61 protein-coding genes, 1 other RNA gene and 1 riboswitch (1 of these 63 running past the window's edge) are annotated in these 57,671 nt (G+C 31.5%); of the genes, 53 read left to right on the plus strand and 9 right to left on the minus strand.

The annotated features are described in order from the left end of the window. Positions 1–616 precede the first annotated feature (616 nt). Together CD135_RS12375 and zwf are read right to left on the minus strand one after the other, a co-directional pair. A complete protein-coding gene (locus CD135_RS12375; RefSeq protein WP_064211255.1) occupies positions 617–1,477 on the minus strand; it encodes a helix-turn-helix domain-containing protein in 861 nt (286 codons plus the stop codon). Positions 1,478–1,505: 28 nt separating this feature from the next. Next, positions 1,506–2,990, minus strand: coding sequence for a glucose-6-phosphate dehydrogenase (gene zwf, locus CD135_RS12380; RefSeq protein WP_016999129.1), 1,485 nt, complete (start codon positions 2,988–2,990; stop codon positions 1,506–1,508). Between the two features lie 199 nt (positions 2,991–3,189). Here zwf and rnz point away from each other — a divergent pair, with 199 nt between their 5' ends. Next, positions 3,190–4,107: a ribonuclease Z gene (rnz, locus tag CD135_RS12385; protein WP_016999130.1), complete on the plus strand. Its 918-nt coding sequence runs from the start codon at positions 3,190–3,192 to the stop codon at positions 4,105–4,107. A gap of 88 nt (positions 4,108–4,195) precedes the next feature. Here rnz and proC read toward each other — a convergent pair whose 3' ends face one another. Further along, complete coding sequence (gene proC, locus CD135_RS12390) at positions 4,196–5,017, minus strand: pyrroline-5-carboxylate reductase (RefSeq protein ID WP_016999132.1); 822 nt, start codon at positions 5,015–5,017, stop codon at positions 4,196–4,198. 140 nt (positions 5,018–5,157) lie between these two features. Between proC and CD135_RS12395 the strand changes: the two genes are divergently transcribed. After that, positions 5,158–5,907, plus strand: a complete 750-nt coding sequence (locus CD135_RS12395; protein WP_016999133.1) for an SDR family NAD(P)-dependent oxidoreductase — start codon at positions 5,158–5,160, stop codon at positions 5,905–5,907. Between the two features lie 95 nt (positions 5,908–6,002). On the opposite strand, the gene CD135_RS12400 is transcribed toward CD135_RS12395, so the two are convergent. After that, complete coding sequence (locus CD135_RS12400; RefSeq protein ID WP_103269564.1) at positions 6,003–6,914, minus strand: aldo/keto reductase; 912 nt, start codon at positions 6,912–6,914, stop codon at positions 6,003–6,005. Positions 6,915–6,990: 76 nt separating this feature from the next. Here CD135_RS12400 and CD135_RS12405 point away from each other — a divergent pair, with 76 nt between their 5' ends. The 3 genes from CD135_RS12405 to xerD all read left to right on the plus strand — a co-directional run bounded on the left by CD135_RS12405 (position 6,991) and on the right by xerD (position 9,071). Further along, entirely contained in the window at positions 6,991–7,533 is a 543-nt protein-coding gene (locus tag CD135_RS12405; RefSeq protein ID WP_103269565.1) for an NUDIX hydrolase, read from the plus strand. A gap of 99 nt (positions 7,534–7,632) precedes the next feature. Continuing rightward, a complete protein-coding gene (gene fur, locus CD135_RS12410) occupies positions 7,633–8,073 on the plus strand; it encodes a ferric iron uptake transcriptional regulator (RefSeq protein WP_103269566.1) in 441 nt (146 codons plus the stop codon). Positions 8,074–8,165: 92 nt separating this feature from the next. Then, positions 8,166–9,071 (plus strand): site-specific tyrosine recombinase XerD, encoded by a 906-nt coding sequence (gene xerD / locus CD135_RS12415; protein ID WP_103269567.1) that lies wholly within the window; start codon positions 8,166–8,168, stop codon positions 9,069–9,071. Between the two features lie 93 nt (positions 9,072–9,164). Here the strand turns inward: xerD and CD135_RS12420 are convergent, their stop codons facing one another. Beyond that, complete coding sequence (locus tag CD135_RS12420) at positions 9,165–9,671, minus strand: DUF309 domain-containing protein (RefSeq protein ID WP_228064608.1); 507 nt, start codon at positions 9,669–9,671, stop codon at positions 9,165–9,167. A 94-nt stretch (positions 9,672–9,765) separates the two neighbouring features. On the opposite strand from CD135_RS12420, the gene CD135_RS12425 reads away from it, so the two are divergent. The 9 genes from CD135_RS12425 (at position 9,766) to CD135_RS12465 (ending at position 18,618) form a co-directional block, all read left to right on the plus strand. After that, positions 9,766–10,500 carry a segregation and condensation protein A gene (locus tag CD135_RS12425; RefSeq protein ID WP_016999140.1) on the plus strand — a complete coding sequence of 245 codons (735 nt, stop codon included), beginning with the start codon at positions 9,766–9,768 and terminating at the stop codon, positions 10,498–10,500. Then, on the plus strand, positions 10,487–11,044 hold the full coding sequence (scpB, locus tag CD135_RS12430) for an SMC-Scp complex subunit ScpB (protein WP_016999141.1): 558 nt from the start codon (positions 10,487–10,489) through the stop codon (positions 11,042–11,044). The genes CD135_RS12425 and scpB overlap by 14 nt, the downstream gene beginning before the upstream one ends. Continuing rightward, positions 11,044–11,781: a pseudouridine synthase gene (locus tag CD135_RS12435; RefSeq protein WP_016999142.1), complete on the plus strand. Its 738-nt coding sequence runs from the start codon at positions 11,044–11,046 to the stop codon at positions 11,779–11,781. The genes scpB and CD135_RS12435 overlap by 1 nt, the downstream gene beginning before the upstream one ends. 114 nt (positions 11,782–11,895) lie before the next feature. After that, entirely contained in the window at positions 11,896–12,432 is a 537-nt protein-coding gene (gene resA / locus CD135_RS12440; protein ID WP_016999143.1) for a thiol-disulfide oxidoreductase ResA, read from the plus strand. Between the two features lie 13 nt (positions 12,433–12,445). After that, on the plus strand, positions 12,446–14,095 hold the full coding sequence (gene resB / locus CD135_RS12445) for a cytochrome c biogenesis protein ResB (RefSeq protein WP_016999144.1): 1,650 nt from the start codon (positions 12,446–12,448) through the stop codon (positions 14,093–14,095). Beyond that, positions 14,088–15,305 carry a c-type cytochrome biogenesis protein CcsB gene (ccsB, locus tag CD135_RS12450; RefSeq protein ID WP_016999145.1) on the plus strand — a complete coding sequence of 406 codons (1,218 nt, stop codon included), beginning with the start codon at positions 14,088–14,090 and terminating at the stop codon, positions 15,303–15,305. Before resB ends, ccsB begins: the two co-directional genes overlap by 8 nt. Before the next feature lie 31 nt (positions 15,306–15,336). Next, positions 15,337–16,044 carry a response regulator gene (locus CD135_RS12455; protein WP_103269568.1) on the plus strand — a complete coding sequence of 236 codons (708 nt, stop codon included), beginning with the start codon at positions 15,337–15,339 and terminating at the stop codon, positions 16,042–16,044. Beyond that, a complete protein-coding gene (locus CD135_RS12460) occupies positions 16,044–17,783 on the plus strand; it encodes an ATP-binding protein (protein ID WP_103269569.1) in 1,740 nt (579 codons plus the stop codon). The genes CD135_RS12455 and CD135_RS12460 overlap by 1 nt, the downstream gene beginning before the upstream one ends. Positions 17,784–17,859: 76 nt before the next feature. Further along, positions 17,860–17,991: riboswitch (FMN riboswitch) on the plus strand. Positions 17,992–18,069: 78 nt separating this feature from the next. Then, positions 18,070–18,618, plus strand: a complete 549-nt coding sequence (locus tag CD135_RS12465; protein ID WP_016999148.1) for an ECF transporter S component — start codon at positions 18,070–18,072, stop codon at positions 18,616–18,618. A 270-nt stretch (positions 18,619–18,888) separates the two neighbouring features. On the opposite strand, the gene CD135_RS12470 is transcribed toward CD135_RS12465, so the two are convergent. Next, on the minus strand, positions 18,889–19,137 hold the full coding sequence (locus CD135_RS12470; RefSeq protein WP_016999149.1) for a ferredoxin: 249 nt from the start codon (positions 19,135–19,137) through the stop codon (positions 18,889–18,891). 104 nt (positions 19,138–19,241) lie between these two features. On the opposite strand from CD135_RS12470, the gene CD135_RS12475 reads away from it, so the two are divergent. From CD135_RS12475 to CD135_RS12495, 5 genes are all read left to right on the plus strand, one after another. Further along, on the plus strand, positions 19,242–20,192 hold the full coding sequence (locus tag CD135_RS12475; protein ID WP_239724319.1) for a helix-turn-helix domain-containing protein: 951 nt from the start codon (positions 19,242–19,244) through the stop codon (positions 20,190–20,192). Next, positions 20,179–21,552, plus strand: coding sequence for a RecQ family ATP-dependent DNA helicase (locus CD135_RS12480; RefSeq protein ID WP_103269570.1), 1,374 nt, complete (start codon positions 20,179–20,181; stop codon positions 21,550–21,552). The genes CD135_RS12475 and CD135_RS12480 overlap by 14 nt, the downstream gene beginning before the upstream one ends. Before the next feature lie 96 nt (positions 21,553–21,648). Continuing rightward, complete coding sequence (locus CD135_RS13090) at positions 21,649–23,169, plus strand: LysM peptidoglycan-binding domain-containing protein (RefSeq protein ID WP_167543689.1); 1,521 nt, start codon at positions 21,649–21,651, stop codon at positions 23,167–23,169. A gap of 24 nt (positions 23,170–23,193) precedes the next feature. Continuing rightward, positions 23,194–23,832: a CBS domain-containing protein gene (locus CD135_RS12490; protein WP_016999995.1), complete on the plus strand. Its 639-nt coding sequence runs from the start codon at positions 23,194–23,196 to the stop codon at positions 23,830–23,832. A gap of 105 nt (positions 23,833–23,937) precedes the next feature. Continuing rightward, complete coding sequence (locus CD135_RS12495) at positions 23,938–24,924, plus strand: YpdA family putative bacillithiol disulfide reductase (RefSeq protein WP_103269571.1); 987 nt, start codon at positions 23,938–23,940, stop codon at positions 24,922–24,924. Between the two features lie 49 nt (positions 24,925–24,973). On the opposite strand, the gene CD135_RS12500 is transcribed toward CD135_RS12495, so the two are convergent. Further along, complete coding sequence (locus tag CD135_RS12500; RefSeq protein ID WP_064204563.1) at positions 24,974–25,942, minus strand: asparaginase; 969 nt, start codon at positions 25,940–25,942, stop codon at positions 24,974–24,976. Between the two features lie 74 nt (positions 25,943–26,016). Between CD135_RS12500 and cmk the strand changes: the two genes are divergently transcribed. From cmk to CD135_RS12650, 30 genes are all read left to right on the plus strand, one after another. After that, on the plus strand, positions 26,017–26,670 hold the full coding sequence (cmk, locus tag CD135_RS12505) for a (d)CMP kinase (RefSeq protein WP_016999992.1): 654 nt from the start codon (positions 26,017–26,019) through the stop codon (positions 26,668–26,670). 78 nt (positions 26,671–26,748) lie between these two features. Further along, the gene (gene rpsA, locus CD135_RS12510; RefSeq protein WP_103269572.1) at positions 26,749–27,906 is read left to right on the plus strand and encodes a 30S ribosomal protein S1; all 1,158 of its coding nucleotides are present in this window, start codon (positions 26,749–26,751) and stop codon (positions 27,904–27,906) included. Between the two features lie 184 nt (positions 27,907–28,090). After that, positions 28,091–29,401, plus strand: coding sequence for a ribosome biogenesis GTPase Der (gene der / locus CD135_RS12515; RefSeq protein WP_016999990.1), 1,311 nt, complete (start codon positions 28,091–28,093; stop codon positions 29,399–29,401). Positions 29,402–29,420: 19 nt separating this feature from the next. Continuing rightward, complete coding sequence (locus CD135_RS12520) at positions 29,421–30,425, plus strand: NAD(P)H-dependent glycerol-3-phosphate dehydrogenase (protein ID WP_103269573.1); 1,005 nt, start codon at positions 29,421–29,423, stop codon at positions 30,423–30,425. Positions 30,426–30,442: 17 nt separating this feature from the next. Continuing rightward, positions 30,443–30,649, plus strand: a complete 207-nt coding sequence (locus CD135_RS12525) for a DUF2768 domain-containing protein (RefSeq protein ID WP_016999988.1) — start codon at positions 30,443–30,445, stop codon at positions 30,647–30,649. Then, the gene (locus tag CD135_RS12530) at positions 30,642–31,367 is read left to right on the plus strand and encodes a hypothetical protein (protein WP_016999987.1); all 726 of its coding nucleotides are present in this window, start codon (positions 30,642–30,644) and stop codon (positions 31,365–31,367) included. The genes CD135_RS12525 and CD135_RS12530 overlap by 8 nt, the downstream gene beginning before the upstream one ends. A 126-nt stretch (positions 31,368–31,493) precedes the next feature. Further along, entirely contained in the window at positions 31,494–31,766 is a 273-nt protein-coding gene (locus CD135_RS12535; protein ID WP_016912122.1) for an HU family DNA-binding protein, read from the plus strand. A 131-nt stretch (positions 31,767–31,897) separates the two neighbouring features. Beyond that, positions 31,898–32,389 (plus strand): hypothetical protein, encoded by a 492-nt coding sequence (locus CD135_RS12540; RefSeq protein WP_016999986.1) that lies wholly within the window; start codon positions 31,898–31,900, stop codon positions 32,387–32,389. Further along, the gene (locus CD135_RS12545; RefSeq protein WP_026023674.1) at positions 32,390–33,097 is read left to right on the plus strand and encodes a demethylmenaquinone methyltransferase; all 708 of its coding nucleotides are present in this window, start codon (positions 32,390–32,392) and stop codon (positions 33,095–33,097) included. It begins immediately after the preceding gene. A gap of 12 nt (positions 33,098–33,109) precedes the next feature. Then, a complete protein-coding gene (locus CD135_RS12550; RefSeq protein WP_103269574.1) occupies positions 33,110–34,072 on the plus strand; it encodes a polyprenyl synthetase family protein in 963 nt (320 codons plus the stop codon). 74 nt (positions 34,073–34,146) lie between these two features. Continuing rightward, entirely contained in the window at positions 34,147–34,599 is a 453-nt protein-coding gene (ndk, locus tag CD135_RS12555) for a nucleoside-diphosphate kinase (RefSeq protein ID WP_103269575.1), read from the plus strand. Positions 34,600–34,717: 118 nt separating this feature from the next. Further along, a complete protein-coding gene (aroC, locus tag CD135_RS12560; RefSeq protein ID WP_016999982.1) occupies positions 34,718–35,884 on the plus strand; it encodes a chorismate synthase in 1,167 nt (388 codons plus the stop codon). An 8-nt stretch (positions 35,885–35,892) separates the two neighbouring features. Then, the gene (gene aroB, locus CD135_RS12565) at positions 35,893–36,966 is read left to right on the plus strand and encodes a 3-dehydroquinate synthase (RefSeq protein WP_016999981.1); all 1,074 of its coding nucleotides are present in this window, start codon (positions 35,893–35,895) and stop codon (positions 36,964–36,966) included. Positions 36,967–36,981: 15 nt separating this feature from the next. After that, positions 36,982–38,220, plus strand: a complete 1,239-nt coding sequence (locus CD135_RS12570) for a tetratricopeptide repeat protein (protein ID WP_016999980.1) — start codon at positions 36,982–36,984, stop codon at positions 38,218–38,220. A gap of 13 nt (positions 38,221–38,233) precedes the next feature. Beyond that, a complete protein-coding gene (locus tag CD135_RS12575) occupies positions 38,234–38,773 on the plus strand; it encodes a YpiB family protein (protein ID WP_103269576.1) in 540 nt (179 codons plus the stop codon). Beyond that, positions 38,773–39,207, plus strand: a complete 435-nt coding sequence (locus CD135_RS12580; protein WP_103269577.1) for a DUF2487 family protein — start codon at positions 38,773–38,775, stop codon at positions 39,205–39,207. Before CD135_RS12575 ends, CD135_RS12580 begins: the two co-directional genes overlap by 1 nt. 280 nt (positions 39,208–39,487) lie before the next feature. After that, complete coding sequence (locus CD135_RS12585; RefSeq protein ID WP_016999977.1) at positions 39,488–39,991, plus strand: Rieske (2Fe-2S) protein; 504 nt, start codon at positions 39,488–39,490, stop codon at positions 39,989–39,991. A 13-nt stretch (positions 39,992–40,004) separates the two neighbouring features. After that, positions 40,005–40,679, plus strand: a complete 675-nt coding sequence (qcrB, locus tag CD135_RS12590) for a menaquinol-cytochrome c reductase cytochrome b subunit (protein WP_016912349.1) — start codon at positions 40,005–40,007, stop codon at positions 40,677–40,679. 37 nt (positions 40,680–40,716) lie between these two features. Next, positions 40,717–41,505, plus strand: coding sequence for a menaquinol-cytochrome c reductase cytochrome b/c subunit (locus CD135_RS12595; RefSeq protein ID WP_064204570.1), 789 nt, complete (start codon positions 40,717–40,719; stop codon positions 41,503–41,505). Positions 41,506–41,696: 191 nt separating this feature from the next. After that, positions 41,697–42,290, plus strand: coding sequence for a DUF1405 domain-containing protein (locus tag CD135_RS12600; RefSeq protein WP_103269578.1), 594 nt, complete (start codon positions 41,697–41,699; stop codon positions 42,288–42,290). A gap of 53 nt (positions 42,291–42,343) precedes the next feature. Further along, positions 42,344–43,033: a zinc metallopeptidase gene (locus tag CD135_RS12605; protein ID WP_016999973.1), complete on the plus strand. Its 690-nt coding sequence runs from the start codon at positions 42,344–42,346 to the stop codon at positions 43,031–43,033. A gap of 422 nt (positions 43,034–43,455) precedes the next feature. Next, the gene (locus CD135_RS12610; RefSeq protein WP_016999972.1) at positions 43,456–43,791 is read left to right on the plus strand and encodes a nucleotide pyrophosphohydrolase; all 336 of its coding nucleotides are present in this window, start codon (positions 43,456–43,458) and stop codon (positions 43,789–43,791) included. 1 nt (position 43,792) lies between these two features. Next, complete coding sequence (bshA, locus tag CD135_RS12615; protein ID WP_103269579.1) at positions 43,793–44,914, plus strand: N-acetyl-alpha-D-glucosaminyl L-malate synthase BshA; 1,122 nt, start codon at positions 43,793–43,795, stop codon at positions 44,912–44,914. A 1-nt stretch (position 44,915) separates the two neighbouring features. After that, the gene (locus CD135_RS12620) at positions 44,916–46,127 is read left to right on the plus strand and encodes a CCA tRNA nucleotidyltransferase (protein ID WP_103269580.1); all 1,212 of its coding nucleotides are present in this window, start codon (positions 44,916–44,918) and stop codon (positions 46,125–46,127) included. Next, positions 46,114–47,082, plus strand: a complete 969-nt coding sequence (locus CD135_RS12625) for a biotin--[acetyl-CoA-carboxylase] ligase (RefSeq protein ID WP_016999969.1) — start codon at positions 46,114–46,116, stop codon at positions 47,080–47,082. Before CD135_RS12620 ends, CD135_RS12625 begins: the two co-directional genes overlap by 14 nt. Before the next feature lie 10 nt (positions 47,083–47,092). Continuing rightward, positions 47,093–49,786 carry a helicase C-terminal domain-containing protein gene (locus CD135_RS12630; RefSeq protein WP_103269581.1) on the plus strand — a complete coding sequence of 898 codons (2,694 nt, stop codon included), beginning with the start codon at positions 47,093–47,095 and terminating at the stop codon, positions 49,784–49,786. A gap of 62 nt (positions 49,787–49,848) precedes the next feature. After that, positions 49,849–51,141: an asparagine--tRNA ligase gene (gene asnS, locus CD135_RS12635; protein ID WP_016999967.1), complete on the plus strand. Its 1,293-nt coding sequence runs from the start codon at positions 49,849–49,851 to the stop codon at positions 51,139–51,141. A gap of 169 nt (positions 51,142–51,310) precedes the next feature. Then, positions 51,311–52,003, plus strand: coding sequence for a DnaD domain-containing protein (locus CD135_RS12640; RefSeq protein WP_016999966.1), 693 nt, complete (start codon positions 51,311–51,313; stop codon positions 52,001–52,003). A gap of 15 nt (positions 52,004–52,018) precedes the next feature. Next, a complete protein-coding gene (gene nth, locus CD135_RS12645) occupies positions 52,019–52,660 on the plus strand; it encodes an endonuclease III (protein WP_103269582.1) in 642 nt (213 codons plus the stop codon). Further along, on the plus strand, positions 52,657–52,998 hold the full coding sequence (locus CD135_RS12650; RefSeq protein ID WP_103269583.1) for a YpoC family protein: 342 nt from the start codon (positions 52,657–52,659) through the stop codon (positions 52,996–52,998). Before nth ends, CD135_RS12650 begins: the two co-directional genes overlap by 4 nt. 227 nt (positions 52,999–53,225) lie before the next feature. On the opposite strand, the gene CD135_RS12655 is transcribed toward CD135_RS12650, so the two are convergent. Then, on the minus strand, positions 53,226–55,589 hold the full coding sequence (locus CD135_RS12655; protein WP_103269584.1) for a transglycosylase domain-containing protein: 2,364 nt from the start codon (positions 55,587–55,589) through the stop codon (positions 53,226–53,228). After that, entirely contained in the window at positions 55,586–56,212 is a 627-nt protein-coding gene (recU, locus tag CD135_RS12660; protein ID WP_017000951.1) for a Holliday junction resolvase RecU, read from the minus strand. Before recU ends, CD135_RS12655 begins: the two co-directional genes overlap by 4 nt. Before the next feature lie 168 nt (positions 56,213–56,380). Here recU and CD135_RS12665 point away from each other — a divergent pair, with 168 nt between their 5' ends. The 4 genes from CD135_RS12665 to rnpB all read left to right on the plus strand — a co-directional run. Next, on the plus strand, positions 56,381–56,710 hold the full coding sequence (locus tag CD135_RS12665; RefSeq protein WP_017000952.1) for a DUF1798 family protein: 330 nt from the start codon (positions 56,381–56,383) through the stop codon (positions 56,708–56,710). Continuing rightward, a complete protein-coding gene (locus CD135_RS12670) occupies positions 56,707–57,267 on the plus strand; it encodes an SLOG family protein (RefSeq protein ID WP_103269585.1) in 561 nt (186 codons plus the stop codon). The genes CD135_RS12665 and CD135_RS12670 overlap by 4 nt, the downstream gene beginning before the upstream one ends. Before the next feature lie 13 nt (positions 57,268–57,280). After that, positions 57,281–57,595: a cell division regulator GpsB gene (gene gpsB / locus CD135_RS12675; protein ID WP_017000954.1), complete on the plus strand. Its 315-nt coding sequence runs from the start codon at positions 57,281–57,283 to the stop codon at positions 57,593–57,595. Between the two features lie 47 nt (positions 57,596–57,642). Beyond that, positions 57,643–57,671, plus strand: an RNA gene (gene rnpB, locus CD135_RS12680) — RNase P RNA component class B; it runs 342 nt beyond the window's last position.

A 57,671-nucleotide genomic window follows, 5' to 3' on the forward strand; every position in this document is an offset into this window, starting at 1 on the left:
TCTGCTAAAAATCAAACAGATTTATTTTGTTAATACATTCTAAAAAACCAAAGGTTGATTACTTCTAAAGATATTACACATAAATATGGACTTGACTGTAGAAAATCCAATAAGAGTGTGTGTAGTTGGATTAATGAGTTAGAAAATCCAATAAAGGTGTGGTTAGTTGGATTAATGAAGTAGAAAATCCAATAAAGGTGTGGTTAGTTGGATTAATGAGTTAGAAAATCCAATAAAAGCGTGTGTAGTTGGATTAATGAGTTAGAAAATCCAATAAAGGTGTGGTTAGTTGGATTAATGAGTTAGAAAATCCAATAAAAGCGTGTCTATTTGGATTAATGAGTTAGAAAATCCAATAAGAGTGTGTGTAGTTGGATTAATGAAGTAGAAAATCCAATAAAGGTGTGTCTACTTGGATTAATGAGTTAGAAAATCCAATAAAGGTGTGTCTACTTGGATTAATGAGTTAGAAAATCCAATAACGATGGCTGCACTTCATAAAAAAGCACCTATGTATATGTCGTACTTAATTTTAATCCAATAACAGTATATAAAAATAGCAGTGAAGAATTCCTATAATAATAGGGTTTTCTTCACTGCTTTTATTTATCTATATTTAATCTAATTTCTCGTAATCAATAGGTATCCATAATTGTACTTTAGTACTTTCTTGATCAAAGTTAACATCTAGTGGGTATACTTCAACATAAAAGTCATCATGTAAATAAGGCATTTTTAATTGCCATTGATTTTCAATATGGTGCCATGCTTCACTTACGACGAAATCCAATTCGCCTTGTAAATTAAAAGTAGCAAAATGATGACTAGGTAAGTAATAGTTATCTAAATGCCCTGGATAACGATCACTTGGTACACCGACGAAAACTTCTAAACCATCTAGAAGTGGTCTTCGTATAATAAAAAGTTGATTTGGTTTAACGTCATTATACCTAATAAAATCTTCGACATATTTATTTTCAATTAACATTTCCAATAAATCCGGTACAAGAAAATGGTTATCTAATTCGCTTGCTTGATAATGATAATTTTTACCTACTAAATTTAAATCATCTTTATATTGTAAAGTATAATTTAAAGGTTCTGTTTCAGTAGCTGTAAGTTTGATAGAAACTCGATTTTTAATTTTAAGCATAGATTGATGTGTCTTTGTTTGTAGTGGGCTGATACCGTGATAAGCATTATAATCATGTGCAAAAGAGTTTGCATCACGATAACCATATTTCATAGCTATATCTAATATCCTTGTGTGTCCACTTAAAATATCCTTGGCCGCTTCGGTCATTCTTCTTGCTGATTGATATTCTAAAGGCGTCATACCTACTATCATAGTAAAAGTTTGGTTTATATGAAAAGGGGATTTATCTACATAATCGCTTAAAGTTTGTAAACTAATATCACTTAATAAATGGTCTTCTATGTAAACAATCACTCTTTGTAAATCTTTAATTACTTCCAAAGTTCAGTCACTCCTGTGGGTAGAAAGATTAATTTATATCGTCCCACCATTTAAATCCATCGACTGACAACAATAATTGACTCTTAATTGGGCCATTTGTGCCAGCTCTATAATTAGGGAATGGGGCTTTATCATTGTCCCATACATTTTGTATTACATCCACATATTTCCATGTAGCTTTTAATTCTTCCCAATGCGTAAAGTTTGTTGCATCACCTTTTAAGCAGTCAAAAATTAAATTCTCATAAGCATCAACTGTGTTCATTTTATCTTGAGCACTCATCGAATAAGAAAGTTGAACAGGTTCTGTTTCAATACCTTGAACTTGTTTTTTAGCATTTAAGTGTAATGATAAACCTTCATTTGGTTGAATGTTAATAACAAGTAAATTAGATTCAAGTTGTGAATCTCTTTGATAATATAAATTCATTGGGACTTCTTTAAATTCTACTACAACTTGTATTCCTTTTTTCTTCATACGTTTACCTGTTCTTATGAAGAATGGTACACCAGCCCATCTGAAATTATCAATTAGTAATTTACCGGCTACAAATGTAGGGGTATTTGAATCATCGGCTACTTTATCTTCTTCGCGATAACTCTTAACTTGTTCTCCGTCTATTTGTCCTCTATCATATTGTCCACGAACAAAGTTTTGCTTAACTTCTGATTCGTCTAAAGGTCTAATAGAACGAAGGACTTTAACTTTTTCATTTCTAACATCTTCACTATTTAAACTGATAGGGGGTTCCATTGCTAGTAAAGCAACCATTTGTAACATATGGTTTTGGAACATATCTTTTAATGCACCACTGTCTTCATAATATCCACCGCGATCTTCAACGCCGAGTACTTCAGATGAAGTAACTTGAATATTTGATATATATTTATTATTCCACAATGGTTCGAACATCGCATTAGCGAATCTTAAAACTTCTATGTTTTGAACCATATCTTTACCTAAGTAATGGTCGATTCTATATATTTCTTCTTCTTTGAATGAACGTCTTATTTGTTCATTTAAATCTTCAGCAGATGCTAAATCATTACCAAACGGTTTTTCAATGATAAGTCTTTTGAATCCATCTGTTTCTGTTAAACCTGAAGATTTTAGGAAATCTGTAACTGTTCCAAAGAATTGAGGTGCCATTGCTAAGTAAAACAAACGATTTCCTTGTAGTTCATATTTTGAATCTAGGTCATTCGCAAATTCTAAAAGCTCTTGATAACTTGTAGCATCATTAACATCATGGGACTGATAAAATACATGCTCCATAAATTCATCTAATTTGTTTGTGTCTTGAACATGCTTTTGAACAGAAGCTTTAATCTCTGATCTGAACTTTTCATTAGACCAATCTCTACGACCAACACCTATGATTGCAATATGCTCGTCTAGTTGATTTTGTTGATATAAATGAAAAATAGATGGGAAAAGTTTACGGTGACTTAAGTCGCCAGTCGCCCCAAATATTGTAATTAAACATGGTATATTTTTAGTTTCAGTTGCCAATTTGATTACCTCGATTCTCTGACTTTTTTATCTTTATGCAATATCATTTATTATAACATGATACTTCTTGATATTCTTCAATTTGAACTATCAAAATTATAATTGAAATATTACTATACATATTAGTATACTCGAAATTATTTTTTTATAAATATAAATTTAAAAGACGTGTTATAATAATGTCGTTAGGAGGAAGACGATGGAGATTACATTTTTAGGTACAAGTGCTGGTTTACCGACCAAAGAGAGAAATACGCAATCTATTGCCTTTAATTGCCTACCTGAAGAAAATAAAATATGGCTATTTGATGTTGGTGAAGCTACACAACATAGAATATTACATACAGGTATTAAGCTAGGTAAAGTGAGTCATATTTTTATTACACATTTACATGGAGATCATATATTTGGTCTACCTGGACTATTAACAAGTCGATCTTTCCAAGGTGGAAAAGATAAACCTCTTACGATAGTAGGTCCTAAAGGAATATCTAAATTTATAAATACAGTATTAGAAATTTCTCAATCCCACTTAAATTATCAAATAACGATTAATGAATTTAATACTGATACAGATTTAAACGTCGATGGTTTTCACATAAAAGCTTTACCATTGAAACATGGCATTTTATCAGTCGGATATAGAATTACCGCTCCAGATATAGAAGGTAAGCTAGACGTTAATAAATTGAAAGAACTCGGTATGGAGCCTGGTCCGTTATATCAAGAGGTTAAAGCTAATGAAACCTTTATTTATAACAACCAAACTTATCAGTCTAAAGATTTTAAAGGGCCAAAGAAAAAAGGTAAAGTCATCACAATTTTTGGTGATACGATGCCATGTGAAAATGAACTGATTTTAGCGAAAGATGCAGATGTTATTGTTCATGAAACAACATATATAGAAGGTGATAAGAATCTAGCTAATGATTATTATCATAGCCACATAGATGACGTCTTATCTTTAATGACTGAAGCTAATGTAAAAAGAGCATTGTTCACACATTTATCAAATAGATATGAGATAGAAGAAATCGAAGAAATTGAAGAAGAAATTAACAAAATAACACACCATAAATTTAACTTTGTTAATGACTATGAAACATATCAAGTATAAGCTCTCACGCACATAAAATAATTAAAAACGCCAATTCGTTAGTTAAGTTATGAACTAACGAATTGGCGTTTTTTAAAGAATTATCACTTTAAGATTTATCTTCATCTGCTTCAGCTAATTCTATACTTCTTTTTACAGCAGCATTTAAACAATCGGTGAAAATTGCTTCTATATCGTGATTGCTTAAAGCATTTAATCCTGCTTGTGTCGTTCCACCTTTAGATGTAATGTTTTTACGCAATTGATCCATTTTTAAGTCAGAGCGTTCTATCATTTTACCAGTACCGATGATAAGTTCTTTTATAGATTCTTCTACTTGAGACTGTTCGATACCAAGCTTAGTTCCTGCGTTAACGTATTGTTCAAATACGTGATATAAAAATGCAGGTCCGCTACCAGTAATCGCTGTTACTTGGTGTAAATGATCTTCTTTTACTTCTAAAGCAGTTCCAAATGCTTCAATTAACGTTAAAACTTCTTGTTTAGAAGTAGGGCCGAAGTTTGAAGAGAAACTAATACCTGTTACTGAATGACCAACATGAGCATTCGTGTTCGGCATAATTCTAGCAATAGGATTATCATTTTGTAAATGTTCTTTAATATAGTTTATAGGTAACCCTGCCATGATAGAGATAAATTTGTTATCTGCATTAATATGAGGTCTAATACGCTCAGCTAATTTTAGAAAGTCATAAGGTTTAGTACTTAAGAAAACATAATCAGCATCTTTTAATAACTCAGCGTCATCATAACTGTAACTGACACCTAATGAATTATGATAGTCTTCTAAAGCTCCTTGATTTGATTTATTTGTTAAAAAAATATTCTCCGGCTCAATTGATTTACTGTTAACAATACCAGTAAAAATTGCGTTAGCCATGTTGCCTGAACCATAAAAAACAATTTTCATTATTAATCACTCACTTCCGTAGGATTTCATTTTCATTATAAAGTAATTAATTTTTATGTCAAAAATGATTCGGTATATATTAATCAATTACTAGAAGGTGTGTTACCATTTATAATAATACATATAAAAAGGTGATAACTATGATAGGTAAACATTTTATTGTGACGGGTGCTACAGGTTCATTAGGAGAAAGTCTAATTCATTATTTAAATTTATACGGCGCAAAAGCTACAATAATAGTTCGTAATAAAGAAAAAGCTCAAATTTTACAAAATAAATATAATAATATTGAAGATACAATCATATTAGATTTAAATAATTCAAATGAAATTATTAATATGGGTAGTTTAAATCATAAATACGATGGCATCATAAATAATGCCGGATTAGGTTATTTTAAATCTAATGATAATCATAGTTTTGAAGATATTATGGCTATATACAACACGAACTTGGTCAACCTAATTTTATTACAAAACATATTGTTGCCAAACATGAAAAGAGGGGCATCAATTGTAAATATTGCGTCTATTTCAGGAAAAGTAACAACGCCGTATGCAAGCCATTATGCCGCTTCTAAAGCAGGTTTAATAAACTTTTCAAACGCCTTAAGATTAGAAAGACCAGATTTACATGTCTTAACGGTAAATCCAGGCCCATTTAAATCGTCATTTCATTTAAAAGCTGATCCATCTGGTTCATACAATGAATCTACTGAATTTCTACAATTGGATATTGATGTTTTAGCAAACCAAATTATTAAAGGTATGATTAATAAAACGATAGAAATAAATGAACCTAAATGGATGGATATTGGACTTAGATTTTATCAGTTAGCGCCAAGAACAATAGAAAAAATATTTAAAAAAGTTTTTTTAAGTAAGATGTAATAGATTTTTATAATGAAAACGCCTCATCCGAGAAGTAAAACTAACGGATGAGGCGTTTTATTTTAATAAGAGATATACGTTCATAAGCTAGATTATTAGTTTAAATGATTTGTATATTCTAAGTTCTTAACAATTGATCTTGCATGGTTAATTTGGTCTTCTGAAAGACTTTCATTGTAATGTTGCATATTTGTAATAAGTTGTTCTTTAGAGCTTGCACCTGTGATAATAGAACCTAATGCTTCGAATGATTTTAAATAGTTAAAAGTAACAGCTGATAGATTATCAAATTCTTCTGCTAACTTTGTAACTGTTTCTGTTAAATCATCTGCATTATATTCTAATAAACCATCTTTGAATTTATTTTCTAAAACTTTATTATATTTATCAGTCAATAAACCTTTAGAAACAGGCCCTCTAGCTAATATTTTAATATCTTTATCGTTGATTCTTTCTGTCAGAGCTTCTGGTCTATTATCTAGAAGGCTAAATTGCATCATAATTGTTTCGATATTACTATTTTCTAAATAATAATCAATGACGTTTGGTCGAATAGAAGAAATACCATATGCTCTTATTAACCCTTGTTCTTTTAACCTTTCAAACGCTTCAATAGTTTCATCTTTGTTATCTTCTATTGTACCGCCGTGTAACATATATAAATCCAACTGTTCTACGTCTAGGCGTTGCAATGTATCTTTAATGCCGTTCATTATATGCTCTTTAGAAGGGTCCCAATGATGTTCTTTTGTTTCTTTATCAAAATGATTACCTACTTTTGAGCCGATAACAATATCACTGTTATTTTGATATTTTTTCAGCAAACTACCAACTATTTTTTCATTTTCACCATAATCGTATAAATCTGCTGTATCAAAATAAGTTATTCCTTGGTTAATTGCTTCGTCAATAATTGTTTCAGCATGTTCAACATCTGTACCTAAACCCATACAACCTAAGCCAACTTCTGATATTTCTATACCACTTTTTAAAGTATTTTTTTGCATATTGAAGCTCCTTTCGCTACACTTTATATATTAAGTTTATCAGATTAATTATTTAAATGAAAAGAGGCACGCTCGAATGAAGTTAACAGAAGATACAATCAGTAAAGAATTAATTTACGAAGGTAAGATTTTTAAAGTAGAAAAACATGAAATCAAATTACCTAATGGTGAAACGAGCTCAAGAGATGTTGTCTTACATAATGGAGCTGTAGCTGTGTTAGCTATAACACCTGAAAAAGAAGTATTAGTAGTAGAACAATTTAGAAAAGCAATGGAAAAAGTTTTAATAGAAATTCCAGCTGGTAAATTGGAGATAGGTGAAGAAAGAAAAAGTGCTGCATTGAGAGAATTAGAAGAAGAAACTGGTTATATTGCAGAAGACATAGAATTAATAGGTGAAGTTTACGGAAGCCCTGGATTCTGTAATGAGAAAATAAGCATCTATTTAGCTGATAATTTATCTGAAGGAAAAATGAAGTTAGATGAAGATGAATTTTTAGATATTAAAAAATATACAATTGAAGAAGTTAAAAATTTATTGTTATCTCAAAAAATTGAAGATGCAAAAACAATGATTGCGTTTCAATATTTATTATTAAATTATAATCATTCTAAATAATACAAAGTTTTCGCTTGCTTTTTTATAAAATTATTGGTAATTTAGTATACGAAATGTTTCTAATTGATAATGATTTTATTTAAGAAAGTAGGTGTCACCGTGGAAGAACGTATTCAACGTGTAAAAGAGCAATTACACAATGCTTCCTATAAATTAACGCCACAACGAGAAGCGACTGTTAGAGTATTACTTGAGAATGAATCTGATCATTTAAGCGCAGAAGACGTTTATCTTAAAGTAAAAGATAAAGCGCCTGAAATAGGTTTAGCTACTGTTTACCGCACACTTGAATTATTAGCAGAATTAAAAGTAGTCGACAAAATTAATTTTGGGGACGGGGTAGCAAGATTTGATTTAAGGAAAGAAGGAGCGAAGCATTTCCATCATCACATGGTATGTATGGAATGTGGAGCAGTTGATGAAATTGAAGAAGATTTATTAGAAGATGTAGAAAAACGTGTAGAGAAAGAATTCGACTTTAAAATTTTAGATCATAGATTAACTTTTCATGGTATTTGCCATAGATGTAAAAAAGATTAATCTTTTAAGCTGACGTTACTAAAAGGTGTTTAACACAAATTTTAGTGATGTCTTTTTTTATGGTAAAATAAGTTCAACAATGAGGTGAATACATGGAGCAAATTATCAATGAATTTATAGATTTTATTAGATTAGAAAAAGGATTAAGCCAAAATACGATACAATCTTATAATCGTGATTTGTCACAGTATAATGAATATTTGAATGAACATAAAATTAGTCATATAGATAATATAGATCGTATCGTCATACAAAAATATTTCGCGGAATTAAAGAAAGATGGAAAGTCTTCTAAAACAATTGCGAGATTAGCTGCGACAATAAGAAGCTTCCATCAATTCGCAATTAGAGAAAAATACGCAGTAAAAGATCCAACGATATTAATAGAGACCCCAAAATATGAACAAAAATTGCCTGATGTGTTAAGTGAAGAAGAAGTGAATCAACTGTTAACATTTAGTCATATAACAAATGCTAGAGATGAGAGAGATAGGGTAATGTTAGAGCTGCTCTATGGTACTGGGGTCAGAGTAACAGAATTAATAGAATTAAAAGTTGAAGATGTTAACCTTACAATGGGCTTTATACGTGTATTCGGTAAAGGGAATAAAGAAAGAATTGTTCCGCTTGGTAAGTATTTAATGGAATTATTGCGTGTTTACATCCAAGAAGTAAGACCTAACCTTTTGAAAAAACAAGTTACAGATATTTTATTTTTAAATGCACGCGGAACTCAATTAACAAGACAAGGTTTTTGGAAAATACTTAAAAAAATTGGACTAGAGAAAGGTATTACTAAAACTTTAACACCACATACATTACGCCACTCATTTGCTACACATTTATTAGAAAATGGTGCAGATTTAAGAGCGGTTCAAGAAATGTTGGGTCATTCAGACATATCTACTACGCAACTTTACACACACATTTCTAAAAAGCAAATACGAGACATGTATTTAAATTATCACCCAAGAGCTAAAAAGGAGAATGAAAATTGAGTAAACAAAATAAAAATAATGAATCTAATAAGTACATAACACTTATTATTTTAGTTGCCTTTATTCTTATATGGGGGAGCGTATACTGGTTATTTATCGTTTAGCATGTCGATTTTCATATGCTAAATTACGACTATTAATAACTTCTGTACGATCTCTTAATAAATGATAGTGTTTAATATAATCTGATATTTGCTCATCATAATTAAATGTAAAATCATCATATGCACTTTCTAGCGCTTGATAACAAGCAGAAGTTAGAGGCAATTGTATATTTTGATATGATTTGTTTTGTTGGATGCGCAATATTTGAGAATTAACAACCGATATATATTGTGTTTTTTCTATTCCTAAATGATCGAATTGGTCATTTAGTTCTGCTATTTGTAAAGATTTTTGGTAAGTTTTAAGTGCACCTTTAACATTTCCGCGGCGATAATGGTAACAAGCCGTTGAAAATAATATTAAACTTACGATTGGGTCATTTTTACTAAATTTATCTTGTTCTTTCCAGTGTTCTTCTAAAATATCGTGACACTCAAAATAATGTCTTAACACATGGAAATGATAATGAAATTCCATAATATTTGTTTCCATCATAAATCCCTCACAGCATAGAATCTTTATACGTAATCATGTTATAATAATTTTTAGGTTTATGCACGTAAAAGGAATAGAAAAGAGGAAGTCTTAAATGTATGAAGTAAAACTCGATGCCTTTGAAGGTCCTTTAGATTTATTACTTCATTTGATACAAAAATACGAAATAGATATTTATGATATTCCAATGAAGGAATTAACAGAGCAATATTTAAGTTATATCCATCAAATGAAAATATTAGAAATAAATGTAGCAAGTGAATATTTAGTAATGGCTTCAGAATTATTAATGATTAAAAGTAAATTATTATTACCAACACCTCCATCCGATATTGATGAATTAGAAGATGACCCTAGGGAAGATTTAGTAAGACAATTGATTGAATATCAAAACTATAAAGAATATGCGCAATTGTTAAATGAAAAGAAAAATGATAGAGAACAAATTTTTGTGAAGAAGCCAGCTGATTTATCGAAATTTGAAGCTGTTCATGATAAACGAGCGCCGTTAGATTTAAATATGACAGATTTAATCATTGCATATCAACGGACTAAAAAGAGACAACGTTTTAATCAGCCACAAAATGTTACAGTTAACGAAGATTCTTATACAATTGAAATGGCAACTTCTAAAATAAGAGAAGAACTTTCAAATAAGAAAAGTTATCATTTTTTCGAAGCGTTACCACCAGATTTATCAATACCGGTATTAGTCACAATGTTTTTAGCAGTATTAGAAATGATGAAATTAAGACAAATTGATGTTTTTCAACAACATCAATTTGGAGAAATAACAATAAATCGAGGCGTCAATTATGTCAGTGAGTAAATTAGGATTATTAGAAGGATTGTTATATTCTTTAGGTGATGAAGGAATTGAAGTTAATCAATTATGTGAGTTATTAGAAATTACACCGTCACAACTTAAAGATTTAGCAAGCGAATATGAGAGAGAAACATTACAAATTATTTTTTATGGTAACAAGTGTATATTAACAGCGAAGACAATTATGCATCCATATTTAGAGCAATTAATGTTGGATAATGTAAACACAAAATTATCACAAGCAGCTTTAGAAACACTTTCGATTATTGCTTATAATCAGCCTGTTACAAGAAGTGATATAGAAGTGATAAGAGGTGTGAATTCTGATGCTTCAGTAAAAACGTTAATTGCTAAAGGTGTAATAGAGTCAAAGCATAATGAACAATCAAGAAGCCAATTGTTATATACAACTGAATACTTTTTAAATGTTTTCGGTTTAACATCTTTAGATGATTTGCCTAAGACAACAAATGATGAAAATGAACAAGAAGAAATGGATTTATTCTTTAGTAGCATGAACGAATCAGAAAATGAGGAGCAATCATAATGAGCGAAGAATTAGAGAGATTACAAAAGGTTATTGCAAAAAGCGGTTATACTTCACGTAGAAAAGCTGAAAAGTTAATAGAAGAAGGTTTAGTGACAGTTAACCATGAACGTGTAACAGAACTTGGTACTAAAGTGAAAGAAACTGATCACATTGAAGTTGAGGGGATTCCTCTTGAAATGCCAGATAAGTTATATATATTATTCCATAAACCAACTAAAGTTATTACAAGCGTTTCTGATGATAAAGGGCGCGCTGTTGTAACAGATTATTTCAAAGATTTAAAAACACGAATTTTTCCTGTTGGAAGATTAGATTACGATACTTCAGGTTTATTAATTCTGACTAATGATGGGGAATTCACAAACTTAATGACTCATCCAAGATATAAAATAAAGAAAAAATATATAGCTAAACTTAAAGGATACCTTTTAAGAGAAGAGGTTAAACAGTTAGAAAAAGGCATTAAGTTAGAAGATGGTATGACTCAACCAGCATTAATAAAAGTTAAGAGTCAAGATAGAGACCGAAATGTTACACATGTAGAAATCACAATAACTGAAGGTAGAAATAGACAAGTTAGAAGAATGTTTAGTCATTTCGGACATGAAGTAACTAAATTATCTAGAGTAGAGTACGGTCCTTTAAATTTAAAAGGTTTAAATGCTGGACAGGGCAGAACCTTGACACCGCATGAGGTTAAAGTATTAAGACATCTAGCGCAAGATGGTAAATAAGCTGAAAACGTTCACAATTATGCCACTAAACTAGTATTTAGTCATGATATACTAAACAAAACACCATAACATATTATATGTATGGTTTTTTATTGTGTTAGGGAGGATTTTTAAATGAAAAGGAAACAAAAGAAAATACTGCAAATTGTTATTACAGCTCTAATATTAATAGCAATCGTTTTTACAGTATGGTCTAGTCTTTCAAAAGATAAAGATAAAGTGGCTCAAGTAGGTGATGATGCGCCGTTGTTCGAGCTAGAAACAGTTGATGGTAAAAAAGTTAACCTTGAAGATTTTAAAGGTAAGGGAGTTTTAATAAACTTTTGGGGAACATGGTGTGAACCATGTAAACGTGAAATGCCTGAGCTAGAAAATCAATATAAAGAATATAAGGATAAAGGCGTAGAAGTAGTAGCTATTCACGTTAGAGACAATCCACAACAAATTAAACAATATTTAAGTTCATTAAAAGAAACACCAACATTTAATGTCGCTATGGATAACGATAATTTAGTTACTGATGCGTACGGTGTGAACCCACTTCCTACAACAATAACAGTTGATAAAGATGGTAAAGTGAAATCAAAACATACTGGTGAACTTTCGAAAAAACAAATCATTAAAGAGATGGAATCGGTCAAAGTGAAGTAGAGGGGGATTAAAGGTGAGTAACAGTAACAAGCAAATCGTTTGTGAGTGTGGGTTCAAAAATCCTGAAGGAACTCAGCTTTGTTTAAACTGTGGTCGATTAATTAACGACGACTACGATAAGAAAAAAACGACAGACGTTATGAGATACGATGGACAAGCCATAAGGTCTAAAACTAAAAACAGAACGTTATTGGATCGCGTTTGGAATTTCTTCGCGTCAATAAAAACAGGGGTCACATTACTAGTTATTACCGTGATTGCAGCATCAATAGGTACGATATTCCCACAAGAATATTTTATCCCAATGAACGTAAATCCCGAACAATATTATTATGAACATTATGGTTCACTAGGTTTACTATACTATAAATTAGGTTTTCATAATTTATACAGTTCATGGTGGTTTTTAATATTACTGGGCTTAGTTGCATTCTCTATCATAACTTCAAGTATAGATAGAGGCCTCCCATTACATAAATCATTAAAAAAACAACGAACTAAGAAGCATATCACTTTCTTTAAACGCCAAAGATTATACATGTCTACTAAAGATAAAGTTGATTTAGATGCATTAGGCAAATCTTTTAATGAAAAAAGATACAAAGTAAAAAGAGATGGCGATAATCTATTGCTCGAAAAAGGTCGTCTATCAAGATACGGGCCATACATTAACCATCTAGGATTAATCATATTATTATTCGGTGCAATGCTCCGCTTCTTACCTGGCTTTTATTTAGATGAGATGGTCTACATTAAAGAAGGTGAAACAAAACCTGTCCCAGGTACAGATAGAGAATATTATATGAAAAACAACGACTTTATCTATGAAGAATACGACCAAAAATCTCAATCAAATACAAATCCTGAATCTATTGATCCAAGTCTAAATAAAATAGCGAAAAATTATGAAACGAAAGCTACTTTATATAAAAATAGTAAACAGGATGTTATCGGCTCAGATGCAAACTTAAAAGAAGTTAAATCAGATTCTATCAAAGTAAACCATCCGTTGACTTACGATAATTTACAGTTTTATCAAAGTAGTTTTGATAATTCATTGCTTAAAGAAATGACGTTCAATTTAAAAACGAAAGATGGAAAAGAATTAGGTGAATCATTCACTGTTAATTTGGATAACCCTAAGAAAGAATATAAAGTAGGCAATGACTACACAGTTAAATTACGTAGTTATGCACCAGATTATGAAAAAATAGAAAATGGTGTACTAGCAACGAAAACACCAAATCCAAACAATCCTGCTTTTGTGTTTGAAGTAAATAAAAAAGGTGAGAAACCAGAATTTAGTTTCTTAAGAATTAAAGAGTCTCAAGATATTTCTGAGAATAATCAATATGAAGTAAAATTTGCTAATGCTACTAATCAATGGGCTACAGTATTAGCTGTTAAAAAAGACTTAACGCTTCCTATTCTCTTAACTGGTTTCATCATATTCTTAATTGGTTTAGCAGTTGGTTCGTATATTAACCATAGACGTGTATGGGTTAGCGCTAACGACGGTGAATTTAATATTGCCGGCCATACAAATAAGAACTATTATGGATTTAGTAAAGAAATCAATCAAGTTCTAGACAAACATAATATTCAACATATAGTTGATACAAAAGAAGATTCACATGAAAGCAAGGAGGCAAACAATGGATAAAGATTTAATATTAAATATAAGTAATATCAGTTTATATTCAGCATTTATTTTATATCTTGTTGCAGTTGTGCCATTTTCATTTTCAGTTCGTTCTTCAAAAAAGCGAGCTGAAAAGATTGGTGTAACGTTAACGATAGTAGGATTTGTGTTACAAATCATTTATTTTATAACGAGATGGATAGCAGCAGGACATGCCCCAGTAAGTAATATGTACGAATTCTTGACGATGTTTGGCATTATGATGGTAGGTGGCTTCTTAGTCATTTATTCTATTTATAAAACGCCTGTTCTTGCATTGTTCGTATTACCAATTGCAATGTTGCTTATTGCTTATGCAAGTATGTTCTCAAGAGACGTATCTCCATTAATACCAGCTTTACAATCAAGTTGGTTAGCTATACACGTTATTACGGTAACTATATCTTATGGTATTTTATCCATTAGCTGTGTAGCAGGATTAATATACTTATTAGCAGCAGTAAGTCCAAAAGAAAAATCTATACATAGTTTCTTTGTTGAAGTCATTATGTATTTCGTTGTTATTGTTATTGGATTTATTTTAACGACTGTTGTCATGAAAGATATCGCTGGTTATGATGACACTTATTTCTTTATTGATAAGAATGATAGTAATTCAGTGCAACATTATCATCTTCCAGCTTTTGTTACACAACAAGATAGTTTGCTAGTTGATCATGTATCCGGTAGTGATTATGAACCTAAAGAGCGTACAGATATATTAAAATGGTCTAAAATTGAACTACCTGCAGTTATTAATGCTCAAAAATTAAACACTGTAATATGGTCTATTGTTATAGGTACAATCCTTTATGGTATACTAAGATTGATTTTCAAAGGTCGAACTTTATTTAGCTTAATAAAACCATTAACCAAACGCGTTAATTTATCGCTTATGGATGAAATAGGTTATCGTTCAGTTATAATCGGTTTCCCCTTATTTGCTTTAGGCGGTATATTATTTGCTAGTATTTGGGCACAGATGGCATGGAGTAGGTATTGGGGTTGGGACCCTAAAGAAGTATGGGCACTCATTACATTCTTGTATTATGCAATATTCCTACACTTAAGATTAGGTAAAGGCTGGGAAGGCAGAAAATCTGCTTGGCTAGCAGTTGGCGGCCTTGCTATCATTCTATTTAATGTAATCGCAGTTAACTTAATCGTAGCAGGATTACATTCTTACGCATAATATTGCTAGACTAGAAAGGAGTTTTGTAAGAATGACAGACCGTATTTTAGTTGTAGACGACGAAGATAGAATTCGTAAATTAGTAACAATGTACCTTGAAAGAGAAGGGTACGAAACAGATGAAGCAGAAAATGGTCAAGTCGCAATCGATAAAGCTTTAAACGAAGATTATGATTGTATTTTACTAGATTTAATGTTGCCAGAATTAGATGGTATTGAAGTATGTAAACGACTAAGAGAAACTAAATCTACACCTATTATTATGCTAACTGCTAAAGGTGAAGAAAATAATAGAGTCGAAGGTTTTGAATCTGGAGCAGATGATTATATTGTAAACCCATTCTCGCCAAGAGAAGTAGTTTTACGAGTTAAAGCTTTATTAAGAAGAACAACTAATCATGCCGTAGTCAATCAATCAAATACTGCTAAAGACCTTATCGTATTCGAAAATCTAGTTATAGATAATGATGCTCATCGTGTATTAGCAGATCAAAAAGAAGTGAACTTAACACCTAAAGAATATGAATTATTATTATATTTAGCGAAATCACCTGATAAAGTATTCGATCGTGAGCAACTCCTTAAAGAAGTATGGCATTATGAATTTTACGGAGACCTACGTACTGTAGATACACACGTAAAAAGATTACGCGAAAAGCTAAATCGTGTATCTGAAGAAGCTGCTCAAATGATTCATACTGTATGGGGTGTTGGATATAAATTTGAGGCGCCTGAATAATGAGACGGCTGAATAGTGTCGTTGTAAAACTGTGGTTATCTATTATATTAATAGTAACGACAGTTTTACTTTTATTAAGTGGCTTTTTAATCACATTTATCCAATCTTACAACACCTCTAATATTGGTGAAAACTTATATAATAATGCAGCTAAAATTGAACGACTAATGCTAAATACACATGAAAAAGATTCCACGATTGATTATGCAAGAGAGCTTGTAGAAGACCCAGCAGGACTCATTATCATTAAAAACAAAAAAGATTTACAAGAAAAATCTGAAGATCCTTTAAAAGGGGTAATGATTAATGAAATAAGAAAAAACCCTTCATTCAACAAAGTATTTCGTAGCAATGAACATGTTTTAAAAGAAATTAAGCTAACTGTTAACGGTGAAGATCATCGTTATATCTTACTAGGTTATCCTTCTCAAGCATTTCAAAGTGATAACGCGGGTATATTTTTATTCCAAGATATCAATTCAATAAAAGAAACGCAAAAAGTGATTACGTTAAGTATATTGATAGCTGCTATCATATTATTGATCGTCAGCACAGTATTTGCATTCTTTCTTTCAACTCGAATTACTAAACCACTTATTCAACTTAAATATGCTGCTTTTAAAGTAGCGAAAGGTCATTACACAGAAAAAGTACCTATTTATACGAGAGATGAAATAGGTGAACTAGGTTTAGCATTTAATAAGATGAGTAAAGATATTAGAAAAAATATAGAAGATGTAAAGTCTAAAAACAATATTCAAGAAAAATTAATCAATTCAATGATTGATGGTGTCATTGGTATCAATGATAAAAATGAAGTTATTATTTCAAACTCAAAAGCGGACGCATTCTTAAATGAGTTAAAAGACTTTGAAAACAAAGATATGAGTGAACAAAGAAATGTTACTTTTAAAGAGAAGAACACTCAATTTTTCGAATATGAATTAGGACATAAATATTATGTCGTAATATCTACTTATATTGAAAGTATTCAAATTGATGGGTCATCAGGTATCGTCATTATCATTAGAGATATGACAGAAGAACATCATATGGATCAAATGAAGAAAGACTTTATAGCAAGTGTCTCACACGAATTAAGAACGCCTATATCTATGTTACAAGGCTATACTGAAGCAATAGTAGATAGTGTTGTAACAGAGAAAAAAGATGTAGATGATTTCTTGTATATTATTTTAGATGAATCGAAAAGATTAAGCCGTCTAGTCAATGAATTATTAGAAGTAGCTAAAATGGACGCAGAAGGTATTAAAGTTTCATTGGCTGACTTTAACATCACGACATTAATTAATAAAATAGATACAAAATTCAAGCCTCAAGCTATTGAAAATAATTTAAAACTTTCAGTTAAGCATGTAGGTGATGGCAACACTTGGTATGGCGATGTTGATAGAATAGAACAAGTCTTAACAAACTTAATAGATAATGCTATTAGGTACACACACGAAGAAGATAGCATCGACGTTATATTTGATGATAGTCTAGAAGACTATGTACAAATCAAGGTTAAAGATACAGGCGTCGGCATTGCAAAAGAGCATTTAGAACAAATATTTGATCGGTTTTATAAAGTGGATACTTCTCGTACGAGAGGTAAATACGGAACTGGCCTTGGATTATTTATTGTTGAAAAAATAATAGATGCCCATGAAGGTAGTATAGATGTGCAAAGTAAAGAACAAATAGGGACAGAATTTACAATCACTTTACCAAAATAAAATATTTATGAGTTGATTTGATGAAAATCCCTTAGCAATGTGCTAAGATATAATCGTAAAATAAAATTAAATAAAAATTCATCTTCGGGGTTTGGTGTAATTCCATACCGGCGGTAATAGCCCGCGACCCAATGTGATTAATTTCATATTGGCTGACTTAGTGTAAATCTAAGGCCGACAGTAAAAGTCTGGATGGGAGAAGATGGAGGAATAATCTAGCACGCGCTAGGTTTATTTAGCTATTGCTTTTCCTCCTATTCTAACGAGATGAATGGGAGGAGTTATTATGTCTAACGATAACAAAACTAAGCGCTTACTAACGGTAAGTATGCTAATCGCAATTAGCTTTATTTTGATGTTTTTAAAATTTCCTTTACCATTTTTACCACCATATTTAACTATGGATTTTAGTGATGTTCCCGTTTTAGTGGCGACATTCACATTCGGTCCGGTTTCAGGAATTTTAGTTGCACTATTCAAAAATATTTTTAACTTTTTAATTGTATCTCATGAACCAATTGGAAATACAGCAAACTTTTTAGCTTCTGTATGTTTAATACTTCCAACTTACTATTTTTATAAGATGAAAAAGTCTAAATTATTCATGATGTACGGTTTGGCAATAGGTGTTATATTGATGACGATATTAATGAGCGTATTGAACTACTTCGTATTATTGCCACTATATGGCCAAATAATGAACCTTGCAGATTTAGCACACAATTTAAAAGCAATCGTATCAGCAGGTATTATACCTTTTAATATCATCAAAGGTGTCATCATAGCAATCATCTATATATTGATATTTGATAAATTGAAAACAATAACAAGATAGAAAACAAATAAGAAAAGCTGAGACAGAAATAAATGTCTCAGCTTTTTACTAGTAGGAGATTTCTGTCCCATAGTATATGGTTCTAATGTGTAAGAAATTTGAGGGAAGCTTAGACGCTTCTTATTGGATTAACCCTAATTCAAAAACATAAATAAAAGTTCCTAACCCGTTAACGAAAACAGGTTAGGAACTTTATTTTGAGTAAGGATTTATTATCCTAAGTTCATTTATTTTTGAGAAAGACATTTAAGTCTTATACTCTTATATATATTATTCGAATTTAAGCGCATCTCCATCAAACGGTTCGTCTGCTATTTTAATTGAATCTGTAGGACAACCTTCGAAAGCGTCTTCCATATCTTCGAGTAATTCTTCTGGGACAGCTTCGATTCCTTTATTGTCGTCTAATATTACGTAGGCGATACCCTCATCATCATAATCGTATATATCAGGGGCAGCTGCACCACATGCACCGCAAGCAATACATGTATCCATATCTACTATAGTGTATTTAGCCAAAATTTTCGCCTCCTTTAAAAAACATGCTACACTTATTATACATAACTATTTTAGTGATTACATGTATATTTTTCAACATTTTTATATTAAATGAGGTGACTTAATTGCAAGAGATAATAATGAAAACACTCTCTATGAAACACGAACTCAAAACTAATAAAAGTATTTATAATATTCTTATCGGTAAAAAGTCTCACCAAACATATTTTGATGCTACAATTGAACATCTTAAACTCTATTATGGTTGTTTACCAAATTTAAAATATCATCACTTTGAATCGATTATAGAAAATGGATCATACTCACAATATAAGCCAATTAAAGCCAACACTTTTTATGAACAAGCTTATCAAACAATTCAAACGATTTTATTGGTTATACAAATGGTTAGTCATAAAAAGCATGACCATTCCTTCTATCAACCAATTATCAATGATAAATCTATTCAATTCAAGGCAAAAGAATTATACACATTTATTAAAAATGATAAATTCGATTTATTTATAAATGAAATTTACGAATTATTAGAAGAAATAGAAAATGAATTTAATACCGTATACGTACATTATTTATTGACAGGATTTGGTGAAACGCCCTACACAATAGAACAAATATCACTTCTTGAACATATTCCTGTACTAGAGTTAAAGTCACAATTAATACAAGAATTTCAATATATTCAAAAGTGTTTAGAAAATAGCGAGAAATATCCGATTTTATCGAAAATTAAATTTGAAGCCAGTTTAAATTATCAAACTTTAACAACTTTTCAATTATTAAATCAGACAACGAATATTGAAAGATTAGCAGAATTAAAAAACGTGAAGACTCATACAATACACGATCACATTATTGAAATGTATATTAAAGGTTATTTAATCGATAAATCTCTATACATAGATGACGAAACTTACGTCAATTTTATAGAAGTATTTGAAGAAAAGCCTAACCAAAATTTAAAATATTATTATGAGAAACTTGAAAATTTAAGTTACTTTGAAATTAAATTAATGTACGTTATTTATGCAATGGAGGAAATCTATGTTAAAAGATGAACTGAAAAAATATTTTGGTTATGATGATTTTAGAAATGGTCAAGAAGAAACGATACAATATATTTTAGATAGACATGATGTATTAAGCATACTTTCTACAGGAGCAGGGAAAAGTTTATGCTATCAATTGCCTGCTTATATTACTGGAGGTAGTGTTCTTGTCATTTCACCCCTTATTTCTTTGATGGATGATCAAGTAGCTCAAATGAAAATAAATGGCGAAAAAAATGTTATCGCCATTCATTCAGCACTTTCTAAAGAAGAAAAAGACGAAGTATTTCGCAATTTAAACAAATATCAATTTATTTTCTGTAGTCCTGAATTTATATGTGAAAATCATAATTTTAATCATTTTAGAAATTTATCTTTAAAATATATTGTAATAGACGAAGCACATTGCTTAAGTGAATGGGGATTCGATTTTAGACCTCACTATGCATTAATCTCAAAAGTTACAAATTATTTCAATGATGCTCAAGTAATTGCATTAACGGCTACATTAACAGATAAGATGTTTAACGACATTGAAAAAATCACAAATAGAAAGTTCAAGTTACACAAAGAAAGTTTAAATCGTGAAAATATAATGTATCATCATTTTAATTTTTCGAGCGAAGACGATAAAGAGAATTGGTTGTTAAAAGAAATTAAAAAAACCGGTCCTACAATTATTTATGTTTCTTCAAAGAAAAAATGTCATGAGCTTGCTGAAAAAATTTATAAAGCAGGTTATCTAACAGGGATATATCATGGGGATTTGGATTATCAAGAAAGAACCACTGTACAATCACAATTTATTCATAATGATATTAAAATTATTGTCGCTACCAGCGCTTTTGGAATGGGGATTAATAAGCAAGATGTAAGAACGGTAATCCATTATCATTTATCAACTTCTCCTTCAAAATATGTACAAGAAGTGGGGAGAGCTGGACGAGATGGTAGACCATCTCAAGCAATCAGTTTATATACAGATAGAGATTTAATGATATTGAACCATTTAGCAAATGAAAATAGTTTAGATATTGATGTGCTTAATTTGTTTGAAGAAGGGTATCAAATAAATGAGGAACTTTCTAGAAATATTCAGTTCCTTTTAGAGTTATATCCTATGGAACAATTAAAGCAAAAAATATTAAAAGAACAAGAACAAAAATTTAATGCTTATCGTTACATATTAAATTATATAAGGCTAGAATCATGCCGAAGAATATATTTATTAAAGTATTTTGATGAATATGTGAAACAAGATAATCATTGTTGTGACAATTGTAAGAATGTTGAATTGCTAAATGAACCAAATAAAAAAGAAGTAAAACAGAAGACCACATTCAAAGAAAGATTAAATGCAATATTTTAATAGGATTGCTTTACTTGGTAAGTTGAACAGGGATATAATAAAGTATACTAAATATTAAGTATATAAATTTAAAAAGATAATGAAGAGGTGAGTTTATTGTCTAAAGATAATTTCAAAGACGAATTCGAGAAAAGTCGTCAACCGATAGAGCGAACTGAAGACAAAGCAGATCAAGAACTAAATGATTCTCAAGAAGATGTTAAAGAGAATCAAAATAATCAAGATAATCAATCTAGTCGGAAAGAAAGCAGAAAACAAAATAGACAGCAAAAGAAAGACAAACAACAGTATCCTCCAAGAGGCGCGTTAAGAAGACAACGAAGAAAAGAAGAAGCGCAAAAACAAGCTTCACAACCTAAAGAAACAGATAAAAGCACTGATCAAGTTGAACAAAAGCAAGATAAGAATCATAAAGGTGCAGCAGCAGGCGCTGCTGGAGTTGCAGGAGCAACGGGCGCTGTAAATGCAAACAAAAATTCTAAAAAATCTTTAACAGATAAACCTGAAAAAGATACAGACGATAAAAATCAAAAAGGCAAACAAAACAAAAAAGGTAAAGTTGCAGGAACAGCAGCGGCTGGCGCAGCTACATCTTCTCAATCTGGAAATGCTTCTCCAAAGGATAAAGACGAAACATCTAAAGATACAAATAAAGAAGATAAAGGTTCTAATAAGAAAAAAGCAGCTGGAGCGGCTGCTGTAGGCGCTGGAGCAGCTGGAGCGGCAGGTTTAGTAGCTAATTCTAAAAATAATAGTGCTGCTGAAACAGATTCAAAGAAAGATAATAAAGATCATTCTAATAAGAAGAAAGGTGCAGCAGCTGGTGCCGCAGGAGCGACAGGTGCAGCCGGTGCAGCCGGAGCATCTGGTGGTGGAGGAACACCTCCAAATGGCGGAAGCGGAAACGGCGGTAATGGAAATGGTGATGGTTCAAACAAGTTTAAAAAAGCCATTATACCAATCGTTGCAGCAATATTGATACTTGGTGCTTTAGCAATATTCTTAGGCACATATTTAAACGGTACAAATAATGATAATGGTAAAGAATTAGCAGAAAAGACATCTCAGACAAATAGCGATGCTAAGAAAAAAGCTGACGAGCAAGCTGAAAAAGATAGAAAAAATAAAGAAGAAGACGATAAATCTAATAAATCATCAGATGAAGATAAACAATCAAGCGATGATAGTGATAAATCATCTAATAGTTCAAATGATGATAGCAATTCGAATAATGATAATAGTGACAGTAATGAAAATGCTAGTGATGACGCTTCTAATAACAACCAAGCTTCACAACCAGACCAAAATAGCGATCAAAACGTAAATCAATACGGTCAAAATTCAGATTCAAGCAATGATGATGTTCAAAATGCAGCTGATGATGCAGCGAACAATCAGAATGGGCAAAATGGTCAAAACGCCCAAAATAACCAAAACAATCAGTCTAATCAAAGTCAAGGCCAAGAATCTCATACTGTAACTGGTAAAGAGAACTTGTACCGAATTGCTATACAATATTATGGTAACGGTTCAGCTGAAAACGTTGAAAAAATTAGACAAGCAAATGGTATTTCTGGAAACAGTATTTCTCAAGGTCAAGATTTAGTAATACCATAGACATCAATTAAAGGGGATGGAATTATGTATTTATCAAATATTATGATACCTAAAGAAAAATGTTACATCGCACATCCAAAAGATACGATTCATTCAGCATTAGATAAGTTAGAACATCATGGTATCGACGGTTTACCAGTTGTTGAACATGGCAAGTATATCGGGATGATTACACGTTACAGTATTTTTAGACATTACTTTTTTAAAAAGGAAAATGTATCAAGAGATAATTTCATTGATGATACAATAATTGAAGATATACTGACGATTGACTTGCATTCACTTAATGAAAACTTAGTCGTTGAAGAAGCATTGTTGAACTTGCAAGATTTTCCGATTATTGCTGTAGTTAACGATGATAAAGACTTCCTTGGAATTGTGACAAGATATGATGTAATGGAACAATTTAAGTCAGCATTCGGTATGAAGCAAAAAGGGGTAAGAATTGCGATTACTTCAGTGGATGCTGAAGGTAGAATTAAGCGACTATCTAATATTATTGCAAAATATAAATTAAACACTATTTCATTTGTAACATTTGATGAAACAGACAAAATGTATCGTCGTATGATTATTAAAGTTGAAAAGACAGATAACATTAAAAAATTCATTAAGTATTTATCTAGAAACGGATTCAAAGTTCTAGATGTAACTGAAGACTAAGAAAAATAGAGCCCAGGACAATTATTTATGTCTTGGGCTCATTTTATTTTATTTATAGCTCTTTATTGATATAATTATCAAGGTATATTATAAGGAGTGAAATAAATGCAAGAATTTGAAAGCCTAATAATTGGTGGTGGACCATGTGGCTTAAGTGCAGCCATTGAACAAAAACGTCAAGGTATAAACGCTGTAGTAATTGAAAAAGGGAACGTTGTAGATGCTATATATCATTACCCTACGCATCAGACATTCTTTTCATCAAGTGAAAAACTTGGTATCGGTGATGTACCTTTTATCGTTGAAGACTTAAAACCTAAAAGAAACCAAGCACTTGTTTATTACAGAGAAGTGGTTAAACATCATCAATTAGATGTAAGAACATTCGAAGAAGTATTAACTGTAAAAAAAGTTGATAATCGATTTTTAGTATCAACAACTAAACAAACTTATAAAGTTAGATTTTTAACTGTAGCAACAGGATATTATGGTCAGCATAATGAATTAGATGTAGAAGGCCAAGAGTTAGATAAAGTTATGCATTACTTTAAAGAAGCACATCCGTACTTTAATCAAGACGTTGTAATCGTAGGCGGCAAAAACTCTGCAGTAGATGCTGCTATCGAGTTAGAAAAAGCGGGTGCAAATGTAACAGTAATTTATCGTGGATCAGAATACTCTAAAAGTATAAAACCTTGGATTTTACCTAACTTTGAATCATTGGTAAATCACGAAAAGATTACCATGCATTTCAACAGTGAAGTTGAGCACATTGACGAAGAGACTTTAACGTATAATCAAGATGGTAAATCATATACAATTACGAATGATTTTGTATTTGCAATGATTGGTTACCACCCAGATTATAAGTTCTTAGAATCATGTGGTATTGATACAATAACTAATGAATATGGCACAGCGCCTTCATACAATAAAGATACCATGGAATCAAATGTTGAAAATCTATTTATAGCTGGTGTAATAGCAGCTGGTAATGATGCCAACACAATCTTTATTGAAAATGGTAAATATCATGGTGGTACAATCGCACAAGAAATAGCTAGAAAAAAGCAAACACCACTGGAATCATAAAACAAAATCCTTTTTGTGAGTAATACACTCATAAAAAGGATTTTTTATTTTACGCGAAATATGTTTTCAATTGTTCTTTATTTAAATGATTACTTAAACCGACTAACAATTTTAATCGTGCTTTTTGACCATTTAAGCCGTTTGAGAAAATTAAGCCCATATTTTGAAGTTGTGAACCTCCGCCTTCATACGCATATATACCATCTACTATTCCGTTAAAGGAACGAGATACGACTACTACTGGTATATGCGCATCCATTAACTTATGTAAGCCATCTAGAGCAGTTGGGGGTAAATTACCTTGTCCGAGCGCTTCAACAACTAAACCATTGTATTGATGTTCTACAAAGAAATTAAATATATCACTAGATATGTCCATATGTGCTTTGATTAAGCCGATTTTGGTATTTGGGTTAATTTCAGGGTATTTCTTATAAGGAAAAGGTTGATGATGAAATATAACATGTGTCTTAGTTACACTACCGATTGGTCCATAGTTAGGACTTTGGAAAGTACTCGTATTTGACGTATGCGTTTTTGTAACATTTTTAGCTGTATGAATTTCGTCATTAAAGACGACCATGACACCTTTATTACGCGCTTCGTCTTCTGAAGCTACTTTTAATGCTGAAACATAATTATATAATCCGTCAGAACCAATTTCATTTGAAGATCTCATCGCACCAGTTAAAATAATTGGTAATGATGTATCTATTGTTAAATCTAACAAATATGCTGTTTCTTCCAAAGTATCTGTACCGTGCGTAATAACAAAAGCATCATATGCATCTTTTTCGATAGCATCAGTAATAATATTTTTTAAAATGATGATATAATCATTGTTCATATGTGGAGAAGGAACTTGGAAAGGATTAATCTCTTCTATGTCTCCAAGTGATTGTATAAAAGCTTGATGCCTATGCATTGGATGCTCTTCGTTTGTTTCGACTTTACCTGTATCTTTATCTTCTGACATGCTAATTGTTCCACCAGTATGAATTACTAAAATTCGCTTCATATCTTTCCTCCTGTTCATAAGTTTATAATTTATGATAAAATATATAAGATTAAAGAACAAGAGAGGTTAAGGAAATGAGTAAAATAAATATAGCTATAGATGGACCAGCAGCTGCTGGAAAAAGCACCATTGCTAAATTAGTAGCACAGCATTTCAATATGATTTATATAGATACTGGTGCTATGTATAGAGCAATTACGCTTTATTATATCGAACAAGAGACAGAAGATTTTAGCCAGCTTGTTCAAAACATCGATTTAAGAATTGTTTTACAAAATGGTCAGCGTGTCATTTTAAACGATGTTGATGTATCAGAAAGAATTAGAGAGAATGATGTTACAGAAAAAGTTTCTCATGTAGCTTCACAAGAACCTGTTAGAACATTTTTAGTAGAGGAACAACAAAAGTTAGCTCAAGAAAAAAATGTTGTGATGGACGGTAGAGATGTAGGAACAACAGTATTACCGGATGCAGAGTTAAAAGTATACATGATAGCATCTGTAGAAGAACGTGCCTTAAGAAGATTAAAAGATAATGAACTAAGAGGCATTGAATCAGATTTAGAAAGTTTAAAAATTGACATTGAGAGAAGAGATCAATTTGATATGAATCGTGAAATCTCACCGCTTGTGAAAGCGGAAGATGCAATAAGTATTGATACAACAGGTTTATCCATTGACGAAGTGACAAATGAAATTGTAAATTTGGCAAAAGTCAAAATGGTGTAAATAGTACGAATTTCTTGACAATTTAGCTTCTTTATAAGAAGTTAATATTAAGATATTTATTTTAAGGAGGCAATTTTGATGACGGAAGAATTCAACGAATCCATGATAAATGAAGTGCAAGAAGGTGACAAAGTAAATGGTACGGTGCAACAAATTGAAGACAAACATGTAGTTGTACACATTGATGGTGGTAAATTTGATGGCATCATTCCAATAAGCCAACTGTCAACTCAACACATCGAAACAGCTAATGAAGTCGTCAATATTGGTGATGAAATCGAAGCTTTCGTAACTAAAATTGAACAAAACGAAGAAAGCGGTCATTATATATTATCTAAGCGTAAACTAGATGAAAATTTATCATATGACAAACTTCAAAAAATCCAAGAAAATGATGAAACAATTGAGGCTGAAGTAACAGAAGTAGTTAAAGGTGGACTAGTAGTAGATGCTGGTATAAGAGGTTTCATACCTGCTTCTTTAATTTCTGTTCATTATATCGAAGACTTCTCTGACTATTTAGGAAAAGTCTTAACATTAAAAGTAGAAGAACTTGATCAAACTAATAACAGAGTGATTCTAAGCCACAAGAAAGTGGAACAAGAATCATTAGACGTTAAGAAAGAAGCGTTATTAGACAATCTTTCTCAAGGAGACATTCTAGAAGGAAGAGTTGCTAGAATTGCTAACTTCGGTGCGTTTATTGACTTAGGTGGAGTAGATGGATTAGTGCACGTTTCTGAATTATCACATAATCATGTTAAAACGCCTGATGAAGTCGTTCAAGTTGGAGATAATGTAAAAGTTAAAGTAAGAGCTGTTGATCGTGAAGCGGAAAGAATCTCGCTTTCAATTAAAGATACTTTACCAAGTCCATTCGAACAAATCGAATCAGAATTTAATGTAGGCGATATTGTACCAGGTAAAGTTGTGCGTTTAGCTCAATTTGGTGCTTTTGTTGAAATTGCTGCTGGATTACAAGGTTTAGTTCACATATCTCAAATTAGCCACGAACACATTGGCAATCCTGAGGAAGTATTAGAAAAAGGTCAAAACGTTCAAGTGAAAATCTTAGGTATAGATAAAGACGAAGAAAGAATTTCATTATCTATTAAAGATACAATCGAACAAGAAACTGACTATGATGAATCATATTTAAATCAATCAGATTCAGATGAAGATAACCCTACATTAGGTGATGTTTTCGGAGACAAGTTAAAGAATTTCAAACTATAAAATTATAGGATATGACATGAGACTGCTATTAGAGGAAGTAGACCTTTATTAGCAGTCGTTTTTATTTTTTACAACATTACATGATATGATAAATTATTAAATTAAAGCTCTTTTTATATTTCATAGGCTAAATAGCGATGATATGTTAAAATAAAAAGGATTATGAATGAGAGGAAGACGGTTTATGACAAAACCCATTATAGCGATTGTAGGGAAACCTAACGTAGGGAAATCTACAATTTTTAATAGAATTATTGGTGAAAGAGTATCAATAGTTGAAGATACGCCAGGTATCACAAGAGATAGAATTTATTCTAGTGGTGAATGGTTAACACATGACTTTAACTTAATAGATACTGGTGGAATAGATTTAGGTGATGAACCTTTCCAAAAACAAATAACTGCACAGGCAGAAGTAGCAATTGATGAAGCGGATGTCATCATCTTTATGGTAAATGGTAGAGAAGGTGTCACTCAAGCTGATGAAATGGTTGCTAAAATTTTGTATAAGTCTAATAAACCAGTTGTATTAGCAGTGAACAAGATTGATAACCCTGAGATGAGAAGTGAAATATATGACTTCTATTCATTAGGATTTGGAGAACCTTTCCCGATATCAGGCTCCCATGGATTAGGTTTAGGTGATTTGTTGGATGAAGCGGCTAAACACTTCCCAACTGAACAAGACCCTGAATATGATGATGAAACAATTAAATTATCTTTAATTGGTCGTCCTAATGTTGGCAAATCAAGTTTAATCAATGCGATTCTAGGTGAAGAACGTGTTATCGTTTCGCCAATCGCTGGTACAACTAGAGATGCTATCGATACTGTATACAATTATGAAGATCAAGAATATGTATTAATTGATACAGCAGGAATGAGGAAAAAAGGTAAAGTATATGAAAGCACTGAAAAATATTCAGTATTAAGAGCATTAAAAGCAATAGAAAGATCTAATGTAGTACTCGTTGTAATTGATGCTGAAGAAGGCATAATCGAACAAGATAAAAAAGTAGCTGGTTATGCACATGAAGCTGGTAAAGCAATTGTAATAGTAGTTAATAAATGGGATACAGTAGAAAAAGATTCAAATACTATGAAGAAATTCGAAAAGAAAGTTAGAGATAACTTCCAATTCTTAGATTATGCACCAATAGCTTTCGTATCAGCTCTAGAGAAATCTAGACTAAGAACATTATTCCCATTCATACAAATGGCTGATGAAAATCATCGTAAACGTGTACAAAGTTCGACACTTAATGAGGTTATTACAGACGCTGTTGCAATGAATCCTACACCAACTGATAATGGTAGAAGATTGAATATATTCTATGCGACACAAGTTGCTATACAACCTCCAACATTCGTTATTTTTGTTAACGATGTTGAATTAATGCATTTCTCTTATAAACGATTTTTAGAGAATCGAATTAGAGATGCTTTTGGATATGAGGGAACACCTATCCACTTAATTTCAAGAAAAAGAAACTAAAGAAAAAGGATGGATAACTATGTCAAATATTACTGTATTTGGTACTGGAAGTTGGGGAACTGCTTTAGCTAACGTTTTAGCAGATAATAATCACAACGTACTAATGTGGGGCAAAACTGAAAAAACTGTAAACGAAATAAATAAAGAACACAGCAATCATAAATATTTAAAAGATATATCAATTAATGAATCCATTAAATCTACGATGGACTTAAAGGATGCTGTACATCATTCATCAATTTATATAATCGCTGTACCTACAAAAGCGATACGAGAAGTTTCTACAAATATTAACGATATTGCATATGGAAAGAAAATCTTTATTCATGTATCTAAAGGAATTGAACCTGATACATTCAAGAGAATATCTGAGATGATATATGAATCAATAGACAGCAAAATTAACGGTGGTATCGCTGTACTATCTGGACCAAGTCACGCAGAAGAAGTTGCATTTAAACATCCTACTACAGTATCTGTATCTTCTGAAAATCAAGAAGTAGCGAGACTAGCTCAAGATCTATTTATGACTGATTATTTCCGAGTTTATACGAACAACGATTTAGTTGGAATTGAAATTGGTGGGGCTTTAAAAAATATAATCGCACTGGCTTCAGGTATAACTGATGGAATAGGCTATGGCGATAATGCAAAAGCAGCACTTATAACAAGAGGATTAGCAGAAATCACACGATTAGGCGTTAAAATGGGCGCAGATCCTATGACCTTCTTAGGATTAGGTGGTATCGGTGATTTAATCGTTACATGTACTTCTGTACATTCTAGAAACTGGAAATGTGGAAATATGCTGGGTCAAGGAGCAACTTTAGATGAAGCTTTAGAAGAAATGAACATGGTAGTAGAAGGTGTTCGTACAACTAAAGCTGCTTATCATCTTGCTCAAAAGTATGACGTTGAAATGCCAATTACATCAAGTCTATATAAAGTATTATTCGAAGATTATCCTGTACCAGATGGGGTTAGAGATTTGATGGAACGAGATAAGAAGTCTGAGAATATTTAAGCAAGTGGGGTAGTGAAATGTTTGATATTTCAAGAATGGATTTAATGTGGGTATCTTTTTATTCAATTGGATTTATGATATTAGCAATAGTACTTGTATATTTATCAAGGTTTAAATTTAGTAATAGAATCATAAGTGGTATTACGATGTTTCTAGCGGTAATATCACTTATATTGGCAGGCGTCTTAATGATTGTCGTTTTAGGTGGGTCAAGCCATGGATAAACAAAAGCGTATTTACATATTATTATTTACTTGTGTGTTGTTGTTATCAGCATGTGCTTTTCCTGATAAAGAAAAGGCAGAAAATCAAGTTCCTGCTAAAGATCAATTAAGCATCGTCCAAACGGCTGTAGATGAATATCAAAAAGCCAATGATGGTTTATTACCTATCAAAGAAAGAGATGATAGCTACTCGATTTACCTACAACATCCAGTTGACTTCAATAAATTAAAACCTAAATTTATATCTCAATTACCAGGTAATTCTTTTGAGAATGGTGGTATTTATCAATACGTCATTATGGATGTAGATAAAGATCCTACTGTTTATTTAATCGATTTAAGAACTTCCGAAGTATTAAAAGATATTAGAATACGCATAGATGCTAGCGGTGAACCACTTCAGTTAGGTGATAAAGTAGCACCAAATGTTTATGAAATTGATTATAAGAAGTATGGTTTTAAAAAGAAACCAACTGTACCAAGCCCATATAGCAATGAAAGATTACCAGTATATATGAATGGCGGAAATGATTTTATTATTGATTATAGGCTAGATTTATCTAAAGAAATTAAAAAACGAAAAGACCTCCCAAAACCAGGAACGGACATCAGAAAATTATTGTATGAAGATTCGCCAGTACTACCAGCTTATTCGCCCGAATTTACAATAAATAGTGATAAAGAACCCGTTTTTAAATCAAAAGTGAAAAATTATTAATAAAATTCGAAAAATAGTGCTTTTATAGCTTGTAAATCGTTGCAGTGACACAGGTTGTTGTGTTAAAGTCTTATCATAATGGTATTATACATATCATTAGATAACCTTTTGGGAGGTGAATTTGAAATGAACAAAACAGAATTAATCAATTCAGTAAGTGAGAAAGCTAATTTAACTAAAAAAGAAGCTGGTCTTGCTGTAGATGCAGTGTTCGAATCAATTCAAAAATCTTTATCAGATGGTGAGAAAGTACAATTAATTGGTTTCGGTAACTTTGAAGTACGCGAAAGAGCTGCTCGTAAAGGACGTAACCCTCAGACTGGTAAAGAAATTGATATCCCTGCAAGCAAAGTTCCAGCTTTTAAAGCAGGTAAAGCATTAAAAGATGCAGTTAAATAATGAATTGTATCTAAGCCCTTTTTAAGGGCTTTTTTTATTTGTCTTATTTCTTTTATTTCTTTGAATATATGCATTTTCATTTCAATAAAGTTAGTGTTAAGATATATAGGTGATAATGTTGAGGTGATAAGATGGATAATATAGAAAAAATTTATAATAAAGAAGTTGCTGAATTGTTAAAAGGCGTTAATAATAGTCGTATACCAGTAGTCAATCCAATAATAGCAAATATATTAAATGATATTAATATTGATATAAATGCTAAGCTTGCTACAATATCTATAGATGCCTCAATGCGCTTTTTAAATAGAATTGGAGAGCCTGGTGTATCCAATCAAGATATTCTAATCGGAGATCTTGTAAGTGCGTACTTTTACAAATGTGCTACATTACATAGAGATTTGCAATTTTTAGATATTATGACTAAAGCAATTAGTAAACAAAACGAACTAAAACAAACTCTTATAGATAGCAAGTCTCAAAATAATATTGATTCTCTAAAAGAAATTGAATCTATATTTATTTTAACTTTATTAGACTACTTTGATATTGAATTAGATAGAGAATCTATAAAAGAAGAGATATACGCATACTATTATAAAAGAAACCAAAGGACTGAATAAATAGTGGACAATAAATCTAAATCAGAACACGTACATCACGTTTTTCAAAATATATCTGGAAAATATGATACTTTAAATAATATTATAAGCTTTGAACAACATAAAAGATGGCGTAAATACGTTATGAAAGAAATGAACGTTAAACCTGGCAGCAAAGCTCTAGATGTTTGTTGTGGAACTGCTGATTGGTCAATTCAATTAAGTCACGCAGTTGGCCCATATGGAGAAGTAGTAGGATTAGATTTCAGCGAAAATATGTTAGAAGTTGGTAAAAAGAAAACCGAAAATATGGCTAATATCCATTTAATACATGGCGATGCAATGAATCTACCTTTTGAAGACGATGAATTCGATTATGTGACAATTGGTTTTGGTTTGCGAAATGTACCAGACTACAAGCATGTATTAAACGAATTAAAACGTGTTGTTAAACCAGGCGGTATGGTAGTATGTTTAGAAACGAGTCAACCAACTATACCAGTATTCAAACAATTATATAGTTTTTATTTCAAAAACATCATGCCATTATTCGGCAAATTATTTGCAAAATCTTTACAAGAGTACAATTGGCTTCAAGAATCAACTCAAAACTTCCCAGGTAAAAAAGAACTTGCTCAAATGTTTGCAGATGTTGGTTATGAAAGAATTAAATATAAAGGATTTACTGGTGGCGTAGCGGCTATGCATTTAGCTTATAAACCTAAATAAAAAGGTGATCACATGTATGACAAAACAAAGATAAACTTAAATAAAGAAGTAAAAGAAGTAGAAAAGCTTCTTAACAGTTATATTAATAGTGAGCAAAGTACTGTTAATGAAGCTTGCCAATATTTATTATCTTCTGGGGGTAAACGTATTAGACCACTTTTCACGCTTATTGCTAGTCAATTTGGTGATAGTGGGTCAAAAGATGTTAGAGCAGTCGCTACGACACTTGAATTAATACATATGGCTAGTTTAGTTCATGATGATGTAATTGATAAAAGTGATAAACGGAGAGGTAAATATACCATTGCAAAGAAGTGGGATACCCAGACCGCTGTCCTTACAGGAAATTATTTATTATCTCAGTCCTTAAATGTCGTGAGTACAATAGAACACGAAAAATTACACGAGCAATTAGCTAAAGGTATAATAGAAGTATGCCGTGGCGAGTTATTCCAATTTGAAGACCAATTTGTTGCTGATCAATCTATTACAAACTATTTAAGGCGAATAAAACGAAAAACGGCACTTTTAATTTCATTATCAACTGAACTAGGTGCTTATAGTGCTCGAACAAGTGACGAGACAGCTCAAAAGCTTGGTAAAATTGGGTATTATATTGGTATGAGTTATCAAATTATAGATGATATTTTAGATTTCACAAGCACTGAAAAGAAGCTTGGTAAGCCAGTAGGATCAGATTTAAGAAATGGACATTTAACTTTACCAGTATTACTTAGAATGAAAAATTCTAAACAGTTCAAAGATAAAATACAGCAACTAAGTATAGATAGTTCTGATGAAGTATTTAACGCTGTTATACAAGAAGTTATTGAATCTGAAGAATTACAAAAGTCTAAAGAAGTGAGTAATAACTACTTGAAAAAAGCGGAAAAACTAATCAGTTCTCTCGAAAATGAATCCGGCCAAAAAATGCTAGCTGAAATTATTAAAAAAATAGGTAACAGAAACCACTAGAAAGCGGTTGCAAGTGGAGTCCCACAGTGATAAACTTATCTTGGATTTACATAAAACAAAGGTAGGGATTACATATGGACAGAACTTTTTTAATGATTAAACCAGATGCGGTGCAAAGAAATCTTATAGGGGAAATCGTTACTAGATTAGAAAGAAAAGGTTTAAAGCTTGTTGCTGCAAAGTTATTTCAAGCTGATGAAGCATTAGCTAAAGAACATTATTCAGAACATACAGATAAACCATTCTTTAACGCATTGGTTAGCTTTATTACTTCAGGACCTGTTTTTGCTATGGTTGTTGAAGGAAACAATGTTGTAGAAGTTACAAGAACACTTGTAGGTGAAACTAACCCATCTAAAGCTGATCCAGGTACAATTAGAGGAGATTACGGTTTAGATTTAGGTAGAAATATTATACATGGCTCAGATTCAAATGAATCTGCAGAACGTGAGATTAACTTATGGTTTAATGAGTCTGAACTTAATGACTATAAATTAAACAATGAAAATTGGGTTTATGAAGAATAATTAATATATGGATTAGTTTAACGAATTTTTGTTAAACTAATCCTTTCTTTTTGTTAATTTAACGCGTTAAATATGATATGATTAATTTTATATTTAATTAACAGTAGGGAGAGATAATATGCGTTACTTAACATCAGGCGAATCACATGGCCCACAATTAACTATCATTATTGAAGGTGTCCCAGCTAATCTTAAAATCGATGTAAATGAAATAAATGAAGAAATGTTTAAGCGTCAAGGCGGTTATGGCCGTGGACGTCGTATGCAAATTGAGAAAGATTCAGTAGAAATTGTTTCTGGTGTAAGACATGGTTATACTTTAGGTAGTCCTATTACACTTATCGTAACAAACGATGACTTTAAACATTGGAGAAAAATCATGGGAGCAGACGCTTTAACTGAAGAAGAAGCTCAAAATATGAAACGTGTTATTACAAAACCTAGACCCGGACATGCAGATTTAGTAGGTGGTATGAAATATAACCATAGAGATTTAAGAAATGTTCTTGAACGTTCATCTGCACGTGAAACAGCTGCTAGAGTTGCTGTTGGTGCTGTTTCTAAAATATTATTAAAACAATTAGATATTGATATTTATTCACGCGTTATAGAAATTGGCGGCATTAAAGATGACTATGAATATACACTTGATGAAGTAAAAGCAAACATAGATCATAATGATGTACGTTGTATTAGTGATGATGTAGCAGAAAAAATGCGTGAGAGAATTGACGCAGCTAAAAAAGAAGGCGATTCTATTGGCGGTATAGTTGAAGTTGTAGTGGAAAACTTACCAGCTGGCATCGGTAGTTACGTACAATACGATAGAAAACTAGACGGCAGATTGGCTCAAGCTGTTGTAAGTATAAATGCTTTCAAAGGTGTAAGTTTTGGTGAAGGCTTTAAAGCTGCTGAAAAACCAGGTAGTGAAATCCAAGATGAAATAGCATACGATTCAGAAAAGGGATATTACCGACTTTCAAATCATTTAGGTGGTTTAGAAGGTGGCATGTCTAATGGTATGCCTATTGTTATAAATGGTGTTATGAAACCAATTCCTACACTATACAAACCATTAAACTCGGTAGACATTGAAACTAAAGAAGATTATAAAGCTACAATCGAACGTTCTGATAGCTGTGCCGTTCCAGCAGCAAGTGTTGTTTGTGAACATGTTATTGCATTCGAAATTGCTAAAGCTATTACAGAAGAGTATCAATCTAATCATATCGACCAATTACAAGATGCTATTAAGCAACACCGGGATTGGAATTTAAATTTCTAGGTGATGTCATGATATTTGAAACAACTTATACTAAAGATAATTATCCAATCATACTAAAAGATAATGCATTATCTGAACTCTCATCATATTTAAAACCAAATGAACAAAATATCGTTTTGATTGATCAAGATGTGTACAAACTTCATAAAGATTATTTAAAAGACCATTTAGATTCACTAAACCTTAAGTATTTAACGATCATAAGTGGAGAAATGTGTAAACAAATGTCTTATTTTGAATCTATCAGTGAAAAGTTGCTTTCAATGAATATTAATAGACAGTCTCAATTAATAGCTATTGGTGGAGGAGCTACAGGTGACTTTGTAGGTTTTCTTGCAGCAACACTACTAAGAGGTATTGATTTTATACAAGTGCCAACAACATTGCTCGCACATGATTCTGCTATCGGTGGGAAAGTAGGCATTAATGCTTCTGTTGGTAAAAATTTAATCGGTGCATTTCATCGTCCCAAAGCTGTTATATTCGATTTGCACTTTTTAAACACGCTTCCAAACACCGAGATTAGAAGTGGTTATGGTGAAATATTTAAACACGCTATATTAAATAACGAAGAAGAAGCTAATAAGTTAATGGCTACTTATCCCTCAATTAAAGAGTTAACACACTTAGAAGACATAGAAGCATTTTTAAAAATGGGTATTCAAACTAAATTAGATATTGTTATACAAGATGAATTTGAAGGCAATGTAAGAAAACATTTAAACTTAGGTCATACTTTTGGACATGGTTTAGAATATTTGACTAAAATAGCTCACGGTGAAGCTGTCATGATAGGTATACTATTCCAAAAAATTATCAATCAAAAGATTACTGCTTACGATAACGAAGATAGTATTTTTAAATTTATAAATTATTTAAAAGAACTTGGCTATCCATTAAATATTTTAAATCAAGTTGATATTGAGAAAATATTTGAATATATGAAAAAAGACAAAAAAAATATTGGACAATCTATTCAAATGGTTTTACAAACGGGCGATGGTTCGTTTACAATTGAAGCCGTTTCTAAAGAAGAAGTATTAGATTCATTTATAAAGCTTAAGCAGCTAATAAATGATTAGAAGGAGTCCTACAAAATGGAAGATGTATATAAAGTTATAGATGATATTCATATGCAAAATATTAACCAATTAGACGAAAAGATAGATAGAGTATTACAATCTGATGATCACGATGCGCTATTTATGCTTGGTGAAACATTATACAAATATGGAATTGTGGATCAAGGTGTAAAAATATTTGAAGAATTATATATGCTATACCCTGATGAAAATGAAGTGCTTGTATATTACGTAGAAGGTCTAATTGACCAAAATGAGTTAGATAGAGCACATGAAGTATTATTTAATAGCCCAACCTCTACTGAAAAATTAATGCTTGAAGCTGACTTATATCAACAACAAGGATTATTCGAAGTAGGTATAGAAAAATTAATAGAAGCAAAAGAAATCGAACCAGATGATATGGTTATTACATTTGCTCTGGCTGAAATGTATTATTATGATGGTCAGTATTTAAAAGCAATTAGAAACTATGAATCAATTGTTCAAACAGGCGAAGATATTATAAACGGTATATCTATTTACGCTAGAATGGCAGATTCCAGTTTACAAAGTGGCGCTTATGAAGAAGCAGTTAAATATTATGAATATGTATCTGAAATGGATATGACTGTGGAAGATTATTTCAAACAAGCGATTAGTTATCAGAAGAATGAACTGACACAAGAAGCGATTAAGCAACTTGAAAAACTATTACACAAAGATCCTGACTTCATGCAAGCTTATCATTATCTACTGCAAATTTATGAATCCGAAAAAGATTATGAAAAAGCGATTGAGATTGGTAAAGAAGGTCTACGTTTAAACGCTTATTACAAAGAATTAATGACTGACACAGCACGCTTAATGTTGACGACAAATGATGAACATGGTGCTTTACTATTACAAGATGCTCTAACTGTTGATCCATCATATACAGAAGCTGCTATTTTATTAGCGGACTATTATCGAGAGAAAGATAATACTACAGGTTTAATTAACTTACTAACTTATATTGATGAAGATGACATTGATCCAATAGTAGCATGGCATATTGCTTATGCATTTGGTATTGAAGAGCGTGATAAAGAAGCTCAACATTTTTATGATTTAGCATATCCGGATTTAACTCAAAACATTGATTTCTTAAATGACTACTATCATTACTTAATTGAAATTGGCCAAATTGCCACTGCTAAAAACATTCTAGAATCTATTCGTAAAATTGACCCAGAAAATCCTTACTGGGACCAAGAATTAGAAAGATTACAATAAGTAGGTTATTCCAATGGAACATACATGGCTCATTTATGAAAAGCAACGTTTTATTGAATATATTCTATATCAATATGAGTTTAAAAATGCTGAAAGTGTATGGATTTTAAATTTAATTAAGAGTAACCCTAAATACTTATCAAATATTTCATTTGCGAAAGAAATGACAGACGATCGATTTCTATCAATAAGTACTAAACAATCTAATCAATTATCTCTAATGTATTATAAAGAAAAATTTTGCATTGATGATGGCAGACAGATTTTTCATGATATTAGATTAGATCAGTCTCATTTAAATGTGATTCTCTATTTAAATCAAAGAGATGATCGTCTAAATAGAATAATGTTACTGCAAATGTTATTTGATCAATTTAGCGATAACGAAAATGTTAATTTTTCTAAAGATAACCCAAAAGAATATAGCATTTATCATTGGGAACAATTAATTAGGAATGAAATTGATCGAGCATTAGATAATAACGATCAGGAAACATTTTTGGAAATGACTAAAATATTACAATTCATTAATGAGTTGGAGGAAAATTGGTAATGTTATTCAATCATGCAGATTTAAAGGATTTAAAAAATAATTTAGAATATATCGACACAGCGGTTATCCCTGTTTCAAATATAGATATGACTAATCAATTAATTACATCTTGTGATCAAAGTGAAACGATTCAATTAGTCGGTATGTTAACTGAAAAGCAATTCAAAGGTAGATTATTATTAACTCCAGCTTTCTTTACTAGTGATTTTCATACTGAGCATATACAATCATTCATTCAAAGTCTTAAAGAATATGGTTTAACTAATATCATTATTTTAACAAGTGATAAATTAGAAAATATTGAAACTGAAGAAATATATACTGTTAATACTATTCCGATGGCCGACTTAGATGAGGAAATGAAACGCACACTTATAGAAGACGAAGTTAAAAACTTCATGAAATTTATAATAAAAACTTGGAATAAGAAATAGATAGAAACAATTGGGAAAGAAATTTTCCCTCTAAGAATAGCTAGGAGTGAAAAGCTTGATTTAAATGCATTTTCAATCCACTTAACTCCTACTATTATAACGAATTAGGCTTAGGCAATTAAATTTGTCTAAGCCTATTTTCTTTTTGCTCTAAAATAGTGAATAAAACCACAAGAAATAAAAATATAAATTGTGACAAAGCGTTGACCGTCTTGAGATAATAGGCTAAAATTAAATTGTCCTAGTTATAAAAGAACGATTAATAGAGGGGGGAATCTAAATGAGCCAACGTGTCACACGACGCCAATTTTTAAACTATTCATTAATGGGTGTTGGGTCATTTATGGCTGCTGGTATGATTTTACCTATGGGTAGATTTGCGCTTGATCCTGTTTTTAAAGCAGAGGGCAAAGGCGATATGATCGCTACAGGCGTAAAAGAGTCTGAACTTGGTAAAGAGCCAATTAAAGTTGACTTTAAATTTGAGCAAGAAGATGCTTGGTACACGAGTGAAGTTACCGAATTCGCTTGGGTATACAAGGATGGTAAAGACATTGTCGCATTATCACCAGTCTGTAAACATTTAGGATGTACAGTTCAGTGGAATGGTGACAATTCAAATCCAAATCAATTTTTCTGTCCATGTCATAACGGACGTTATGAGAAAAATGGTAAGAATGTACCTGGAACGCCGCCATTAGCACCATTAGATCAATATGAAGTAAAAGTGAAAGATGGCATTATTCAAATCGGTAATAAACATGAGAACGAATTAGCTAAATAAGGAGGGATTAACAATGATAGATAAAATCTATGATTGGGTCGATGACAGACTTGATATTACACCAATTTGGCGAGATATTGCTGATCATGAAGTGCCAGAGCATGTTAACCCTGCTTATCACTTTTCAGCTTTCGTATATTGTTTTGGTGGATTAACGTTTTTCATTACAGTTATCCAAGTTTTATCAGGTATGTTTTTAACTATGTATTACGTACCAGATATCGTAAACGCTTGGAAATCAGTTTACTATTTACAACACGATGTTGCTGCAGGTGTTATCGTTCGTGGTATGCACCATTGGGGGGCTAGTCTAGTAGTAGTAATGATGTTTTTACATACACTTCGTGTATTCTTTACAGGCTCATATAAACAGCCTAGAGAATTAAACTGGGTTGTAGGTGTCTTAATATTCTTTGTAATGCTTGGTTTAAGTTTTACTGGTTATTTATTACCATGGGATATGAAAGCACTATTCGCAACTAAAGTTGGTTTACAAATTGCAGAATCCGTCCCTATTATAGGGCCTTGGGTTAAAACATTACTGGCAGGGGATGCAGAAATAGTTGGTGCACAAACTCTGACTCGTTTCTTTGCGATTCATGTATTCTTCCTTCCTGCTGCACTATTCGCGTTACTGGCAGCACACTTTATAATGATCAGAAAACAAGGTATTTCAGGTCCACTATAAAATTAACGTGAATAAATGAAAAAGGAGGTCATGCGACATGCATCGCGGTAAAGGGATGAAGTTTGTTGGTGACTCAAGAATTAAGTCATACGACAAACCAAAGTTAAATAGAGATTATTCAGAATTTCCAGGTCGTACTGAAAGTTTCTGGCCTGACTTTCTACTTAAAGAATGGATGACTGGAGCAGTTTTCTTAATTGCTTATTTATGTTTAACAGTTGCACATCCATCGCCACTTGAACGTGTGGCGGATCCATCTGATACTGGTTATACACCATTACCAGACTGGTATTTCTTATTCTTATATCAAATACTTAAATATTCATTTGCATCTGGTCCATATAATACTTTTGGTGCTATCGTCTTACCAGGTATCGCATTTGGTGCATTACTATTAGCACCATGGTTAGATAGAGGCCCTGAACGTAAATGGACAAAGAGACCATTTGCATCTGGATTTATGTTATTAGCAGTTGCTATTTTGTTCTACACTACTTGGGAATCTAGTTATTACCATGACTGGAAACAACAAGCTAAGCAAGGTCAAATTGTATTCTCAAACTTAGATAAATCTGACCCTGTATATACGGACATCATCAAGTCAAACTGTACAAGTTGTCATGGTGGTGAGTTGACCGGTGGGCAAGGTCCAAACCTAGTTGAATCTAAACTACCTGAAGAGGGCGTAAAAGGTTTCGTCGAAAAAGGGGCTGGTAAAATGCCTAGCTTTAAAGATACCCTTTCTAAAGAAGAAATAGATAAAGTTTCAAAATATGTTGCAGATTTACATGAAACAGACTCTAACGGTAAAGAATTGAAAAAATAATAATTTAAAGGGATAGGGACAAAAATCTTATTTTACTAAAAAGATTTCTTAGTCCCACCCCGGCAAGTATGACTCTAATTGAAATAAAGCTTGATAAAAGCGCATTTTCAGACCAGTCAGCTACTGCCAATATAATAAATCAGGCTGAGACATTATAATGTCCCAGCCTCTTTTTTCAAAGGAGAATTTAAATGGCATTTTGGAAATACGTAATGGGCCAAAAACCAATGCTTGCCACATTTTTTATAGCCAATCTACTAGGCACTGTTTACGGATACATATGGTATGGTGGTCAACTTGCTGAGACAAAATGGTACTTTTTGCCATTTGTACCAGACAGCCCAACAGCAACATTCTTCCTAATAATAGCTATAGCAGCCATATATTTTAGTCGTCATTTAGGACTTTTTGAATGTTTAGCATTTATTACTTTAATTAAATACGGAGCATGGGCAGTACTTATGAATTTATTTGTGATGATACATTATGAGCAACTTGTTCCAATGGCGCTCATGTTAATGGTTTCTCATGGCATTATGGTTGTACAAGCATTTATGTTCTATCCATTATTTGAAATCAAAACATGGCATATTGTCGTTACAATGATATGGGTTTTCCATAATGATGTGATAGATTATGTATATCATCAATATCCAGTTTATAGTATGTTGAGCCAATACGAGGCACACATAGGATATTTAGCTTTCTGGTTAAGTATTATTCCATTCTTACTATTAATATATTTACAAAAAACATTTAAATTAGGGTCAAAACATTTGACGTGAAGGTCTTCACTCCGTAATATATAATTTAAGAGGGATAAAAAGGAGGAAGTTATTTGTTTTCATTTATTATATATTTCATAATCATTATGATTGTCCCTATGTACTTCCAATATAAAGTAAAATCAACTTACAACAAATATTCTAGAGTACGCTCAACTAGTGGCAAGACGGGAAGAGAAGTTGCTGAAGAAATTTTAGCAGCAAATGGTATTCATGATGTACAAGTATTGCAAGGTGAAGGGTTCTTATCAGATCACTTTGATCCGGTTAAGAAGAGAGTAGTATTATCACCTGATAACTTTAACAAGCCTACTGTAGCTGGTACAGCAATCGCTGCCCACGAAGTAGGACACGCAATCCAACATGCACATGGATATGCATTCTTAAAATTTAGAACAGCATTATTACCACTTGCAAACCTTGGAAGTTCATTATCGTATATCATTATTTTAGCAGGTATTGTATTAACGGCATTAAGCAATACATTTGGTACAACTCTATTATGGGTAGGTATCGTATTCATGTCATTCGCTGTACTATTTACAATTATTACATTACCAGTTGAATTTGATGCGAGTAAACGAGCAATGCGACAAATTGAGAAATTAAATATGGTCAATCAACAAGAATACAAACATGCTAAGAAAGTATTATCAGCAGCAGCTATGACATATGTAGCAGCAACTGCAGTAGCAGTAGCAGAACTTGCTAGATTTATACTAATAGCACGTAGTGGTGACTAATTAACAAAAAGCTGAGACATTATGATGTCTTAGCTTTTTTTATATGGAAATTACATTAAAATATAACTACCGTGGATTAACGGGTATTTAATATCATAATGTATTGCACACTAAAAAGTTTATTTTTGGTTCAACTTTTGGGGTGCACTTCATAATTGGATTATTGCCTTAGTTAATCCAACAAAAGTACAATTCGTGAATTTACGACATTCTTAATCCAATAACAGAACCCAACCGCAATTTAATTCATCCACGATCCAAATCACTTCTCAATCTAAGTTTTTCTATACCTTTATACGGTGCTATTTTGCGGTAAACTCTACTATGCCAAGTTTATTACATTGTCATTATGTATATAAATCCTTTATAATTTTATTAAGTGGGCTCAAAATAACAAAATATAAATATTAGGGGGAAGTACAATGGATATGCATGAAATGCAAAAGGAAGTAGATGCATATATTTCTCAGTTTAAGACTGGTTATTTTTCTCCATTAGCAAATTTAGCTCGTTTGACTGAAGAAGTGGGTGAACTTGCTAGAGAAATTAATCATTCTCATGGTGAGAAAAAGAAAAAATCTACTGAAGAAGATAATACAATAGAAGCAGAATTAGGAGATAATTTATTTGTTTTAATTTGTCTTGCTAACTCTCTAGATATAGATTTAAATCAAAGTTTTGAAAATACAATGCAAAAATTTAATACGAGAGATAAAGATCGTTTTGAACGCATAGATGAAAATAGTAAGGAGGATTAACATGAAAATAGGGATAACTTGCTATCCTTCTATGGGTGGTTCTGGCATAGTAGCCACAGAATTAGGGTTAGAAATGGCTAAAAGAGGACACGAAATACATTTTATCACTTCTAATATGCCCTTTAGGATGAAAGAACCTGTGCCAAACGTGACTTTTCACCAAGTTGATGTTAATCAGTATTCAGTATTTCAATATCCTCCATATGACATAACATTAAGCGCTAAAATTGCAGACGTTATCAATGATTATGATTTAGACATTTTACATATGCATTACGCTGTACCACACGCTATATGTGGAATATTAGCAAGACAAATTTCTGGTAAAGATGTTAAGATTATGACGACATTACATGGTACTGATATAACTGTATTAGGATATGACACTTCTTTACAAAGCGCGATCCGATTTGGCATTGAGAAAAGTGATGTCGTTACAAGTGTTAGTAACAGCTTGAAAAAGGAAACTTATGAAATTATACAACCAGATAAAGAAATCAAAACAATTTATAATTTCGTTCAAGAAGACAGTTTCCCCCAAGTTTACAATAAAGAATTAAAATCTAAATATGGCATTAAAGAAGATGAAAAAGTGATTACATTCGTATCAAACTTTAGAAAAGTAAAACGAGTGCATGATGTCGTAGAAACATTTTCTAAAATAAATAAAGAAATTAAATCAAAGTTACTTTTAATCGGTGACGGTCCGGAACTTCAGGATGCTAAAGAGCAAATAAAATCATTGGGCATAGAAGATAATGTACTGTTTTTAGGTAAACAAGATAAAGTGAACACATTCTATCAAATGTCTGATATTACACTTCTATTAAGTGAAAAAGAAAGTTTTGGTCTCGTACTACTAGAAGCTATGCTTACTGGTGTTTTACCTATAGGGACAAATGCTGGCGGTATAAAAGAAGTAATCAAAGATGGTATTACAGGATATACTGTAGACGTTGGTGATACTGACTTAGCAAGTAAACGAGCGATTGATTTATTAACTGATAGCGAATTGTATAACAAAATGCAACAAGCTATGATACAAGATGTTAAAGAGCGATTTTCATCTAAAGTTATCGCTGATCAATATGAAAATTGTTATATTAACATGTTAGGAGATTAATATGAATGACACAAAAATTTTCGAACAGTCTAAATGGATAATCGAACAACTTGAGAATTATGGCCATAAAGCTTTTTTTGTTGGAGGATCTGTACGTGATTTTTTAATGAATAAAGCAATTTCAGATGTTGATATAACGACGAGTGCCTTACCAGATGAAGTAGAGTCTATTTTTGACAAAACACTACCAATCGGTAAAGAACATGGAACGATTATGGTTATAAGTAATGAACAACAATTTGAAGTTACAACTTTTAGAAAAGATGGAGATTATGTAGATCATCGTAGACCGACATCAGTTCAATTTGTAACGGATTTATACGAAGATGTTGCTAGACGTGATTTTACAATGAATGCTTTAGCCATGGATAAAAATTATGGTATACATGATTATTTTAACGGCAAAGAAGATATCGAAAATCACATTATTAAAGCTGTAGGTACACCATTAGATAGAATGAATGAAGATGCATTACGCATAATGAGAGGTATTCGTTTTCAAGCACAAACTGGTTTTGATATTGAAATAGACACTCAAAATGCTATGAAAGACACTGTTCATTTATTAAGTAACATTTCAATAGAACGCATAATAGTAGAGTTAAAAAAGCTTATCTCTGGCAGTTATATAAAAGAATCAAAGAGAACAATTGATTCTTTATCAATTTTTCAACATATACCATTTTTTGAACAAATTAAGAATGATGAAATTTTTATGCCTACTGACGCAGACTTTGACTTATGGATTGGAGCCTTATGCTTCATTTATAAAGTCGACACAACTTCACTAAATACACTCAAAATTAGTAATTTAGAACGAAAACAAATCATAGCTTATGTAGAGTTACTTAAATCATTTTCCAAAAAGAATATTAGCAAACAACAATTAACTTTAATCGTTTATAAATATGGAGATGTTCAAGTCAAAAATATTTTAAATCTTATTAAAGAATATCATGAAATTTTAAATATTGAATATCAACCAGTTATTATGAATAACATATTAATAGATGAAATATATGGTAAACTACCTATATACAATAAATCGGAATTAAATATTAATGGCCAAATATTAATGACCGAATTTAATAAAACTGGTGGACCGTGGATTAAACATGCTTTAAACCAGCTGGAAGAGGCTGTGGTATTAAATAAAGTGAACAATAAACGGTATGAATTAATAGAATGGATGAGAGAACATGTCGAAATATAAGCATGAAATAATTCGTTATTTATACAAACAAAATGAATATTTATCTGGTCAACATATAGCTGAAGCTTTAGACTGTTCAAGAGTAACGGTAAAAAAAGTGATGGATCAATTACGTAATGACGGATATGAAATTGAATCTATATCTAATAAAGGTTATAAGCTCAATCAACTTCCTGATAACTGGCAAGAAGATATTGTTAATATAGATATTCAAAATAACAAAATATTAAATAAAGCATATGTAGAACCACAAGTTGATTCTACTCAAATCTTAGCTAAGTCGATACTCAATAAAGATGATGGTTCTTTCATAGTATTGAGCGATGAGCAGACGAAAGGAAGAGGTCGTTTCAATCGACCATGGTCATCATTAAAAGGCAAAGGATTATGGATGTCAGTCGTATTACGACCAGACATACCAATTCAAAAAATGTCGACATTTAATTTATTTATTAGTCTAGCAATTCAAGAAGTTATCGAAGAGCATTACCAGTTGCCAAGTAAAATCAAATGGCCGAATGATATATATATCAATGAAAAAAAAGCATGTGGATTTTTAACAGAAATGATAGCTGATACTGATGGCGTAAATGCAATTATATGTGGAATAGGTTTAAATTTAAATCAAACCGAAGAAGATTTTAAAAAAGCAAAGCAGGATCGTGCAACAAGTTTACATATTGAAAAAGAAAGTCATATTGAGCCATATCAATTTTTAGAGAACTTATTACTTTCCATCGAAGATAAATATGAACAATTTTTAAATGGGGAATTTACCGATATAAAAGAGGTATATAAAAGTAAAAGTATGATTTGGAATCGTGAGCTGACATATACTGAAGGCAAGAAAAGAATAAAAGGGCGAGCAATTGATATTCAAGATAATGGCTTTTTAACAGTGATATCTCAAGATGGTGAACTTTATCAATTTATGAGTGCAGATATCGAAATATAGGAGAGATAATATGGCACAAAGATACGCGGTTGTAGATTTAGAAACAACTGGTAATCAAATACAATATGACGAGATTATACAAATTGGTATAACTTTTGTAGAAGGTTTCAAAGTCGTGGATACATATCATACATATGTAAAAACAGATTTAGAAATCCCATCTTTTATACAAGCTTTAACAAACATAACAGAACAAGACTTATTTGAAGCACCTTATTTTGAAGAAGTTAGCAAATCCCTTTACGCACAGCTAAAAGATTGTGTATTTGTTGCGCATAATGTTTTATTTGATTTAAATTTCTTAAAATCTCACTTTGAAAAACATCAAATTGAATTTGAACCAAAATTAGCGATAGACACGATGGAGTTATTTAAAATTGCTTTCCCACAAGAAGAAAGTTATCAATTAAGTGAATTAAGCCAATCTTTAGAAGTAGATTTAAATCAAGCACATAGTGCAGATGAAGATGCGAAAGCAACAGCCTTATTATTTATTAAAGCTATTAAAAAAATAGAATCATTACCGATAGACACAATTAAACAATTATATTATTTATCGAAATCTTTAAAATATAACTTAAGTGACGTGCTTTTCGAAATCGTAAGAACTTCTCAAGGTAAAGAAGAATCACTGCATAATATTAAAAAATATCAAAATATATATTATTTAAAGCAAAAACCTATAAAGAAATCTAGTAGTAAAGATACGATTTCTATTGATGAAGCGTATGAAAGAATTTTAGAAAAGTTCGGATTTGATTATCGTAAAGAACAATATCAACTTGTTCAACAGTTATTTGATTCGTTACTGCATAATGAAAATGCGTTGATTGAAGCGCCTCTAGGTAGTGGCAAATCTATGAGTTTCGTTCTTGCATCTTTATTATATTATTTAGAAACTGGCGAACATATTCTCGTTTCGACACATACTAAATTATTACAAAATCAACTATTAGAACAAGAATTTAACAAAGTATTAGATGTGCTCAATCTTGATTTGAAAGCTATGATTATTAAAAGTAAAGATCATTATATATCTTTAGGTTTAATTTTGAATATTTTACAAGATGACACTGACAATTATGAAGCTACAATTCTTAAAATGCAGCTTTTAGTATGGATACTTGAAACTGAAACTGGAGACATCGAACAATTGCACTTAAAAGGTGGACAAAAAGTATTTTTCGAACAAAAAAGAACTACTTATGTACCTTTTAAAAATGATATACATTACTATCAATTTGTTAAGGAAAGTGCGAATCATGTAGAAATAGGGATAACTAATCATGCACACTTACTTCAACATAGTACAGAAGACACTGTATACCTATTATTTAAACACATAATTGTAGATGAAGCGCACAGAATACAAGACTACGCTTTAAATCAAGTAACTGATGTATTAAGCTATCAACACATTAAATATCACCTTGGTTTATTAGGTAAAAATGAACAAGAGAAATTATTTAAGAGGTTGGATAAGTTAGAAAACAGAAGAGTTATAGAACAATATCCAATTGAACCGATTGATATTTATCAACTAAAACGAGATATAGATTTATTGCATGAACAAAATGAAAATTTATTTGATAATTTAATGGATCAAATTAACGAAAAACATCATAATCAGCAACAATATGACAATCAAATCCATTACTTTTATGATTTAGAAATTGATGAGATTTCCGAAATTTTCAAGAAGCAAATTAGTACAATAAATCAAATATTATCAAGATTCAAATCTTATACACATGCTCATATAAAAGCATTTAGAAAAGAGCTTATTTATATTTATCATCAATATACTAAAATTTATAATATGATAAAAGCAGGGCAAGTGCCGTTTGTTTCTATAAAAAAATTATCCCAGAAATCAACACTTTCTTTATTTGTAAAAAAAGAAGAAGTGAAAGATTTATTAAATGAAGTATTCATAGAACAGTTTAATAGTAATATATTTATTTCAGGGACTTTAACAGTTAATGAATCATTTAACTCGTTTAAATCAATGTTTCCAGATGATATAGCATTTAAAAGCTATTTCCTAAATGATATATACGATTTAAAAAATCAAGCATCATGTTTCGTTCCAGAAAACATGCCACAATATCAATACCAAGACCAAGATGAATACATTGAAACAATCGTGCATTATTTATCAGCTTTTGTAACTGAAACCAATCAAAAATGTTTAGTTTTATTTACCAATTATTCAATGTTATATCAAGCTTATCGATATATGGAAGAACTAGAAATGTTTAGTGATTATGTCATTTTAATGCAGCAACAACATTCGCACGTCTATAAATTAGTACAACAATTTAATCAGTTTGATAAAACGATATTGTTAGGTACTTTGTCATTCTTTGAAGGCTTCGATTATCAATCTGCCGGAATAAAATGTGTCATGATGACAAAATTACCGTTTATACATCAAGACGACCCAAGATATCATCTGATGAAAGATGAATTTGAAAATCCTTTTAAAGATTTTGTTTTGCCTGATGCAGTAACAAAATTCAGACAAGGTATTGGCAGATTAATTCGTAACAAACATGATCAAGGCTTACTTGTGTGCTTTGACAGAAGAATTTTAGATAGTACTTATAGTAAATTTTTCATTAATGCTTTAGGAGAAATACCTGTTATAGAAGGCGACATAGATAAATTTACAGATAAGCTAAGAAAATATTCAAACAGATAGCAGTTCCATGTATTATTTGATAAAATAACAATAGGTAATTTATTTGAATAGGAGAAATAATAATGAACATAACGATTAAACAAGCTAAAGATTATGTCAATCAAGAAGTGACAATCGGTGCTTGGATTGCTAACAAGCGATCAAGTGGTAAAATAGCGTTTTTACAATTAAGAGACGGGACAGGCTTTATGCAAGGTGTTGTAGTTAAAGCTGAAGTTTCGGAAGAAGTATTCCAAACTGCAAAATCTATAAACCAAGAGTCATCTGTATATATCACAGGAACAATTACAGAAGATGACCGTTCTAAATTTGGATATGAAATACAAGTAAGTGATATTGAAGTTATTTCAGAATCACATGATTATCCAATCACACCAAAAAATCATGGTACAGAATTCTTGATGGACCACAGACATTTATGGTTACGTTCTAAACGTCAACATGCTGTTATGAAAATTAGAAACGAAATTATTCGTGCGACATATGAATTCTTTAATGACAATGGATTTACAAAAATAGATCCACCTATATTAACGGGAACTGCACCAGAAGGTACGAGTGAGTTATTCCATACTAAATACTTTGATGAAGATGCATTCTTATCACAAAGTGGCCAGTTATACTTAGAAGCTGCTGCAATGGCGCACGGAAGAGTATTCAGTTTCGGACCAACTTTCAGAGCAGAAAAATCAAAAACTAGACGTCATCTAATTGAATTCTGGATGATTGAAGGCGAAGTGGCTTTCATGAACCACGATCAAAGTTTAGAAGTACAAGAAAACTATGTACATCATATAATTAAATCTGTACTTAAAAACTGTCAATTAGAATTAGAACTATTAGAAAGAGATACTTCTAAATTAGAACAAGTTACAACTCCTTTCCCTCGTATTACTTACGACGAAGCAGTTGAGTTCTTAATTGAGGAAGGCTTTACTGATATTGAATGGGGAGACGACTTTGGAGCGCCACATGAAACGGCTATCGCTAACCACTACGATAAACCAGTATTCATCGTGAACTACCCAACTAAAATTAAACCATTCTATATGGAACCAAATCCAGAAAACCCTGATACAGTATTATGTGCTGACTTAATTGCACCCGAGGGATATGGAGAGATTATTGGTGGTTCAGAAAGAATTAATGATTTAGAATTATTAAATCAACGTATTAAAGAATACGGTCTTGATCCAGAAGCTTACGAATACTACACTGACTTAAGAAAATACGGTAGTGTTCCTCATAGTGGTTTTGGATTAGGCCTTGAAAGAACAGTAGCTTGGTTAAGTGGCGTAGAACATGTAAGAGAAACATCACCATTCCCAAGATTATTAAATCGCTTATATCCATAGGAAGTGGGACAGAAATCTCATTTAAACCCCACCTCGACAGGATAACTAGATTTGAAAAGCTTGATATGAGCGTATTATCAATCCTGTCAGTTATGGCTAATATAATGAATGAGTCTGGGACATTTATTTATGTCTCAGACTCTTCTATTACAAAGTAGGTGAAATAAACATGTACACGAGCCAAATGTTAAAAGAAAAACCGGTTGTAATACAAAGATCTTTATTTAATCATTACGCAGATTTAGGTTTAAATGAAAAACAATTTGTTATTTTAATTAAACTATTGGATAAAGAAAATAACAGTGGTCTACAACCACCTTTAGAAGAAGTTCAACAAGGAACGAGTTTATCTATACAAGAAGTTAGTCACATAGTTAACCAATTATCTTTGCTGAAATGTATAGATATTAAAATCGAAAAAGACGAACAGCATAAATATAATGAGTTTATATCATTCGAACCATTGTATGAACAACTTGCTTTAGTTTTAAACGAAAGTACTCAAGAAAATGAAAATGAAAAATTGAATATTCAATTCAAAAATTTGTTCCAAGAATTTGAATCTACTTTTGGTAGACCTTTAACACCTCTAGAAGTACAAACACTCAATCACTGGATTGATAGTGACAAACATTCTAACGAGCTGATTATGAGCGCTCTAAACGAAGCACACAGTTTAGAAAAATTGAGTTTTAAATATATAGATAGAATTTTATTAAATTGGAAAAAGAAAAATATCACAACAGTTTCTTCTTCTAAACAAGAAAGTGAAAAATTTAATCAAAGTAAAAAAGTAAAACATAATGTTAATTTAATCCCAACTTTTGATTGGGTGAATGGGGAGAATCCTTATGATAAGTAAAAAAAAGCATTAGAAATGGTTGATGTAATTGACGGGATGTTTCCTGATGCTGAATGCGAACTTAGACATGATAATCCTCTCGAACTTACAATTGCAGTATTACTATCTGCCCAATGTACAGACGTCTTAGTCAATAAAGTTACAAAATCTTTATTTGAAAAGTACAAAACACCTGAAGATTATTTAAATGTAAGTTTAGAAGAATTACAAGATGATATTAGATCGATAGGTTTATACCGCAATAAAGCTAAAAACATACAGAAATTATGCCAATCATTATTAGATAACTATGATGGTATCGTTCCACAAACACATAAAGAACTAGAATCATTAGCTGGAGTAGGTAGAAAAACAGCTAACGTAGTCATGAGTGTTGCTTTTGGAGAACCATCACTAGCAGTGGATACACATGTAGAACGTGTTTCAAAACGATTAGGAATATGTAGAATTAAAGATAATGTTCGACAAGTAGAAGATAGACTATGTAGCATTATCCCTAGAGAACGTTGGACGAAAAGTCATCATCAACTTATATTCTTCGGAAGATACCATTGTGTAAGTCGTAAACCAAAATGTGAAGTATGTCCTTTATTAGATGATTGTAGAGAAGGGCAAAAACGATTAAGAGCAGGATTAGTAAAGGTTGATGGCGCATGATAGATAAAAACGACTTTCTAGAACTAGAAGAACAAATAGAACCGTTAGTAAAGCAAAAGCAATTAAAAACTGATATAGCACGTCAACTTCTAGATCAATATTACAAACTAATTATGGACTATTTTAAACAAATCAATGAAATAGAAGAGTTTGATATAGGTAATATAGAACAATATCCAGTAGTACCTATGAACTTTTCAGAAAGATATCAATATATTAATCAGCGAATCTATCACTTTATGGGATATAGACAAATGGTGACACTTAAAGATGAATTGATTAAGATGAATGCGAGATATCAATTGCAACTAAAAAGAAAACGAAACTCACAAAAATAAAAGGTCTTTTCATTAGATAAATTATTCTAATGAAAAGGCTTTTTTATTGGACGAGGAATTTATATTTATGGGGGCTAAAGAGCTTGTTTGAATGGACTTGCACGTTAGCAGGTGATTTTACATTTATTATTGTCACGTTTTCTAAGAAATGACAACAACTGCGCCCTAAACAACACTATTTTGTATCATACAAAAAAATGGTAGCTCATATGAGCTACCATTTTTCTTTAATTTTCATCTTTTGCTTGTTCTGCAGCTTGTTCTGCTGAACTAGAGCTGGATGAGCTATTAGTGGAACTATCACTTGAGGAATCATCTTCATCACCATCAGAGTCGGAGTCAGAGGATTCTTCAGTTGTAGGTTGTTCCGTTGTTACATCTTCATTACGTGCTTGTTGTGGAGATGTATTAGATTGTGTTGAATTCTGTGTTGAGTTTCTTTGTGTTGTTTGTGCTTCATTTGTATTTACGTTGTTATTGTTGTTTGAGAAATTGTAACTGTCATTGTTTTCTTGTTCGTTGCCAGTGTCTGGTGATGAACTAGTTGTTGTTTGATTATCCTCATTACCAGCAACACTTAAGCTCTTGCCGCTACCTGATACTGAATCTGGTTTTTCAAAGTCAGTGCCATCGTAACTTGAAATTTGACTCATTACATCTTTGAATAACGTTTGTGGTTTTACTTGTTCGTCATGTCCTAAGAATGAGTTTTCACCGTATTCTTTAACTTTAGTGAAGCCCATCCATACTGACATTGTGTACTGTGGTGTATAACCAGTAATCCAAACGTCTTTAGCTGCATTTTCAGGTAAGTTATATTCAGTGTAAACTTCGTCACCATAAGTACCTGTACCTGTCTTAGCAGCTACGTTAAGTCCGCTAATACCCATTCCGTAAGCTGAACCATAAGGATCGAATGTTCCTTTAAGCATTTCAGTTAACATATAAGCAGTGTAATCTTCCATAGCTTTATGGCTTTCTTTAGAGAACTTAATTGTTTCATCATCTTGTGTTACAACTTTTCTTATTGATTTAGCTTCGTTGTATGTTCCGCCGTTACCCATAGAAGCAAATGCTGATGCTAATTGAGTAGTGGAGAATTCAGATTGTGAACCACCAAGTACTTCTGATGGACCGATTGTATCTTTATAATTTAAGTTTACTTTAGATGCGAAGTCTCTAACAGCTTTCTCACCAGCGTTTTGGTTTGTTTCTTGCCAAGCTTTTAATGCTGGTATGTTATAAGATCTTGCAAGTGCATCAGCCATTGTTACTGAGCCATGTCCTTTACCATCATAGTTCTTAAATATGCTACCGTTAATATTATATTCATTTTCATCTTGGAACTTATGGTTTGTAGCATACTGCATATTTTCAATAGCTGGACCATAAGCAAGTAATGGTTTTAATGATGAACCAGTAGGGTGGGCATCTGTTGCTTGGTTTCTATCTACAACATCTTTATAATTCTTACCACCACTAATACCTACAAGTTTACCAGTCTTCGTATCTACTATTGAAGAACCAGCAATTTGGTCATCGTTTTTATAGAATGTACCATTGTCGATTGAATCTTGTAATGTTTTTTGTACACCTTTGTCCATATTTGTGTAAATCTTAAGTCCGCTTGTCATAATATCGTTTAATGACTGTTTCTTGAATGCTTTGTTTTCTTTAAGTTCTTGTTTAACGTAGTTAACATATGATGCATATTCATTGTCTGGTGTTTCAGTCATTGCATCGTTTCTTTCTTCTACAGTACGTTTGATTAAGTTTTTATCTATTGGTGTATCTTGTGCTTCTTTCATTTCTTTCTTAGAAATTCTACCATGTCTTTCCATTAAGTAGAGTACAGTATCTTTACGCTTTTCAGCACCTTCAGGATTATCATATATATTATATTGGTTAGGTACTTGAGGTAAACCAGCTAAATAAGCAGTTTCGGCTAAATTAAGATCTTTTAGCTTCTTATCAAAATAATATTTAGCAGCTGTTTGAGAACCGTAAATACCATCTGAATAGTAGATTTTATTTAAATACATTTCAAAGATTTCATCTTTAGAGTATTCTTGTTCTAATCTGTATGAAAGATAAGCTTCTTGTGCTTTTCTCTCTACTGATTTCTTATCTGTTAAGAATGAGCGTTTAACAACTTGTTGTGTTAATGTTGAAGCACCTTGTGAGCCAAATCCGCCCGTAAAGTTTTTCATAACAGCTCCAGATAAACGTTTGTAGTCTAAAGCACCATGTTCATAAAATCGATTATCTTCTGTTGCTAATACTGCATCTTTCATTTTGTCAGGAACATCATCAAATTTTACGTGTTCACGTTTTTGTCCCATGTATAAGGTTGTTACGAGGTTGTCGTTCTTATCGTAAATCTTAGTTGGTAATTGGTCTTTCAAAGCACTTTCATTGAAAGCAGGAGCTTTCCAAGCATAGTATGCAAATAATAGAACACCTACTATGACCATTGCCAAAAATGCTAGAACAAGGATACCAAACACCTTGATTATAGTTCTTTTGATATTCCTCTTCTTCTTAGGTTGTTCTTTGTTATTTTTACTATTAGAAGCTTTTGATTTACTCATTTGAGCGCCTCACTTTCTATTTTTATCAATTGATCAACTATTTTTATGTAGTCTATTCTAGGTCTATATTGGTAAGGAATTAAATAACCATCTCTTTCGATTTCTTGTTTAGTGATTGATTTTTTGCCTCCTGATTTATATCTGTCCCAATATACCATGAATTTCCTAAAAGGCAATAAAAATACGCTATCATGGTAGCTGAATTTTATCAATAAAAAACATATGCCTTTTTGTTTTAAAATTTGGTTCATGTGAGAAACTTGATGATCATGAATGTTATTTAAAGGGAAACTCGTTTTGTTTTTAGTTTCTTTGGCTTCAAAGTCAATATAATATCCTTGGTAAATACCATTATAATCTGTAGTAGAAGGCTTTCTAAAATAAGCTTCCTTAATAACAGCTTTTTGTCTCTTCGGATAATCTACATCAACAATTTGCACTGGTGTCGGTTTTTTATGAATAACTGCGATTTCTTCTAATCTATAAAATTGATTAGATTTATCAATTTCCTCTTCTAAATTCATCCCACGTTTACCATATTGTATTTTACTATAATTTGTCTGGGTTTGCCGTGAGACTTTAGAAGTATTTTTTGAAACTTTTTTACCATTTGGATAATTCAAATACATCACCTAACTTTACTTCATAAAAACTCTACATATTATACCTTATTTCATTATAAGTTACAAAAGTTTTTTATGAAACATATATATTCTAGAACATACCTAGTTATGTTATCATTTTATCGTGAGGTATTATAAATTACAAACTGATTGATAGTAGGGATAAAAATGATTGAAACACTTTTAAATAAACTTACTGAAATGCAAGAAATTTTTAGTAACGCTAAAAATGATCATGAATATGATTTCTATAAAGATGTTGTACCTTTTGTTGAATATGTAGATGAATGTCTAGAACAATTTATACAACATAAAAATACAATATTACAATTACAATATATGAATGAACAAAAGTTCGAATTATTAATAGATAACTATAAAGAATTATCAGTAGAATGCCATTATAAACGTACAAGTAAAAAACTATTTCTAGAAAAACATAAAGCTGTTCAACATGATTTAAAATATATACAAACACATTTAGGTGATTTGTCATGAGTTCTATTTATTTTACAGGGTATAAGCCTTTTGAGTTAAATATTTTTAAAGATGACCAACCAGAAGTAAAAGTCATTAAAGCTTATATTAAAGAATTGATAGAAAATGAAATAGAAGAGGGGCTTGAATGGGTTATTATTTCAGGACAGCTTGGTTTTGAATTATGGTCCGCTGAAGTTACGATTGATTTAAAAAATAAATACCCAGATTTAAAGCTCGCAGTTTTGACTCCTTTTCTAAATCATTTTAATAAATGGAATGAAACAAACCAGCAAAAGTATCAAAACATCGTCATGAATGCTGACTATGTCAACGCTATACATCAAAGTGAATATCAAGGCGCGTTTCAATTTCAACAAGCTAATGATTTCATTTTAGATAATACTGACAAGACCATTTTATTTTATGACGACGAACAAGAAGCTTCACCAAAGTACTTTAAGACTAAGTTAGTTGATTTTGCGGAAAAGACAAATTATACTTATAATGTTATAACATTCATGGATTTACAGGATTTTATGGAATTTAATTATAATAATGGAAATGAATCTTATTAAATGAGGTGTAAAAATGGCTGATGTAACTTTGAAGTTATCTGCTAAAGATATTTACGAGAAAGAATTTGAAAGAGGTCTAAGAGGTTTCAAGACTGAAGAAGTCGATGCATTTTTAGATGACATTATTTCTGATTATCAAAAAATGGCAGACTTAAATAATGAAGTCATTAAATTAACTGAAGAAAATAGTAAATTAAATAAAGAAATCGAACAATTAAGGATTAGAGTTGCCTCAGGTAGACCACAAGGCTCTCAACAATACAGCTCTAATAACGTCGATATTTTAAAGAGAATTTCAAATCTTGAAAAAGCTGTATTTGGTGAATAAAAGATAGTTATTAATCATATTTTATGATATAATTCTTCTTTGAGTGATATTTCGGGTAATCGCTACGTAAAGTAGA

Origin of the sequence: Mammaliicoccus lentus (genome assembly GCF_002902755.1) — a bacterium.
GTDB classification, from domain to species: domain Bacteria; phylum Bacillota; class Bacilli; order Staphylococcales; family Staphylococcaceae; genus Mammaliicoccus; species Mammaliicoccus lentus.

Bases quoted from the DNA above. Each gene is read 5' to 3' on its own strand.
- gpsB (WP_017000954.1), top strand. From the start codon at position 57,281: ATGGCTGATGTAACTTTGAAGTTATCTGCTAAAGATATTTACGAGAAA.
- proC (WP_016999132.1), bottom strand. From the start codon at position 5,017: ATGAAAATTGTTTTTTATGGTTCAGGCAACATGGCTAACGCAATTTTT.
- CD135_RS12630 (WP_103269581.1), top strand. From the start codon at position 47,093: ATGGCACAAAGATACGCGGTTGTAGATTTAGAAACAACTGGTAATCAA.
- CD135_RS12665 (WP_017000952.1), top strand. From the start codon at position 56,381: ATGATTGAAACACTTTTAAATAAACTTACTGAAATGCAAGAAATTTTT.
- CD135_RS12500 (WP_064204563.1), bottom strand. From the start codon at position 25,942: ATGAAGCGAATTTTAGTAATTCATACTGGTGGAACAATTAGCATGTCA.
- CD135_RS12465 (WP_016999148.1), top strand. From the start codon at position 18,070: ATGTCTAACGATAACAAAACTAAGCGCTTACTAACGGTAAGTATGCTA.
- ndk (WP_103269575.1), top strand. From the start codon at position 34,147: ATGGACAGAACTTTTTTAATGATTAAACCAGATGCGGTGCAAAGAAAT.
- CD135_RS12585 (WP_016999977.1), top strand. From the start codon at position 39,488: ATGAGCCAACGTGTCACACGACGCCAATTTTTAAACTATTCATTAATG.
- CD135_RS12490 (WP_016999995.1), top strand. From the start codon at position 23,194: ATGTATTTATCAAATATTATGATACCTAAAGAAAAATGTTACATCGCA.
- CD135_RS12570 (WP_016999980.1), top strand. From the start codon at position 36,982: ATGGAAGATGTATATAAAGTTATAGATGATATTCATATGCAAAATATT.
- xerD (WP_103269567.1), top strand. From the start codon at position 8,166: ATGGAGCAAATTATCAATGAATTTATAGATTTTATTAGATTAGAAAAA.
- CD135_RS12420 (WP_228064608.1), bottom strand. From the start codon at position 9,671: ATGATGGAAACAAATATTATGGAATTTCATTATCATTTCCATGTGTTA.
- CD135_RS12405 (WP_103269565.1), top strand. From the start codon at position 6,991: ATGAAGTTAACAGAAGATACAATCAGTAAAGAATTAATTTACGAAGGT.
- CD135_RS12525 (WP_016999988.1), top strand. From the start codon at position 30,443: ATGTTTGATATTTCAAGAATGGATTTAATGTGGGTATCTTTTTATTCA.
- CD135_RS12400 (WP_103269564.1), bottom strand. From the start codon at position 6,914: ATGCAAAAAAATACTTTAAAAAGTGGTATAGAAATATCAGAAGTTGGC.
- rnz (WP_016999130.1), top strand. From the start codon at position 3,190: ATGGAGATTACATTTTTAGGTACAAGTGCTGGTTTACCGACCAAAGAG.
- qcrB (WP_016912349.1), top strand. From the start codon at position 40,005: ATGATAGATAAAATCTATGATTGGGTCGATGACAGACTTGATATTACA.
- CD135_RS12625 (WP_016999969.1), top strand. From the start codon at position 46,114: ATGTCGAAATATAAGCATGAAATAATTCGTTATTTATACAAACAAAAT.
- CD135_RS12575 (WP_103269576.1), top strand. From the start codon at position 38,234: ATGGAACATACATGGCTCATTTATGAAAAGCAACGTTTTATTGAATAT.
- der (WP_016999990.1), top strand. From the start codon at position 28,091: ATGACAAAACCCATTATAGCGATTGTAGGGAAACCTAACGTAGGGAAA.
- CD135_RS12455 (WP_103269568.1), top strand. From the start codon at position 15,337: ATGACAGACCGTATTTTAGTTGTAGACGACGAAGATAGAATTCGTAAA.
- CD135_RS12640 (WP_016999966.1), top strand. From the start codon at position 51,311: ATGTACACGAGCCAAATGTTAAAAGAAAAACCGGTTGTAATACAAAGA.
- CD135_RS12520 (WP_103269573.1), top strand. From the start codon at position 29,421: ATGTCAAATATTACTGTATTTGGTACTGGAAGTTGGGGAACTGCTTTA.
- CD135_RS12480 (WP_103269570.1), top strand. From the start codon at position 20,179: ATGTTAAAAGATGAACTGAAAAAATATTTTGGTTATGATGATTTTAGA.
- CD135_RS12670 (WP_103269585.1), top strand. From the start codon at position 56,707: ATGAGTTCTATTTATTTTACAGGGTATAAGCCTTTTGAGTTAAATATT.
- CD135_RS12425 (WP_016999140.1), top strand. From the start codon at position 9,766: ATGTATGAAGTAAAACTCGATGCCTTTGAAGGTCCTTTAGATTTATTA.
- CD135_RS12595 (WP_064204570.1), top strand. From the start codon at position 40,717: ATGCATCGCGGTAAAGGGATGAAGTTTGTTGGTGACTCAAGAATTAAG.
- bshA (WP_103269579.1), top strand. From the start codon at position 43,793: ATGAAAATAGGGATAACTTGCTATCCTTCTATGGGTGGTTCTGGCATA.
- CD135_RS12435 (WP_016999142.1), top strand. From the start codon at position 11,044: ATGAGCGAAGAATTAGAGAGATTACAAAAGGTTATTGCAAAAAGCGGT.
- CD135_RS12530 (WP_016999987.1), top strand. From the start codon at position 30,642: ATGGATAAACAAAAGCGTATTTACATATTATTATTTACTTGTGTGTTG.
- CD135_RS12655 (WP_103269584.1), bottom strand. From the start codon at position 55,589: ATGAGTAAATCAAAAGCTTCTAATAGTAAAAATAACAAAGAACAACCT.
- aroB (WP_016999981.1), top strand. From the start codon at position 35,893: ATGATATTTGAAACAACTTATACTAAAGATAATTATCCAATCATACTA.
- CD135_RS12610 (WP_016999972.1), top strand. From the start codon at position 43,456: ATGGATATGCATGAAATGCAAAAGGAAGTAGATGCATATATTTCTCAG.
- CD135_RS12495 (WP_103269571.1), top strand. From the start codon at position 23,938: ATGCAAGAATTTGAAAGCCTAATAATTGGTGGTGGACCATGTGGCTTA.
- CD135_RS12650 (WP_103269583.1), top strand. From the start codon at position 52,657: ATGATAGATAAAAACGACTTTCTAGAACTAGAAGAACAAATAGAACCG.
- CD135_RS12550 (WP_103269574.1), top strand. From the start codon at position 33,110: ATGTATGACAAAACAAAGATAAACTTAAATAAAGAAGTAAAAGAAGTA.
- ccsB (WP_016999145.1), top strand. From the start codon at position 14,088: ATGGATAAAGATTTAATATTAAATATAAGTAATATCAGTTTATATTCA.
- cmk (WP_016999992.1), top strand. From the start codon at position 26,017: ATGAGTAAAATAAATATAGCTATAGATGGACCAGCAGCTGCTGGAAAA.
- nth (WP_103269582.1), top strand. From the start codon at position 52,019: ATGGTTGATGTAATTGACGGGATGTTTCCTGATGCTGAATGCGAACTT.
- CD135_RS12580 (WP_103269577.1), top strand. From the start codon at position 38,773: ATGTTATTCAATCATGCAGATTTAAAGGATTTAAAAAATAATTTAGAA.
- CD135_RS12395 (WP_016999133.1), top strand. From the start codon at position 5,158: ATGATAGGTAAACATTTTATTGTGACGGGTGCTACAGGTTCATTAGGA.
- aroC (WP_016999982.1), top strand. From the start codon at position 34,718: ATGCGTTACTTAACATCAGGCGAATCACATGGCCCACAATTAACTATC.
- CD135_RS12620 (WP_103269580.1), top strand. From the start codon at position 44,916: ATGAATGACACAAAAATTTTCGAACAGTCTAAATGGATAATCGAACAA.
- CD135_RS12540 (WP_016999986.1), top strand. From the start codon at position 31,898: ATGGATAATATAGAAAAAATTTATAATAAAGAAGTTGCTGAATTGTTA.
- asnS (WP_016999967.1), top strand. From the start codon at position 49,849: ATGAACATAACGATTAAACAAGCTAAAGATTATGTCAATCAAGAAGTG.
- CD135_RS12535 (WP_016912122.1), top strand. From the start codon at position 31,494: ATGAACAAAACAGAATTAATCAATTCAGTAAGTGAGAAAGCTAATTTA.
- CD135_RS12600 (WP_103269578.1), top strand. From the start codon at position 41,697: ATGGCATTTTGGAAATACGTAATGGGCCAAAAACCAATGCTTGCCACA.
- scpB (WP_016999141.1), top strand. From the start codon at position 10,487: ATGTCAGTGAGTAAATTAGGATTATTAGAAGGATTGTTATATTCTTTA.
- rpsA (WP_103269572.1), top strand. From the start codon at position 26,749: ATGACGGAAGAATTCAACGAATCCATGATAAATGAAGTGCAAGAAGGT.
- resA (WP_016999143.1), top strand. From the start codon at position 11,896: ATGAAAAGGAAACAAAAGAAAATACTGCAAATTGTTATTACAGCTCTA.
- CD135_RS12460 (WP_103269569.1), top strand. From the start codon at position 16,044: ATGAGACGGCTGAATAGTGTCGTTGTAAAACTGTGGTTATCTATTATA.